At 70.7% G+C, this 52,104-nt stretch carries 38 protein-coding genes and 2 pseudogenes; 27 read left to right on the plus strand and 13 right to left on the minus strand.

Translation table 11 applies throughout. The annotated features are described in order from the left end of the window. Nucleotides 1-1,257 precede the first annotated feature (1,257 nt). From GFH49_RS22850 to GFH49_RS22860, 3 genes are all read left to right on the plus strand, one after another. Complete coding sequence (locus GFH49_RS22850; protein ID WP_155057603.1) at nt 1,258-1,686, plus strand: hypothetical protein; 429 nt, start codon at nt 1,258-1,260, stop codon at nt 1,684-1,686. A gap of 536 nt (nt 1,687-2,222) precedes the next feature. Continuing rightward, the gene (locus tag GFH49_RS22855) at nt 2,223-2,504 is read left to right on the plus strand and encodes a hypothetical protein (RefSeq protein ID WP_155057602.1); all 282 of its coding nucleotides are present in this window, start codon (nt 2,223-2,225) and stop codon (nt 2,502-2,504) included. Next, nucleotides 2,501-3,355, plus strand: a complete 855-nt coding sequence (locus tag GFH49_RS22860; protein WP_155057601.1) for a hypothetical protein — start codon at nt 2,501-2,503, stop codon at nt 3,353-3,355. Before GFH49_RS22855 ends, GFH49_RS22860 begins: the two co-directional genes overlap by 4 nt. Nucleotides 3,356-3,708: 353 nt before the next feature. Here the strand turns inward: GFH49_RS22860 and GFH49_RS22865 are convergent, their stop codons facing one another. Continuing rightward, nucleotides 3,709-4,410: a GNAT family N-acetyltransferase gene (locus tag GFH49_RS22865; RefSeq protein ID WP_230396403.1), complete on the minus strand. Its 702-nt coding sequence runs from the start codon at nt 4,408-4,410 to the stop codon at nt 3,709-3,711. Between the two features lie 920 nt (nt 4,411-5,330). Here GFH49_RS22865 and GFH49_RS22870 point away from each other — a divergent pair. Then, complete coding sequence (locus GFH49_RS22870) at nt 5,331-5,657, plus strand: hypothetical protein (protein ID WP_155057600.1); 327 nt, start codon at nt 5,331-5,333, stop codon at nt 5,655-5,657. A 9-nt stretch (nt 5,658-5,666) separates the two neighbouring features. Next, complete coding sequence (relB, locus tag GFH49_RS22875) at nt 5,667-6,797, plus strand: type II toxin-antitoxin system RelB family anti-toxin (RefSeq protein ID WP_155057599.1); 1,131 nt, start codon at nt 5,667-5,669, stop codon at nt 6,795-6,797. A 595-nt stretch (nt 6,798-7,392) separates the two neighbouring features. Here the strand turns inward: relB and GFH49_RS22880 are convergent. Further along, nucleotides 7,393-8,031, minus strand: a complete 639-nt coding sequence (locus GFH49_RS22880) for a hypothetical protein (protein WP_155057598.1) — start codon at nt 8,029-8,031, stop codon at nt 7,393-7,395. 3 nt (nt 8,032-8,034) lie between these two features. Continuing rightward, complete coding sequence (locus GFH49_RS22885; RefSeq protein ID WP_155057597.1) at nt 8,035-11,997, minus strand: DnaB-like helicase C-terminal domain-containing protein; 3,963 nt, start codon at nt 11,995-11,997, stop codon at nt 8,035-8,037. 790 nt (nt 11,998-12,787) lie between these two features. Between GFH49_RS22885 and GFH49_RS22890 the strand changes: the two genes are divergently transcribed. From GFH49_RS22890 to GFH49_RS22905, 4 genes are all read left to right on the plus strand, one after another. Next, nucleotides 12,788-14,173: a TniQ family protein gene (locus tag GFH49_RS22890; RefSeq protein ID WP_230396402.1), complete on the plus strand. Its 1,386-nt coding sequence runs from the start codon at nt 12,788-12,790 to the stop codon at nt 14,171-14,173. 81 nt (nt 14,174-14,254) lie between these two features. Next, complete coding sequence (locus GFH49_RS22895; protein ID WP_196218066.1) at nt 14,255-14,509, plus strand: hypothetical protein; 255 nt, start codon at nt 14,255-14,257, stop codon at nt 14,507-14,509. Between the two features lie 319 nt (nt 14,510-14,828). Next, complete coding sequence (locus tag GFH49_RS22900; protein WP_155057595.1) at nt 14,829-15,725, plus strand: hypothetical protein; 897 nt, start codon at nt 14,829-14,831, stop codon at nt 15,723-15,725. Nucleotides 15,726-15,891: 166 nt separating this feature from the next. Continuing rightward, entirely contained in the window at nt 15,892-16,134 is a 243-nt protein-coding gene (locus GFH49_RS22905) for an Hpt domain-containing protein (protein ID WP_155057594.1), read from the plus strand. Between the two features lie 153 nt (nt 16,135-16,287). Here the strand turns inward: GFH49_RS22905 and GFH49_RS22910 are convergent, their stop codons facing one another. The 3 genes from GFH49_RS22910 to GFH49_RS22920 all read right to left on the minus strand — a co-directional run bounded on the left by GFH49_RS22910 (nt 16,288) and on the right by GFH49_RS22920 (nt 19,660). Then, nucleotides 16,288-18,357, minus strand: a complete 2,070-nt coding sequence (locus GFH49_RS22910) for a Shedu anti-phage system protein SduA domain-containing protein (RefSeq protein WP_155057593.1) — start codon at nt 18,355-18,357, stop codon at nt 16,288-16,290. Nucleotides 18,358-18,426: 69 nt separating this feature from the next. After that, entirely contained in the window at nt 18,427-18,708 is a 282-nt protein-coding gene (locus GFH49_RS22915; protein WP_155057592.1) for a hypothetical protein, read from the minus strand. 31 nt (nt 18,709-18,739) lie between these two features. Further along, nucleotides 18,740-19,660, minus strand: coding sequence for a PIN domain-containing protein (locus GFH49_RS22920; protein WP_230396401.1), 921 nt, complete (start codon nt 19,658-19,660; stop codon nt 18,740-18,742). Nucleotides 19,661-20,070: 410 nt separating this feature from the next. Here GFH49_RS22920 and GFH49_RS22925 point away from each other — a divergent pair, with 410 nt between their 5' ends. The 12 genes and pseudogenes from GFH49_RS22925 (at nt 20,071) to GFH49_RS22980 (ending at nt 34,077) form a co-directional block, all read left to right on the plus strand. Then, nucleotides 20,071-20,907 (plus strand): TnsA-like heteromeric transposase endonuclease subunit, encoded by an 837-nt coding sequence (locus GFH49_RS22925; RefSeq protein WP_155057591.1) that lies wholly within the window; start codon nt 20,071-20,073, stop codon nt 20,905-20,907. After that, nucleotides 20,904-22,880: a Mu transposase C-terminal domain-containing protein gene (locus GFH49_RS22930; RefSeq protein WP_155057590.1), complete on the plus strand. Its 1,977-nt coding sequence runs from the start codon at nt 20,904-20,906 to the stop codon at nt 22,878-22,880. The genes GFH49_RS22925 and GFH49_RS22930 overlap by 4 nt, the downstream gene beginning before the upstream one ends. After that, a complete protein-coding gene (locus GFH49_RS22935; RefSeq protein WP_155057589.1) occupies nt 22,874-24,967 on the plus strand; it encodes a TnsB C-terminal domain-containing protein in 2,094 nt (697 codons plus the stop codon). Before GFH49_RS22930 ends, GFH49_RS22935 begins: the two co-directional genes overlap by 7 nt. After that, a pseudogene (locus tag GFH49_RS22940) lies at nt 24,964-25,503 on the plus strand (TniB family NTP-binding protein); the annotation flags it as partial. The gene GFH49_RS22935 and the pseudogene GFH49_RS22940, both read left to right, overlap by 4 nt. Before the next feature lie 150 nt (nt 25,504-25,653). Further along, nucleotides 25,654-26,802 (plus strand): tyrosine-type recombinase/integrase, encoded by a 1,149-nt coding sequence (locus GFH49_RS22945; RefSeq protein WP_230396400.1) that lies wholly within the window; start codon nt 25,654-25,656, stop codon nt 26,800-26,802. Continuing rightward, entirely contained in the window at nt 26,802-29,435 is a 2,634-nt protein-coding gene (locus GFH49_RS22950; RefSeq protein ID WP_155057587.1) for a tyrosine-type recombinase/integrase, read from the plus strand. Before GFH49_RS22945 ends, GFH49_RS22950 begins: the two co-directional genes overlap by 1 nt. Then, complete coding sequence (locus GFH49_RS22955; RefSeq protein WP_155057586.1) at nt 29,432-30,019, plus strand: DUF6262 family protein; 588 nt, start codon at nt 29,432-29,434, stop codon at nt 30,017-30,019. The genes GFH49_RS22950 and GFH49_RS22955 overlap by 4 nt, the downstream gene beginning before the upstream one ends. A gap of 130 nt (nt 30,020-30,149) precedes the next feature. Next, the gene (locus GFH49_RS22960) at nt 30,150-30,968 is read left to right on the plus strand and encodes a phosphotransferase family protein (RefSeq protein ID WP_155057585.1); all 819 of its coding nucleotides are present in this window, start codon (nt 30,150-30,152) and stop codon (nt 30,966-30,968) included. Between the two features lie 149 nt (nt 30,969-31,117). Beyond that, nucleotides 31,118-31,618, plus strand: a pseudogene (locus tag GFH49_RS22965) (TniB family NTP-binding protein); the annotation flags it as partial. Between the two features lie 59 nt (nt 31,619-31,677). Continuing rightward, on the plus strand, nt 31,678-32,547 hold the full coding sequence (locus GFH49_RS22970) for a TniQ family protein (RefSeq protein ID WP_230396399.1): 870 nt from the start codon (nt 31,678-31,680) through the stop codon (nt 32,545-32,547). A gap of 482 nt (nt 32,548-33,029) precedes the next feature. Next, a complete protein-coding gene (locus tag GFH49_RS22975) occupies nt 33,030-33,503 on the plus strand; it encodes a nuclear transport factor 2 family protein (RefSeq protein ID WP_155057973.1) in 474 nt (157 codons plus the stop codon). A gap of 76 nt (nt 33,504-33,579) precedes the next feature. Continuing rightward, a complete protein-coding gene (locus tag GFH49_RS22980; RefSeq protein WP_230396442.1) occupies nt 33,580-34,077 on the plus strand; it encodes a TetR/AcrR family transcriptional regulator in 498 nt (165 codons plus the stop codon). Between the two features lie 354 nt (nt 34,078-34,431). On the opposite strand, the gene GFH49_RS22990 is transcribed toward GFH49_RS22980, so the two are convergent. From GFH49_RS22990 to GFH49_RS23005, 4 genes are all read right to left on the minus strand, one after another. Continuing rightward, nucleotides 34,432-35,175: an ABC transporter ATP-binding protein gene (locus tag GFH49_RS22990; RefSeq protein ID WP_155057984.1), complete on the minus strand. Its 744-nt coding sequence runs from the start codon at nt 35,173-35,175 to the stop codon at nt 34,432-34,434. Then, entirely contained in the window at nt 35,172-37,883 is a 2,712-nt protein-coding gene (locus GFH49_RS22995) for an ABC transporter permease subunit (protein ID WP_155057975.1), read from the minus strand. Before GFH49_RS22995 ends, GFH49_RS22990 begins: the two co-directional genes overlap by 4 nt. A 46-nt stretch (nt 37,884-37,929) precedes the next feature. Beyond that, a complete protein-coding gene (locus GFH49_RS23000; RefSeq protein WP_196218100.1) occupies nt 37,930-39,099 on the minus strand; it encodes an ABC transporter substrate-binding protein in 1,170 nt (389 codons plus the stop codon). Between the two features lie 191 nt (nt 39,100-39,290). After that, nucleotides 39,291-40,064: an SDR family NAD(P)-dependent oxidoreductase gene (locus GFH49_RS23005; protein WP_155057977.1), complete on the minus strand. Its 774-nt coding sequence runs from the start codon at nt 40,062-40,064 to the stop codon at nt 39,291-39,293. Nucleotides 40,065-40,259: 195 nt separating this feature from the next. Between GFH49_RS23005 and GFH49_RS23010 the strand changes: the two genes are divergently transcribed. The 5 genes from GFH49_RS23010 (at nt 40,260) to GFH49_RS23035 (ending at nt 48,428) form a co-directional block, all read left to right on the plus strand. Further along, a complete protein-coding gene (locus GFH49_RS23010) occupies nt 40,260-41,021 on the plus strand; it encodes an IclR family transcriptional regulator (RefSeq protein ID WP_196218101.1) in 762 nt (253 codons plus the stop codon). 1,605 nt (nt 41,022-42,626) lie between these two features. Continuing rightward, nucleotides 42,627-43,157, plus strand: coding sequence for a DUF1203 domain-containing protein (locus GFH49_RS23020; RefSeq protein WP_155057979.1), 531 nt, complete (start codon nt 42,627-42,629; stop codon nt 43,155-43,157). A gap of 641 nt (nt 43,158-43,798) precedes the next feature. Next, a complete protein-coding gene (locus GFH49_RS40295; protein ID WP_230396443.1) occupies nt 43,799-45,412 on the plus strand; it encodes a cellulose-binding domain-containing protein in 1,614 nt (537 codons plus the stop codon). A gap of 97 nt (nt 45,413-45,509) precedes the next feature. Further along, nucleotides 45,510-47,291, plus strand: coding sequence for a cellulose binding domain-containing protein (locus GFH49_RS23030; RefSeq protein ID WP_155057980.1), 1,782 nt, complete (start codon nt 45,510-45,512; stop codon nt 47,289-47,291). Nucleotides 47,292-47,387: 96 nt separating this feature from the next. Next, nucleotides 47,388-48,428, plus strand: coding sequence for a cellulose binding domain-containing protein (locus GFH49_RS23035; RefSeq protein WP_196218102.1), 1,041 nt, complete (start codon nt 47,388-47,390; stop codon nt 48,426-48,428). A gap of 542 nt (nt 48,429-48,970) precedes the next feature. On the opposite strand, the gene GFH49_RS23045 is transcribed toward GFH49_RS23035, so the two are convergent. After that, nucleotides 48,971-49,471, minus strand: a complete 501-nt coding sequence (locus tag GFH49_RS23045; protein WP_155057982.1) for a hypothetical protein — start codon at nt 49,469-49,471, stop codon at nt 48,971-48,973. Between the two features lie 272 nt (nt 49,472-49,743). On the opposite strand from GFH49_RS23045, the gene GFH49_RS23050 reads away from it, so the two are divergent. After that, the gene (locus GFH49_RS23050; protein WP_155057983.1) at nt 49,744-51,045 is read left to right on the plus strand and encodes an extracellular catalytic domain type 1 short-chain-length polyhydroxyalkanoate depolymerase; all 1,302 of its coding nucleotides are present in this window, start codon (nt 49,744-49,746) and stop codon (nt 51,043-51,045) included. Nucleotides 51,046-51,254: 209 nt separating this feature from the next. Here the strand turns inward: GFH49_RS23050 and GFH49_RS41020 are convergent, their stop codons facing one another. Beyond that, nucleotides 51,255-51,386: a hypothetical protein gene (locus GFH49_RS41020; protein ID WP_268867518.1), complete on the minus strand. Its 132-nt coding sequence runs from the start codon at nt 51,384-51,386 to the stop codon at nt 51,255-51,257. A 102-nt stretch (nt 51,387-51,488) separates the two neighbouring features. After that, a partial coding sequence (locus tag GFH49_RS23055; RefSeq protein ID WP_196217968.1) for a universal stress protein occupies nt 51,489-52,104 on the minus strand: 616 nt, incomplete at its 5' end.

The following is a 52,104-nucleotide window of genomic DNA, read 5'->3' on the forward strand; positions in this document are numbered from 1 at the left end:
GCGCGCGGTCTCCTCCGGAGACATGACGCGCCGTCACTTCGCGACGGAAGATGTTGGGTTGCTCCGCAACCCTCTTGAAGACGTTGAGAGTTGAACGTTACTCTCTGTTGTCCGCTTCTCGTGGTCCCGGGTGCCGGCCTCGGGGTGGGATCCTGGCCTGTGGGGCGTGGCTCCCGATTTTGGTGGCGGCTCGATCTTCTGTTTTCCCTGTTCAGAGGCTTGATGCCTCCTGTTTGAGGGGGTTTGCGTCTCTGGTCCAGCTGGGCCGGGGCGCCCGCCGGGCTTCCCGGCCCCGGCTCGTTGTGGTTACAGTATGGCAGCAGCAAGGGGAGGTTGGCAACCGGTGCCGCATCGCTGCTGTCTGACGGTTCATCAGATCAAGCGTCCATGCTTGGTTCTGAGTGGACTAGACCTCTCTAGAATTGATACGCATTCCATTACGGGTTACGTGGCGTCAGAAACTTATTCCGCTGGAATTGACAGTGCGTCATCCAGAGGGAATCCCGATTAGCGGGTTGTTACGGGTTCGGGAAAGGACACGTAACGCGTAACGGAGTTGCGGGGAGAGAAAGGCGACCCGTAACAGAATAGGGCACGGGAAGGAATTGGGGAATTGAGCGCCACAAATTCAGTAGTTGCCGTAGTCGACGGTACGCGCGGGGCGGGCGAGGAGCGGGCGGCGGGCGGTGGTGGCGCTGCGGACGGGAACGGTGTGGCGGCCGAGGTCCGGCCGGTGCGGTACGAGCGCTGGGGCGACGTGCCGGCCGGGCTGGTCACCCGGGCCCGGCTGGGCGACGCCGACCCGCCCCGGCGTCCCGGCGGGCCCGTCCGCGCCCGCGTGTCCACGACTACAACTGGCGGGGCAAGCTGCAGACGTTCGACCTGTACGCCGTCGCCGAGTCCGTGCCCATGCGGCCACCGGCCGCCAGCTGGCCGCCGCGGCGCAGCGGCGGGCGGTGGGGCGGGTGTGTGAGGGGTGCGGGGGTGGCGGTCAGCTGCCGCTGCTGGAGCACGAGGGGCGGCGGGTGTGTGCGGCGTGCCGGCATCTGGCGCAGCTGGCCGGCACGCAGGAGGCGTTGCGGGTGCGCAGGGCTGAACTGGGGTTGTGGGCTGGGGGGTTGGTGTCGCGGCCGCTGGCGGTGGTGTGGGTGGAGGTGACCGCGGCGCCGTTGTTCGGGTTCGGGGCGGGCGCGGCCGCCGCTGGCCGGGCGGGTCCAGGTCGCGGACGAGACGGGCCGCGTCCTGGAGGACGTCCTGGTGCGCCTCGCCGGGCCGCGCACGAGCGGGGCACCGGCGGGCGCGGTTTCGGCGGCGGAGGGGTCGGGGCGGATCGCGCGGGTGCTGGCGGTGCGCCGGCGGGTGGTGTGGGGGCCGCTCGGGGACGTCACGGCGCGGCTGGAGGTGCTGGGGCATCCCGCAGGCCTCGACCGCGCCCTGGCCGTAGCGGGCGGCTGCGGGGGCGTCCGGCCGGACGCCGTACCCGGCGGGCACGGGATCCTGTGGCCGGACGACGTCGCCTCCCGGTACGCACAGTGGTGCGGCGAACTCGACCCCGCCACGGGGAAGTTGCGCATGCCCTGGCCACCCGGGAGCGCCGACCGCCTCTGGTACGTGATCGCCCAGATGGCCGGCGCGCACGGGGGCGTTACGGGCCCGGTGGGCGCGGCGGCGCAGCCCAGCGGGTGACGGCCGGGCGCCCTCCGGTCGCCGGCGGGGTGCAGGACGGGCGTGACCTTCCGGGGGTGCGGCTCGTTGTGGGGGTTGGGGTGGCCTGTGCCTTCGCGGGTGCCGGCTTGGTGTGCGGGGTGTGTGCCGGCCCAGGCTCGGCCGGTCGAGATCAGATCGCCTGGTTAGGGTATCCGGTCCCTCGGACGGGACGGGCGCCCCGGACGCTCCCGCCCCGCGTACGCCGCCGTCGAGACCGAGCCCCGCGCGGTCTCGACGGCGCGGCCGGGCAGGCCGGCTGACGGCCCGTACGCAGGCCGGGCCGTGCCGCAGGGGTGGGCGTTGGGCGCGGTGGGCCCTGGCGGGGCGTGGACGGGGACTGCTCGGTTGTGGGCGCTGGCCTGGGCATTGCCGCGGGAGGCGAGGAGAACGTCGGGTGCGGGGCAGGCGGTGCGCGAGTCGCGGAGACGGGGCGGGCGCTGCCACCATCGGCTCACCGCGACCGGGCGCACCCCGGGCCGCGGACGTCCCGCCGAACCGTCTGGAGGCACCCCCTCATGTCCGCTCCCCCGCCCGCCGCCGGGCCCGTTGTCGAGCATGGCGGCGCCCGGTCGGCGGCCCGGGCCGAGGCCGCCTTGGGCAAGCTCGGTGCGGGCGAGGCGGCCGTCGTCATCGCCGTGGTCGCCGCGGTGACGCTGCTCGCCGTCCTTCAGCGCCCGATCCCGATGGTGCTGACCCTGCTCGCGGGCGCCGTGATGGTGCTGCTCGCCGGGCGCCGCGCGGGCCGGCTCCTGGCCGTCGTCGCCGAGCTCGCCACCAGCGGCGGCGGCCGCGGGTGAGCCGCCCGGCGGCCGAGCCGGTGGAACTGGCGCGGCTGCGTGGCTGGTTGCGCGCGGCGAAGGGGCGGCGCACCTTCGAGGCCCTGGCGCGGCGGGCCGGTGCCCGGGAGATGCCGGTCTCGGCGTGCACCGTGCGCCGGGCCCTGGACGGGCGGCTTCCCACCCTGTACACCGTCCGCGCGTTCGCCCGCGGCACGGAGGCCGACGAGGAGGAGGGCGCGCGGGTGTGTACGGCGGCCGCGGCCGCCGTACACCCGGTGCCCGTCAGGAGGCCGACCGCGTACGTGCCCGGACGCCAGATCACCACCCGGGCCGGACTGGCCACCGCCATGGAGAAGATCCGGGCGGCGGCCGGCGGGCCGAGCCTGCGCCGGCTGGCCGACTCGCCCGCGGCCGCGGGCCGTATCTCGCGCAGCGCCCTGCACAACGCCCTCACGGGCCGACGGCTGCCCGGCGAGGAGTTGCTGGCCGGCTTCGCCGCGGCGTGCGGCGCCGGCGAGGAGACCGCCCGCGCGCTGCTCGCCGCCCGCGCACGGATCCTGACCGGCCCCCCGACCCCATCGCGGGCGGGGTACCCGTGCGAGATCGCCGAAGAGGCCGAGGCACGGCGCGAGCGGGACGCGGCCGTGCGCCACTGGATCCGGGACGAGGACGAACTCGACTGGTACGAGAAGCAGTTGCGCGACGAGGAAGAGGCCGAGCACCGGCGGACGGAAGCCTGGGTCGACGACCTCACCGACGACGAGCTCCAGGAGCTGCAGCAGGCGCGGGACGCGGCCGGCGCAGGGCGGGGCAGCCTTCGCGCCGAACTCGCCGCGTACACCCGGACGGCGAGCGGGTCCGGCGACTGACGGCCGTATGGTGCCGCCGTTACGGCGGCGCGTGCTGGTCCCGGGCCGAGCGGAGCGCGGCGCACAGCCGGCGACCGTCCGCGGTGTCCGGGATCTTGGCGCGGCCGGGGTTAGCCAGCCGGTGTGTTCGCCTTGGGTGCGGCGGGCGTAGGCGTCCAGGCCCGCGAGGCCGGGCCGGGCCGCGGCGACCTCGGCGGTCAGCGCGCGGACCGAGGGACGGCGGGCCTCGCCGGGTGCGGCGAGCTCGATCCGGCGTAGCTGGGCGAGGGCGCCGGCCGCGTCGCCGGCATCCAGCAGGGCGCGGGCGGTGTCGGTGGCGGCCCGCGCGCGGCGCTCGGCCGTCGGCACCGAGGTCACCGGTCGGCGAGCAGACCCTCCAGGACACCGTGTCCGTACGACACCCGGCCGGTGAGCGGGCGCACCAGGTGCCGCATCGACGCATCCGCCGGGTACCGGAGCCGGCCGATGGGCAGCCGCAGGTCGAACGGGGCGCCGGGCGCCAGGACGTGGAATCCGTCGGCCTCGTAGTACGGCGCCAGGTGGGGCTTGTGCGTGTGGATGCCGCCGAGCATCGCCTCGTAGCCCTGGCGGGTGTAGGAGTCGACCAGGTGGCCGACGAGCCGGTGCCCGAGCCCCTGGCCGCGGGCGTTGTCGGCCACCGACACCGCCTCCAGCTCGACGAGCGACCGCGACAGCCGCATGCACCACTGCAGATCCAGCCCCGCCTCCGCCAGCCACTGGACCGGCGGGACCGCATGGGCGAGGCCGACGACCTCACCGCCTGGGTGTTCCTGGGCGAGCAGCAGGGTCGCCGTGCCGAACCCGGCCGGCAGACGCCAGCCGGTGCGCATCCGCTCAACGATCCCCTCAGCCATCGCCGCGTCCATGAAGTCCACCGGCTCCAGCAGCGCGCGCACCACACCGGGATCATCGTCCGGGGTGGCCGGACGCAGGAGATACCGCCCCAGCACCACCGCTCCCGGGCCGGATCCGGGTTCCGGCGCCGCCGCCGGTGCGGCGCGGCGTTCCGCACGTCGTCGAGAAGCTCGTCCCATACCCCACATCCTCACCCAACACCGTCCAGTCCGGCGGACGTTGACTGCCGGACCGGCCGGTGGGCGAGCGGGAAGGGAGAAGGCCAGCGGCTGAACTCCCGTGCGCCCAGGTCCCGTACCGGGAACGAGGCGCGGGGCAGCCGGCGGAGCACGCCGGTGACGGACGGACGGCCGTGTCGGCGCCGACGGCCGCTCACGCGCTGGTGCCCGGCAGGACCTGCGCCAACACGGCCTGCGGGGTGTCCTGATGCGGCGGAATCGCGACCCGTACAGCTCAGGAGCGCCGCCGGCTCGGTGAGCCGGTCAGCGGATGCCCCACATCGTGAACCCGACGCTCGCCAGGGGCAAGCACGTCTGGAATACGACGCCCCGGGACAGCAGCAGTCTGCGTCAGCCGGCGGGCGGCCGTCTTCCCTCCGGATGCGCGTCAAGGCCGGCACCGAGGGCGGTGCCGGCCTTGACGCGGCGGCGGGCGCGGGCCAACGCGCTCGCCTTCCAGGACGGGTTCGGGCTTGCGACCAGGAGCCGTCAGGAGGACACCGGCGAACTCGCCGTCGGTGTCGTGCTGTTAACCACCGTCTTTCTGATACGGCCCAGGCCGCAAGTCGGCCCGAACAAACGGTGGGCCGCCAGGAGGGTCTCGGGCACGCAACCCGTCGTCGTCTCCCTGGTTTTGGCGGGCCGGCCGGGCGCCGGATTCCTCGCCGGGACGGGGAACACCGACGGGGCCCGCAAGCCGCATAGCGACCAAAAGGGGCGCTGGGACGGGGCGGCGGGGTACCGGGGCGTGGAAGGCTGTACGCCGCGCAGCCCGATCAGCGGCAGGGCCAACTGCCCCTGGACCGCGCACCCTTGCGACCACAGCACCGGGCCCCGGCATGCCGCCGGGCGGCCCCCGTCAGGAATGAGTCCTGCACACCATGAGCCTTCCCCCGCTCCCCCGCCCGGCCAGCCCCGGCCCGGCCTGTACCTGCGCACCCGCCGCCGCGCCGACGCCGCCGGCGGGCGGCGGCGAGCCGGACGGCACCACCGGGCGCTTCGGGCCCACGCACGCGCTGATCCTGCTGATCGCCGTCCTCGGGCTCGGCACCGGCCTGTTCCTCGCCGGCACCGAGCTGCAGACCGTCTTCGCCCTCCTGGGCGGCTGCGGGGCGATCGGCGCGGCCACCCTCACCGCCGCCGGCGGCGGACGCCGCCTGATCAGCGTCCTCGCCGAGGCCGCCGTACGCTCCGGCGCGGGCAGGTAGGCGCCGGCCATGACCCGTTCCCCCGCCGACGACGCCGGCCGGCACCCCTTCGCGCACCTCGCCGGGCACCTCACAGCCCTGCGCGGCGCCGCCCGGCTGACCCAGCGCGCCCTGGCCGAGGCCGCCCACATCTCCCGCGGCGCCGTCCAGCGTGCCGAGTCCGGCACCGCCCCGCCCACCCCGTCCGTCCTCGACGCCTATCTGCGCGCCTGCGGCGCCGGCCCGGCCGACCAGGACAAGGCCCGCCGCCTGCGCGCCCGCGGCCGTACCGCCCAGCGCGACCGGCTGCGCGAACTGAAGGCGCCCTCCCCCGCCCTCGTCCACGACGAGCGCGACCTCGGCCTCCTGCTGGCCCAGACCTACGAACGGGCCGGCGCCCCCCGCCTCCCGTTGCCGCGCACCACCGCGTGGCGGATCGTCAACCGCAAGGGCCTGCCCGCCAGCCGCGAGCAGCTGATCACGTTCCTGACCGCCTGCGGCATCCACCCGCCCGCACAGCGCCCCTACCTCGACGCCTACCACCACGTCATCGCCCAGCGCGGCACCCGCCCCGCGCCCCCGCGCGGCCGGCGCAGGCAGGTCACCCAGCGCATTGTCCGCAGCCACCCGCTCCCCCTCGCCCGCGGCGGGACCGACACCGGCGCCCTCCTCGACATCGACTTCGACCGGCTCGCCGCAGCCCTCCGCCCCGTCCTCGAAGCCCTCGCCGCCTACCAGTCCCGCTACTACGACGCCGACCGGCTCGCCGCCGGCATCAAACCGGCCGTCGACGCCCTCGCCGCACAGTCCCGTCACTACGACTACGACCGGCTCGCCGCGGGCATCCAGCCGGCCGTCACCGCCCTCGCCCTCATGTTCCGGTCGGCGAGCCGCGAGGCGCACCGCAACGGCACCACCCCACCCGACTGGATCACCGCCACCAGCCTCATCACCCACGGTGTCGACCTCGCCCGGCCCGACACCGCCGCCGTCTCCCGCCCCGCCGACGACCACGGCACCGACCTCGTCGTGCACACCGCCGACGGCGGCACCCAGCTCTACCAGGCCGCACACAGCCAGCGGCCCGGCACACCCCCGGCGCTCCCGCCGGCCCTCGTCCCGCAACCGCCCCCAGCCACACCCGCCGCCCGCGCCGCCTGACCGACGGCGACGAAGCCGGCGAAGCCAACCGGCACGCCCAGCCGTAACGGCGCTGCTCCGTCGCCGTCGGCTCGCGCAGGACGGCGGAACCCCTGCGGGCCTCGCAGGCAGACCCGCTCGCGTACGGCGGGGCAACGGCGTCGTGCGAGCGTGAGCAGCTGTCCGGCGCCGTCCTCAACTCCCCCAGGACACAGAGGTGGAGGTGTTCGTCGCCCGGGCCCGGCCCTCGCGGCGTGCCGACAGAACTGCCCGCCGCACGGCGCGGCGCGGAGCCGGACGACCGGGACGGCGACCAGCAGCAGCGCGTCCCCGACGCCGGGGGGACAGCGGCGCGTCCGGTGATCGAGCCGGCCGGGACGAGCTCGGCGCGCGCCCGCGTCTGCGGAAGCCGCACCGCCTCCCCGACGGCCGCGTACCGGGACTCGGCGCAGGCCGCCGCCAGGAACCGGCCCGGGGCCCGTGACGTGCGGGCGGCGCCGTCGTTGGCCATGCGGAGTCCTGTGCCGCTCAGCCGCCGTCCGCCCCGCCGTACGACGGGTTCAGGCTCGGGCGAGGCCCTCGTCCGACGGCGGACAGCGGACCGGGTCCCCCCTCCTCAGGCGCCGAGGCCGACGTAGGAGACGTAGGTGTAGGCGCCCCAGTCGGAGTCCAGGTCGGTGATGATGTCGTCCCAGATTTCCTCGAGTTTGCCTTCGTCGCCGGCTTCCATGGCGTCGACCGCGTCGTTCCAGACGTAGCGGACCGCGGGCAGGGTGCGGATGGCCTGGTCGCCCATGAGGTTGGGGCGGCGGGCGTGTTCGTCGACGAGGTCCTGGTTGATGGGGTGGATCTCGACCGCGGTGCCGTTGCCCTGGTTGTTGAGGTGCTGCTTGAAGGCGCCGGGGTTGTCGCGGATACGCCGGGTGCGCAGGTCCCAGTACGCGGTGTCGACGAGTTCGAGGTTGGCCGGGTTGGGCTTCTGGGTGCCGGCGAACCAGTTCTTCAGGGCGCGGGACTTGACGGTGATCCCGGCCTCGCGCATGGCCTGGATGCCGGCGTCGCTGTTGAGGTAGTTCAGGCGCGCCTTGAGGCCGCGGGGGGTGGTGACGGGGGACTTGATGCCGCCTTCGAGGATCTGGCGGGACAGGGCGTCTTCCAGGGCGCGGCCGAGGGCTTTGCCGCCGCGGACGTTCTCGGCCGACCGGTTGGCGCCGTAGGTGCCGAAATTGCGCCAGCCGCTGTCGTCGTACGGCATCGGTTATTTTCCCCCGAGGGTGTAGAGGCGCTTCACTTTCATCTGGGTGGGCTTGCGGCCCTCTTCCCACACGGTTTTCCAGTCGCCTCCGGCGACGTGGAGTTCATCGACGCCGGATACCTGGACCAGGATAAGGCCTGCCTGGTGTGCTTTCCACGCCTTCAGCCAGAGGCTTGCGAACGCCTGGGAGCGGATGGTGTGGACCCACTCGGGTCGGCGGAGTTCTCGGTTCTTTCCTGATTCGCCGATCGTGGAGGTGAACCGGGAGTACATGGCCTTGACGTATTCCCCGGTGACCGGGTCCCCGGTGTCGATCGCTGTCTGGCGGGCTTCCTGGAGGACCCGGCGGAATTTCTCCAGGAGTGCTTCGGAGGCGCCGGAGGTCCACGATTCCAGGATCTGCGGCGGCTCGCTCAGGCCGAGTTCGTGGCAGCGGATCAGGAGGCGGACGGTGGCCTCGTCCAGGAGGTAGGGGCCGGGCTCGATCCGGTTGCCGAGCGGGCTGGGCAGGTCGGTGTGATCCCAGTTGAACTGGGCAACCCGGTGGATCCCGGCGCGCTTGCGGTCGAAGCCTCCGGTCGGGTCGTGCTTGAGCGCCCCGATCGGCAGGTGCGTCTTGAACGCGGAGAGATAGGCCGCGTTGATGTCCAGGCCGACCACGTCCAGCGGATGGCGCTCCCCCCGCTTGATGGCCTCGTAGAGGGGGGCGTTGCGCCATTTCTGGCGCCCTTCCCACACTCCGTCAGCCTCGCCCTGTCCGGGCTTGGAGAGGAAATCCAGAGCGGGCGGGTAAACGGTGTGAACGTAATTTCCCCCGACCCGTGTGAGTTTGAAAAGGGCCATTGAGTCCGGCACGGCTTTCTTCTGCAGCGCCTTGACGGCGGCCTCGATGTCGCCGTCCGTCTCGTCCAGGGCCTGCTCGACCGCGTCGCGGATCTTGCCGAGGAAGAAGGAGTAGTTCCGGCGCCCGCTGCCGGTCCCGGTGCCCGGGGTGCCCTCGGGCGGAGGCGTGTCGTCGCTGAACGAGGCCGAGGGCGCATCCATGACCACTCCCTCCACCACGTGCCGGGCCGGAACGGCCGTACCGGACGCCGGTGCCTCGCCGGACTCCGGGACAGCGGTACCGGGCTCAGTGGCGGGGGCGGGCTCGGTGACCGTCAGGGACGCCGTGGCCGGGGTGTTCAGGGGCGCGGGGGCGGGGAGGGCGGACGGGGTGATCCCTGCGGCGGTCGCGGCCGCGTGGTAGGCGGTCAGGGCGGTGCGCAGCCGGGCGGCGTCGTCCGTTGGGGGCAGGCGCAGCCGGCGGGCGCCGAGCTCGGCGGCACGGGCCCGGGCGGCCGACAGCACCGGGAGGAGGTGCTCGTGGCCGGGAGCGAGCGCATCGCGCAGGGCGGTCAGGACGTGCTGGGCGTGGACCGACAAGGGCGAGCGGTGCTCGTTGCCGGTGAGGAACGGCGCGGCGGCGGCGAGGAGTTCGGCCTCCGCCGCGTCCAGGTCCGGCACCTGGGCGGGGACCGGACCCGCCTCAGGCGTGCCGGCGGCGGGGACCGGCTGCGGGCCGGCCGGCATCGCCGGCACCGGTGACGCGCCCGGGGCGGCGACGCCGGTGGGGGTGTCGCGGTGGGCGGCGGTGAACGCGGCCAGCGCGGCGCCCAGGCGCCCGCCCTCCGGTGTGGCCGGCACCGGCGGCCGGCGGGCGGCGAGATCGGCCAGGGCCTGGCGCAGCCCGGGCAGTTCGTCCGCGCGGCCGGACACGGTGGAGGCCTCGCGCAGCGCGGCGAGCGCGCCGGTCAGGCGGGCGGACAGGCCGTGGCGGGCACCGGAGGTGAACGGCAGCGCGGCGTCAAGGAGTTCGGCCTCCGCGGCCGCGAACCCCTCCCCCGCAGCCGCCGCCTCGGCCGGCCCGACGGCCGGTGCGGAAGCGGGCTGCAGGGCGGCGGCCGGGGACGCCAGGGCGCCCCCGGCGGACGGCGACGTCGTCACGGCCGGGCCGGCAGTGGCGCCGGACGGCGTGCCAGGGCCCGCGGCCGCGGACGGCTTCACCGCCCCCGCCGAAACCGCCCCCTGGACAGCCGAAACCGCTCCCTGGACGGGGGCCGGTACGGCGGAACCGTGGCCGTGGGCAGCGGCGTGCGCACAGAAGGCCTCAAGAGCCTGCTGAAGCCGCCGTCCGGGGCCGGTGTCAGGCAGACGCGGCCGGTGAGCGGCGGCGCCGCGCACCGCCCTCTGGAAGTAGGACAGGTTCGAGGCGGACGCATCCTCGCCGTCGAGGACACGGACCATGGCGAGCAGCACAACCCGAAGGTCGTCCGGGAGCTGCCCGAGCGTGCCATCTTCCATGTAGGGGCGGACCGCGTCGGCGAGGTCGGCGGTGACCTTCTCGCCCTCCGCACCGCGGAAGGCGTGTTCGGCGTCGAACCGGTACCCCGGCTCGGGCGCGTCGGTGAAGCGGGCGCACGCGAGATCGGCACGCAGCGGCACCCTCGTCAGCTCGCCGAAGTCGCGTTCGGCCACGGCTACTTGGGCGTCGTTGCCGGTACGGGTCAGGGTCAGGGTCACGTGGGCGGCGTCCAGCGCGGCCAGGACCTCGGGGTCGGCGGTGTCGAGCACGGCCACCACCGGCACGTTCCGGGTACGGGCCACATGCGCGAGCAGCCGGGCCGCCTCCGGAAGCGCGGGACCGGACAGCGGGATGAACCGGTCGGCCGCGTGCTGGAACCGGTCGACGACGACCAGGGCCAGGCCCTCGACGTAGGGGGCGGTCTCCGCGATCGCCTCCGCTGTCAGGCCGGTGCCGTCGTCGACGTGCAGGGCGGCGCCGGCGAGGCGGGCCTGGACGGCGGCCGCGGCCCGCTGCTCGTCCTCGGTGAGGGCGCCGGTACGCAGCCGCCGGTAATCAAGCCCCGCCTCGGCCGCGATCACCCGCATCGCCACATCCGTCCGCGACAGCCCCGACGCCGCGTACAACACAGGCAGCCGGCGGGCGAGCGCGGTGTGCCGGGCGGCGTGCACGGCCAACAGCGAGCCGCCCGCGTGCGGCTCGGCCGCCACCACCGTCAACACCCCCACCGGAAGACTCCCCAGCACAGCATCCAGGGCGTGCAGACCGAACCCGAACCGCGGCACCACCGACGGCGCGACCGCCTTGCTCAGCGCCTGCCCGGCGACATCACCGAGGCCGTGCAACCGGTGCAGCCCACCAGCAGCCGGGACGGATGCGGGGGCCTCGGCCGGACCCGCCAACGGCACCGGACCGTCCCCACCCGCCGTACGGACCATGTCCCGACCGTCGGCAGCAGCCGTGCGGTCACCGGCACCGTCGTGAGCAGCAGCGTGACCGGACGCGGCCGCCGGAGCACCGGGAACTGCCTCGGCGCCTGTGGGGGGCACGTCACGGGGGACGGCCACCGGGATACCGGAGTCGCCATCAGCAGCCGGTACGGCGGCCGGGGCGGCGGAGGCTGTGTCAGCGGCGGGGGTCGGGACCGGGGCGCCAACGTCTGCATCGGCCCCCCGCCCGGCGGCGGGCAGGCCCTTTCCAGGGGCTTCGGGGGCCTGGGGCGCTGTGGACACGACAGACGGGAGATGTGCTGTGTCCACCCACGCTGCGGCCGGTGCGGGCGCGCCGCTGATGGGGACGGCAACCGGTGCGTCGCCGGGCGGGACCAGAGCGGCGTCCACCAGGACCGCAAGAGGCGTCGTACGGTCCAGCAGAACCTGCGGCACGCCCGGACGGCGAGCCGCGTCCATCACGCGGTCACCGAGCTTCGGCCGCGCCGCTGTGCGCGCCCACGACGGCCATCCCGCAAGCCGCATCCGCGCGGAGTCGTCCAGCCGACCCACCGGGATCAGTGCGGCGCGGTAGGCACGGTGCGATTTCCCGTCACGTTTCACGATCACCGTTACCCGGCCCTCGTCCCGCGCCGCGTCTACCAGCTCGTACAGCCGGTTCCGCGCCTCGGTCACCCCCAACACCTCCGGCGCCTCGACCGACGTCGGCGCAGCGGCGGCCGGCTCGGCAGCACAGGCACGCGCGGGAGCACCACCTGCCTCCTCCGCTGCGGGCCCAGCAGCGGAAGGATCGGGGACAGCGGAGTGGGCAGGCATCAGGATCTCCAGACACGCGAAGCGGGACGGATTGGGAAGCACGGCCCCAGGGCACCGGCACGCCACCGGACGCTGAACACGACCATGCCCCCGCCTTCACGAACCACCAGCAGCGGGCGGCGGGGCTCGGTCGAGACGGCCAGGACGCAGCCACAGACACAACACACCTACAGCGCAGCCGAGTTGACTCGGGCAGCCGCCAGCAGCAAGCCCCACCCTACTCGACCCGTAACGCCATCCGCCACACAACTCCGACGCCGACACGTAACGCGGCGAGGTGGAAGGGAGTGACGTGACCGGTGGGGCGAGAATGCGTAACGCAAGGCCGAGTTGGGCGCGGGGCGGACACGGGCGGGCGCTCCTCACACCGCTGCGGACTACTCCCCGGCCGGGGACCGCAGTCCGGCCCGTGCTGGAGGGCAACGTGCAGGGGCGCGTCGGGGCGGTGGGCAACAGTTGCGCTGCTGGTGAGGATGAGGCGGTCACGCCGTGCGGCCGCAGTGTTCATGGTGCGGGTACCTGCCCTGGCTGCACAAGCGGTGCCGCACCATGATGGGGTCCCAGGGCCAGGCGGGAACGGGCTTTTGACCGTGAGACGCGGTGCGCAGAGGGCACCGAGCAGCAACAGGAAACGGCGTCGGGGAGAGCTGTGGCAGCAGGGGTGTTGCGGACCGTGCCGTTGGCCGGGGAGCTGACCACGTCGCTGATCAGCCGGGTCGCGACCCGCTACGGTCTGGCGGCCGGGAATGTGCTGCGGCTGTGGACATGCCGAAACTTCGCCGCGCGGTACGACGGCGGCGGCGTGCGGGCCGATGCGGAGGTCGTGCTCAACGATGCCGGGCGGCGTGTGCTCGCCGAGTTGTGCAGGGTGGAGCCTCACGTGCTGGCGCGCGCCTTGCCGGCCTTCACCGTGGACGACCCCAAGATCAGCACCGGCAAAGAGGCCGCCGTGGCGCAGGCGCGGTGGCGGGCCGCGGGCACGGTGGTGGGGCCGGCCGCGTTCGGCTGCCAGCTGTGCACCGCGCGGCGCACCGGGCAGGCGGTACGTGCGGTGCAGTACGTACCACGCTGGCGGCGGGTCTGCCTCAAGCACGGACGCTGGCTGCTGGACGCGGACGCCGACCAGCCGCTGGAACACCTGACCTTGCACAGTGTTCCCGAGGTGATGGCCGCGCAGCGGCGGTGGCCGGGCGTGGCGCGGCGTGCGATGCGGGCCGGAGTAGAACCGGAACAGGCGTTCACAGTGGCGCATGCAGTGGTGGCCCGCTGGTGGGAGGAGGCCCTGTACTGGGAGCACGAGGAGACCTGGCCGCGCCGTCTGCACCAGCTGGCGGGCAGCAGCGCGGGGACAGAGCTGGAATGGTGGCGGATCGTGGGCCGGGACGCGGCCATCCTCCCCGAGGTGGTGGCCGTGGCGGGGGCGCTGCTGGAGCCGGCGATGGCTGAACTGGCCTGGCGCGCAAGCGGCGGGATGCGGCCGCGTGCGCTGGAGGATGACGACCCGTTCTGTCACCGGCTGGGCGAGCGGGTGGGCCGCCCATGGCTGGGTTCATTGGTCGCGGCCGACTACGGCAGCCCGCTGAGCGACTTCACGGGCGCGATCGTGCGCGGACGCCGCGGCGGCGGGCCGCCGGGGTGGCGGGACGATCCGTGGCAGCTCAAGCGTGAACAGCAGCCCGCAACGATGGCCGGTCAGCTACGCGTCTTGGTGGCGGAGAGACACTCGGGCGGCTCGGGTACCCGATGGCGTGCCACCGTCCGTGCCGAACACCGCCTCCATATCACCCAGTTACTCGACGACGCCCGGGAGCAGCTGGCACAGCTGCACGGCACGCAGAACGGCACCACCGCCGAGGTGGCCCGCACGCTGCTGGAGCACCTCAGCCACAGCGCCGGCCTGATCGACCAGGCCCTCCTGCACACCGCCGCCGCAGCCGTCGCCGCCGGGGTGGCACTGGAGGAGGTCGCCCAGTGGTCCCGCCTGCCCGCCGACGAGCTGGCACAGGTTCTTGCCGCGGGCCAGGATGACGGCTGACGCCCCCATCGTGAGTCCTGTCCTCGCGTTGTCGCGCGGGGCGGGCGGCGGTGGATCCCAAAAGGTGTGAGGCAGGCCCCGATGACGCCGGTGGACAACCCCGAACTCGCGGTCATCCTCGCTGGTGTCCCGGACTCACTCGTCCTCACGTACGCCTCGCTGGTGGACCGCGGCGACTACGAGGCCCTCCAGGAGCAGGAACGCCCCTACGAGCCCTGGCAGGGCAACGGGGAGAGTAGGGCGCAAGAAGACGCGCGGTCCGCTGGAGGCCGCTCTGGCGGGCGGAGAGCGCCTCTACGGCCAGCAAGACAGGGCGCAGTCGTACGGACCGCGTAGGCCGCTGGCAGCCACGGGAAGAGACGCCACCAGCGACCGGCTCGAACCGGATTCGCCGCCGTGTTCTACCAGGTACGGAGTCACGGCGTGAACTATCCAAGAGTAGGGTTCCAGAACATCAAAGATCACCGTCTGAAGCGTTAAAGGTTCCAGGTGTCGATTACGTGACTGCCTGCGGCTGTGGCCGCCAATGGTTTCCTACTGGGGTCATCAGTTATCCCATGTTTTCCGATAGCCCGGTCTGAACGGGAAGCGGCCAAGCGGCCCGCACCGGAATTCGGCACCCGCTTCGTGCGGCCGATCGGTGAACATGGACTCCGTGAACACCGAACTGACCGTGCTCAAGCGGGACATGGCCGTGAGCCAGGACGACACGATACGGATGCTGCTGGAGCAGTCCAAGCGCACCGGCCGTGCCGTCCTCATCCGGCGTGCCTTCGTCCAGGATGCCGATCCCGGCCTCCGCCTGGTCACGCGGCCCGGCCCGTTCTCCAAGATGCTGCGCAGCAACGAGCGGCTGGACCTGTTCCTCCTGATCCACTGTGTCACCGCGCGCGCCGACTGGGGCGTCGCTCACCGGTCCGAGACCTGGGGCCGCGCCGCGGGGATCTCCTTCGCCACCAACGGCACAGCGAGCGCCGCGGTCTCCCGGCACCTGCACAAGCTCAAGGAACTGAAGCTGATCAGCACCGAGCCGTACGGCCGGATGACGAAGATCACCAAGTTGCTCGAGGACGGCTCCGGCGACCCGTACACGCTGCCGTCGGGCGACAAGGAGGGTTCCCGCAAGAGCACCTACTTCAAGGTGCCGTTCGCGTACTGGGAGCAGCACTACTACCGGAAGCTGTCGATGCCGGCGAAGGCGATGCTGCTCATCCTCATGAGCCAGCGCAGCCCGTCCTTCGCCCTGTACAAGGCCAGGGAGTACGCACTCTGGTACGGGATCTCCCCGTCGACGGTCGGGCGTGGCATCGAGGAGCTGAAGAAGAAGCGCCTGCTGTACGAGTTCCTCTCCGAGCAGCAGTTGGACGGTTTCTCCGTCCTCGGGCAGAGCACGCACGTCCGCTGGGCCCTCGCCGCGCCGTTCGACCTGAACGTCAACAAGACGGAGCGCGAGGCGGCAGTGGCCGCCTGGACTCCCGAGGGCATCGCCCGCACCGCGCTGCGGATCGGCTCCCGTATCCCCGCACTCTCGGGGGCCGCGATTCCGCGATGAACACCACCGGGGCGCTACAGCCCCGGTCCTACGACTCCCGGCCCCGCGCACACGGGTCGGGCGCGGCGCAGGCCGCCGCCCCGCAAACGGGCGGCGGCCCCCTGTTCCAGCAGGGAGCCGCCCAGTGAAGAAACCGACAGTCACTCCCCAAGGAGGCACCATCAGCATGTCCAACGAGCCTAAGGGCACTGACCAGCCGGCGTCGACCCGGCATCACCAGGGCAACGGCAAGCTGCGCCACATCCGGTCCGAGATCCGGACCCGGCTGCGGCGGCTGCTGGACGGCGACCTCCGCCGTCGCCTGCGCGCCCTCGCCCATACGGCGGGCCACGGCATCGTCCGCGGCTCCGCCGGCGCCGTGGGCGCGAGCGGAACCGCGTGGATCATCTGGTGGATCCAGCAGCGCTGACCCGGCGCACCCGCTGATTTCACATCCGCAGACCTGGTGGTCCCGGTCCCAGCCGGGGCCACCAGCGGCTCACCCCGTACGACGGTCACCACACGCGGGCCGCCGTACGTACTGAACGCACCCACAGGCCAACCAGACAGGTGGATGGGAGCCTTAGCGATCTTCGACGATGAAGCACGCCCGCTGGTAAAGCTCATCGAACGTGATGATCTCGACGTCCTGGATCGATGTCCGGTACAGCTCGAAGGAGTTGATCTTCTCGGGGTTCACACGGCCGTTGTGGGTGAACTCGCGCAGGCTCCCGATCACCACGACCTGCCGGGGCCGGGTGGTGGACAGTTCGACGCCGGTCGGGGTGCCGTCGTCGTCGTAGATATGGGTGAGGAACTCGCGGGAGATGAGCTGCTGGGCCTTGCTCACGGTCTTCTGCACCTGCGCCACGCCGCCGCCCAGTTCTTTCGATGCCTGGTAGACGCCCGCGCGGTACGGGGTCTTGGCGAGCAGCTCAGTGTCGTGGGTCTTGATTTCGCAGAAGAGCATGCTGCTGATCAGGCCCTTGGAACGCATGATGGCGTCGATGCGTTTCCCGGCTCCGCCGAAGATATCGGCACCGGTGGTGATGCGTTCCAGTTTGCCGTCGTCGATGGATTCACAGGCGATGAGGTTGAGCCCGTAGCCGAAGATCCACTGGTTCGCCTCGAAGAAGGCCTGCCAGACCGCCTCCGCCCCGCGCGTCGTCGCAAGGCTCTCCTCCTGCTGGAAGTAGTCCGGATCGTTCAGCAGCCGCTTGAACCTCTGGAGTTGCTCTCTGCGGTTGCTGATCAACCGGATGTCCGCCTCGGTGAGCCCGCCGCCTATCGCGGTCCTGACCGCACCGAGAACCATCATCCGGTCCTGGCCGGTCAGCAGCTGGGTCAGCTGGGCCTCGTCTCCGGCCACGAGCTGGAGGGAGCCGCCGGGCGTGCTCAGCCCGGCGCAGCCCTGGAGGAAGTTGATGACCTTCCAGAAGTTCTCGTGGACGTCCCCGGTGTCGACGAGCGCCTTGACGGCCCGGGTGGCCACGGTGTCGGGCACCGTCTGCGTGGCGGGGACCTCCCCGGCCTTCTTCTTGTCCTTCTTCCACAGCTTGATCCTCGGCGTGAAGGTGTTGCCCTTCTTGATGATGGTGACGCTGCACAGTGTGGCCACCTGGGGCCGGTCGTCGAGGACGAAGTCGGTGATCATCCGGCGTGCGCGGGTGTCGTAGAGGTAGTGGAACCCGCTGCTGTCATGCGAGGCACGGATCTCCAGGTCGGCGAAGTCCCCGCGGGTGACGTCGAACTCGGTGGTGGTGAAGGGGAGGCGGAGACCGCGAACGATGGGGGTGGCGGGTGCGGTGGCTTGGGCCCGCCAGTCCGGCGGAATGTGGGGCAGCGGCCGGGTGTCGCCTTCGACCACGAGGTCCTGGACGTCGGTGCGTCCGAGCTGGCTGAGCAGGGTCTCCAGTGTCCGCCAGATCGCCTCCTTCGTCTCCGGGGCGCAGGTGGGCAGGAGCTCGCGCTCCACGGTCAGGACCGCCTCATAGGTGTCCGCCGTCCAAGCATCACCAGGCGTGGGGTGGAAGATTCCGCCGTCGGGGCGCAGGGTCAGGACAGCTGTACGCAGCAGGTCGCATGCGGTCTCCTCGCCGGCGCAGTCCAGAAGGCTGTAGGTCTGCCCGAGGACCAGGTCGAGCTTGCCCGTGTCGTCGTCGTTCAGCGGCAGCGGGACCAACGGGCCCGTGGGCGGAAGCCGGACCGGCGTGTAGATCGGGCGGCCGGAGAGGAACTCGTAGGAACGCAGGCCCCACCCGTCCGGTGCCAGCAGCCGGTTCAGCTCCTCAACCTGCTTCATCGCCTCCTCGACGCCGGCCGCAACCTCGGGATGGACCGTTCGTGCCAGGAAGGCAAGCAGCACCTCGTCCGGCCCGTCGGAGAGCTCCAACCGAGAGTCCTCGAAGATCCAGTCGTCGTCCAGGTCGTAGTTGTTAATCCGGTGCTGCTGGATGTCAGCGCGGACAGTCGGGAGCCGACCGTTCTCGGATGCAGGTCGGTCCAGGTCGTAGAGGTCCTCCAGGAACGTGACCTCGTCCAGTTTCCCCCACCAAGGGCTCGATATCCCGCGCAGATAGCTGAAAATGTCATGCCGCGTCACCGTCGTGATCGACGGCTGCGCGTATGCCGGGGCGGGGCCGCTGGACGTCATATGTCCAGGATGGAGGGCAGAGCGGTCAGGTACCGGTCGATCGGAACTTTCCATCTGCCGAACGAGACGTCAGACGACGAAGCGCAGCGCGGCAACGGGGGAACCGCCGAACCGGCCCGCCCCGGCCCACGCGACCGCGTAGGCCATGAAGGCCGCAGCGCCGGTGAACGGCTCGAAGCTCCGGGAGGCCAGGAACTGAGCGGCTGTGGCGGCGAACCCCACCAGGAAGATCGCCTTCGTGTCTACCTTCGCGCCCGACTCCGACTGCCGCGCCAAACGCGCCGCGAGTTCGCTGTTGATCAGCTCCAGGGTCTGTTCCTGATCTTCGAGCTCTTGCGGCGTCATCGTCATGTCCTGAGCGTATGTAGCGCGGAGCGTCCGTTCATGGTGCCTCGATGAACGGCAGTCCGACTGCGGCGAGCTTCGTCTGCAGGTTGATGTCGTCGCTGGCCACGTAGACGGAAGACCCGGGATGCCGGGACTGCAACAGCAACGTGGAGGCCACCAGGCGGTCATCGGACACGTCTAGCTCCAGCCAGTTCGGCAGCCCGTCGCCCTTGGGTTCGATGTGCTCGAAGACGGCGTGCACATCGCCGGCGACTCGGACGCCGCGCCGCACGTCGCCGTTGGTCCGCAGTCCCTTCAGGCGGCGGTCGGCCTTCTTCGCCGCCTCTCGGATTTCGGGGTTGCGTCCGGCGCGCTTGTGGTCGTCCAGTTCCCGCAGGACAGCGGGCATCAGGTGAACCATGTACCGCTTCCCCAGCAGCGGCGTGTAGATCGCCACGTCGGGGTCGTCCAACAGCACGTTCGTGTCGACCACCAAGCGCACCGCCCAGGGGTCAGAGGGCAGCAGCTCACCCAGTTTCCGGAGTGTGGTCACTGCGTCGCGCACATGGTCGGTGGCCTTGTCGATGGTGGCCGGCACCGTTCTGTCACGCGGGCGCTCAAGCCAGCGCCGCAGTAGGTCAAGGTTCTCCTCAAGACGCTTGGTGACCTCGGGAGTCGGATGCGGGAAAAGCAGGCGGAACAGCGGCTCCCAGTCCCGCACGCGCCCCAGCAGTTGCATTCGTCGCGCCTCGAGTCCGGGGCTGCTGGGCACCCATCCCCACTTCGGAGCGCCAAGGTGCATCACGTAGTCGCGTCCCCGGTTGGGGTCGGTGTTTCGGATCTGTGAGTCCGCGAGGATCTGCACGAAGTCCGCTTCGATCAGGTCCAGGTCCGTCCGGAGGCGATCCAGATAGGTCGGTGGAGCTGCTTGCGTGGCCATCTGCCGATGATGTCGCACGCCACTGACATCCCTCACCGGTCGGACATCCCAGAGCACCTCCGCCGCCGGGCTGATGGCGGCGCGGCGCGGCGGCCCCGGCCGACGCGCAACCGGGCTGAGCGCGCCCCGATTCCGCCTTCAACTCGGCCAACTATCAGGTCAGGCATGATGCGGCGGCATGGACTCAGCCGTCATCGCTGCACTGATCACCACACCCACCGCCGTCCTCGCAGCAGCTACCGCCTACGCCGCCCCGCCCCGCGTGGCGCGCATAGTGCTCGCGGGGCGGGCGGGAAGGTGCAGAGACCCGCACTGACACGGGCGGCACCAGGTGACACCGTGGGCGCGCATGCTCATGGCGAGGGGCCTGGAGCCGAGAAGAACGTGTCCTGGTTACCGCCCGGTTCGCCTGCGCGGCGCGACCGGTATGACGTTGTCTGGAGTACGTGATCATCGACAGCAGCCAGGACGGCGCGCCGGCCGGCTTACCCGCCGTCGCCGGCAGCGTCTACCGGGTACCGGAACCGGGCACGGTGGAGGCGGAGTTCACCGGGGTGGACGGCACGCTCGTGCAGCGCCGCTGGGTGGAGGCCGCCGTCGCGGTCAGGTTCGAGCGGCTGGCGCCGGTGGCCGGGTTCCCGGTGGTGCCGGGGCGGCGGTGGGGGCCGGGCTGGTGGTGGTCGGCCACGACCGGGCGGCATGTGATGCACGGTTCGCAGGCGATGTGCATGCAGCTGATGGTCCTGGACCGCGATCCGCACGTGGTGGGCCTCTCAGCGCGGCCGGTGCGGCTGATCTGGCGCGATCCTGACAGTGGGCGGGTGCTGACGTGGGTGCCGCAGCTGTTCGCCCGCTACGCCGACGGGGGCGCGCTGCTCGCCGACTGCCCCGCCGCGACGGCTCCCGCCGCCGGCCGGGCCGAGCGCGCCGGCGCGGTGCTGGAAGCGGCCTGTGCGGCGGTGGGGTTCACCTACCGGCGCCTGGTGCCGCCCGAGACAGTGGTGGCGGCGAACGTGCGGTGGCTGGCCGGCTACCGGCACCCCCGCCACCGTGACGCGGGCGGCCTTGAGCAGGCGGTGCTCGAGGCGTTCGCCGCGCCGCGGCCGCTGATGGCCGGGGCCGCGGCGGCGGGCGAGGTACTCACCGCGCTGCCGGTGCTCTACCACGCGCTGTGGAGCGGTCGGCTGGCCTGCGACCTGACGCGGCCGCTGGGCGAGCACACCCTCGTGACGCCCGGCCCGGCCGCAGGCGGCGGAAAGCGGCGGGAGCAGCAGGAGAGTTGAGCAAGCGCGTGGTGACCGCCCCTGGCGGGCGGTGTGTTGAGGTGGGCGCTCAGGTCACGTTCGAGGGCCGCGCCTGGCAGGTGACCGGCCTGGCCGGCGGGCGGGTGCACCTGGTTGCCGAGGACGGGGCCACCGGGTGTGTGCTGGCCGCCCATCTGGTGTCCGCGCCCGGCTTCTCGGTGACCGCTCCCGCGGCCGCGGAGCCGCCGGCCCCGGCGCTGTGGGAGACGGTGCCGCTGGCCGCGCAGGAGCGGGCCCTGGCCTGGCTGCGGCACATCCGCGAGGTCGAGACCGGGCTGCCCGGCGGCCCGGCAGACGGCGGGATACCGCGGCCCGAATACGACCCGCAGCGCTTCACCCTCGCCGAGCGGGAAGAGGCCAAGGCGCGTGAACTGGCCGCGCTGGGCTGGACCCGGGCCAGCCGGACCACGGTGCAGCGGATGCGGCTGGTCTACCAGCGGCAGGGGCTGTGGGGGCTGGTCGACAAGCGCCACCTGCGCACCGGATCGGCGACCGGGCGTACCGACGAGCGGGTGGTGGCCGCCGTGCTGGAGGCCCTGCGCCGGCGCCGCGGCCGGTCGAAGACCACCACCTTGCAGGTCATCGAGTTGGCCGAGCAGATCGTGGCGGACACCTACGGGCCGGCCCGGGTGAAGCTGCCCGCCCGCTCGTCGCTGTACCGGCTGGTGAAGGTCCTGGCGGATCCGGCCGAGCCGCCGGGCAGTGCGGCGCGCACCGCCACCGGCCCGGCCCGCCCGGGCGGCCCGCCGCCTGCGCTGCGGCCCGCCGAACGGGTCCACATCGCCACCGCCCGCCTGGGCCTTGAGGCGGTGGGCGAGGACGGGGGTGGGGTGCCGGTGGCGGTGACGGCGGCACTGGACGCGGCGAGCGGCTGCGTGCTGGCCGCCGTGCTGCACCCGCCCCAGGACGGGCCAGTGCAATTGTCGGTGCTGCTGGCCGAGATGGCCGTGCCCAGGCCGCAGCGCCCGGGCTGGCCGGCCCTGCTGGAGCAGGCCCACGCGGGCGGGCCTGCCCGGCGGCTGGTGTCCCTGCCCGCACGGATCGAGGCCACCGCGGCGCGTCCGGCGGCCGTGCCCGAGACGCTCGTCGTCGCCCCGTCCACAGCCGCCGTCACCCCCGCTGTCCTGGCCGTGTGCGAGGGCCTGGGCATCAGCCTGGAGCCGGCCCCGTCCCGGGCGGCGGGCGCCCGCCGCGGCGCCGCGTACACGCTGGAGGTCTTCGCAGGCCTGTTCGCGCGGCACGCCACCGCGGCGGAAGAAGCATGCGCAGCGGGAGAGGCCGCCGGGGCGTACTGGAGCATGCCGCAGCTGCAGGACCTGCTGGACGAATGGATCACCGTCAGGTGGCACCAGCGGCCCCAGGAGCAGCTGCGTCATCCGCTGCTGCCCCGGGCGGGGCTCGCCCCCCAGGAGATGTGGGAGGTGTTGCTGGGCGTGGCCGGGGTGGTGCCGCTGCCGCTGGCCGGGCAGCACTACGGCGAGCTGCTGCCGGCAGCCCGGTGCGCCCTCACCGATTCCGGGATCCGGCTGGGCGGGCGCCGCTACGACGATGCGTGTCTGGACGAACACCGCGGCCGCGGCCGGCGGTGGGAGGTCCACCACCATCCCCACGACCCGCGGCAGGTCTTCGTCCGGCTGCCAGACGGCCTGCTCCACGCGATCGGGTGGGCCGACGGCGAGCACACCCTGCGCCCGTTCGACGAGCTGGTCCGGCGCCGCACCGGCGGCGTCCTTGCGCTCCGCGGCACGGGCACACAGCCGGACAGCGAGACAGCCGGCGGCTCCGGTGAGGCAGGGCGCAGTGCAGACGTCGCGGCCATGGAAGGGATCGCCGGCGCCACGATGATGCACTTGGTGCACGACGCTGACGGCGGCGGTGCCGGCGACCGCGTCGCCCGGGATACCGGCGGGTTCGGGGTGTACGACCCGCTGGCGGAGGCCGAGCTGTGGTGAGCGCACACGGCGGCCGCCCGGTGGCCGCAGCCCGCCACCGGCAGGTGAAGCTGGGGGCGTACGTGATGTTCGAGGGCCGCGCCTGGCAGGTGGCCGCCGTGGCCGGGGCGTCGGTACGCCTCGTCGACACCCGCGGGCAGACCGCCTCCGTGCTCGCCCCCTTCCTGTTCGCCGACCCCGCCTTCGCCGTGGTGGACTCCCCCGCCGCCGCGGTGCCGCCGTGGGGGCTGCTGGAGTCGGTGCCCGAGCGGGAACGCGAACGGGCCCTGGCCTGGCAGCGGCACATCCGCGAGGTCGAGACCGGGCTGCCCGGCGGCCCGGCCGACGGCGGGACGCCCCGGCCCGAATACGACCCGGCACGGCGGTCGATGGCCGAGCGGGAGCAGGCCAAGGCCGACGAACTCGCCCGGCTGGGCTGGCCGCAGGCCAGCCGGGCCACCGTGCGCCGCATGCGCGCCCGCTACCACGCAAGCGGCCTCATGGGCCTGGTCCCCCGCCGCAAGCCGTCGCGTGCGACGGGGCGGGCCGATGAGCGGGTGGTGGCCGCCGTGTTGGAGGCGCTGCGCCGCCAGCGCGGCCGCTCGAAGGGCACGCTGAAGGGGCTGCGGGAGCTTGCCGGGCAGATCCTGGCCGACACCCACGGGCCGGGCACGGTCGCGGTGCCTGCGCCGTCGACGTTCAACCGGCTGGTGCGCGTGCTCGCCGACCCTCTGGAACATCCCGGACGGCCGGCCCGCACCGCCACCACCACGCCGGTACGGCCGTACACGCCGACGGTGGCGCTGCGGCCGGGCGAGCTGGTGCAGGTCGACACCACCCGCCTCGACGTGATGGCCGTGGGCGAGGACGGGAAGCCGGTGCGCCCGGAGCTGACGATCGCTCTCGATGTGGCGACCCGCTCGGTGGTCGCGGCCGTGCTGCGCGAAGAGGGCACCAAGGCCGCGGACGCGGCGCTGCTGCTGGCGGAGATGGCCGTGCCCCATCCCGCGCGGCCCGGCTGGCCCGGCCATCTGCGCCTGGCCCACGCCGCCGTCCCCTACGACCGGCTGCTCGCCCTCGACGCACGGCTGGAGTCGGCGGCGGCGCGGCCGGTGGTGGTGCCCGAGACGATCGTCATCGACCGCGGGGCCATCTTCGTCTCCGCCGCTTTCCTCGCCGCCTGCGAGACCCTGGGGGTGAGCGTGCAGCCGGCACCTCCCCGCTCCCCCGCTGCCAAAGGCGCCGTCGAGCGGACCTTCGGCAGTATCAACACGCTCGTCGCCCAGCACATCGCCGGCTACACCGGCTCCCATATCCTGGAGCGCGGCGAGGCAGTGGAGGACGAAGCACGGTTCACCATGGCCCAGTTGCAGGAACTGCTCGATGAGTGGATCACCACCCGCTGGCAGCACCGCCCCCACGAGGGCCTGCGCCATCCCCTCCTGCCGAAGAAGGCCCTCACCCCGAACGAGATGTGGGGCGCGCTGCTGGGCGCGTCCGGGTACGTGCCGCTGCCGCTGACCGGCGCCGACTACCTGGAACTGCTGCCCGTACGCTTCCACCCCATCACCGCCCGCGGCATCCGCATCAACTACCGCACCTACGACCACGCCTGTCTCAATGAGCACCGCGGCCGCCCCTCCCCCACCGGCCAACCCGGCGGCAAGTGGGAGGTCCACCTCAACCCGCACGATGTGCGACAGGTCTACATCCGCCTACCCGACGGGCTCCTGCACGAGATCCCGTGGATCCACCGCGACCACGTCCACGCCCCCATGGGCGAAACCGCATGGCGCCACATCCGCGCCGCCCTGAACCGGCGCGGCGACCGCGAGCGCCACGAGGCCGACCTGGCCGAGGCCGCCGACCAAATCCTGCGCCGCGCCCGCCCCCTGCCCGGCCACGGCGCTCCCGCCCCAGCGGCGCCGGGAACGGCGGGCCCGCAGACGGCGGATGACGACGCGGAGGCCGAGGAGAGTCCCGACACCGCCGACTCCCACGCCCCTGACGCTGACGCTGACGGCAATCTTGCCGACAGCGATGAACTCTCCCCGCCTGCGGGCCGATACGCGCTGTACAACGCCTTCGAGGAGGCCGAACACTGGTGACCAGCCCCGATGTCACACCCACCGTCGAGGAGACGTCCCCGGGGACGGTCACCACGTTCGACGCCTTCGCCCGGTTCGCCACCACCGCCCCGCCCACGCCGCCGCAGCCGGGCCAGGCACCCCGCCCGCCGGAGGAACGCCTGGCCTACCACTCCCAGTTCGTCACCGTGCGCACCCCGGCCATCGAAACCCTCTCGCGCAATGTGCGCACCCTGATGATCCTCGGCCGCCACCAGCAGGTGACCGCACGCCCGTCCCTGATCGTCACCGGGCCGGCCACGACCGGCAAGACGACCGCGCTGCTCGAAGTGGGCCGCACCTGCCACCTGGCCCACACCCGCCGCGCCGCGCCCGGCGACGACAGCGTGCCCGTCGCCTACGTACTGGTGCCGCCCGGCGCCACCGCCAAGACGCTGGCCGGGGAGTTCGCCCGCTACCTCGGCATCCCCGTCACCACCCGCATGACCACCACGCAGATCACCACCGCCGTCTGCCACACCTACACCGCGGCCGGCATCAAGCTCGTGCTGATCGACTTTACCGACCGCCGGTAGTCCTGCCCGTGATGTCCGTCTGGGACTGTGACCAGCACGTCCTGGGCTTGTTTACCGACCGTGTCCGGGGCGTCTGTCATGTTCTGGAGTCGGTACGGAGGACAAGTGGTACGGCACGTGGTGGTCGGGGACTTGAGGGTCCAACGGATCGAGCGGAAGGAGGGGCGACGGTCGTGGACGATCGTCTGGCCCGAGGGAACGCTGCACACGGAGGCGGACCGGTTCCTGCGTGAGCACGAGGGCTCGGGCACGCAGAAGACGTACGCGTACTACCTGGTGGACCACCTGCGGTGGCTGGAGCGCGAGTGCCTGGGCTTCGACACGGTCCAACTGCGGGACCTGGAACGGTACATGGGCATCGTCGGCGCCGAGGTCCGCATGCCGCTCGGGGAACCGTGGCGGGTGGGCAAGCGCCCCTACGGCCGCTCGGCTCTGTCGACCGCAGCCGCCTGCCTGAAGGGCTTCTACCTGCAGCAGGCTTCTCGCGGCATCAACGGCGAGCTCGGCAAGAAGCTCGATCAGTCCCGGCTGCCGTCGCGGGTGGACAAACGCCGCTCGTTCCTCGGGCATGTGAAGAACACGCTGCCCACCAACCCGCTGGCGCCGAAGGGGCCGCACCGCCGGCACCCGAAGATGCTGCCGGACGGCGCCCGGGAGAGGCTGCTGGAAACGGTGAACGCCGCCCGGGACCGGCTGGTGGTCACCTGGCTCGCCGACGGCGGGCTTCGTATCGGCGAGCTCTGCGGACTCCACCTGGTCGACCTGCACCTGCGCGAGAACGCGGCCTGCGGCGAGTGCCACACCCCGCACCTGCACGTCTGCCACCGGCCCGGCAACCCGAACCGGGCCGAGGCCAAGACCAAACACCCCTGGCGGGTCGAGCACGGCACCGTGACTGGCGGGCTGATCAAGCGGGTCAGCCCGGCGATGGTGCACTCCTACTTCGAGTACATCACCACCGAGTACCCGCAAGGGGTTCGGCACGGCATGCTCCTGGTCCAGCTGCACGGCGCCGATGCCGGGCAGCCGTGGGCACCGGTCGGGGCCCGGCGGATGCTCGGTCGGGCCGGGAAACGCGCTGGTCTGGGGCTGGTGAAACCCCATGCCTTCCGGCACACCTTTACCTCGGCGGTTCTCGACGCCGCTGACGGCAACCTGCTGATAGCCCGGGACGCCGGCGGTTGGGCGTCGGCCGCGATGGTCGACGAGGTCTACGGGCACGTCGATGTCCACGACCCGGCGTTCGACGCCGCACTGCGCGCGGTCTGGGGTGGGGCGTGATGCGGCGGCAGGAGTACCTTCGGCCGCTGTTCACCGAGCGTCCGGACCGGGTCGGCCGCGACCGGCTGGAGATCCTGACCGCGCTCATCGGCGGGCCGTCCTTCGACCCGATCTACCGGCCCGACATCATCGAGATCCCGCGCGGCCACGCGATCTACCGGTGGGAGTGCGTCGTCGGCAGCTGTGAACGCACCCGGACGGGCGGGTCGGACCTGTGCTCGGAGCATCAGCGGCAGTGGGTCTGCGACCGCGAGCGCGGCGTGGGCAAGGCCGCTTTCGTGGCCGCGGCCCAGGGGCTGGAGCGACATGTCGGAGCGGAAGAGAGCATCTGCCGGATCTGCCCTGAACGGCCCGCAGCACACAGCGACCTGCGGCTTTGCCAACGACATCTGAGCCGGTGGGTCGCGCGCAAGAAGGAGGGAGATGACAGCGACTCCTTCGCCACCTGGGTGAGCGACGAACAGCCGTGCCCTGGCTACGGTCCCTGCGGCGCGGTCGTCTGCCCGAACCTGGCCGATGCCCCGCTGGGGCTGTGCTCGTGGCACGGCAGCCGCTACCGCCGTGACGGCAGCCCTGGAGGCGCCGCGATACCGCCCAACTGGTGGCAGCGATATGAGAAATTCGGGAAGACGGTCCCGATTGAGTACGGCGACCAGGAGGAATTCCGACACTGGTGCGCTACCGTTCCCGCGCATCCGTGGCCGGGGCAGATCAACCTGCGCGGGCTACGGCCCCTGGTGCGGGCCGAGATCCAGTGGGGGCTGTTCGTCCACACCCGCCGGGCCCGGCCCAGCCGGTGGGATCTGGGCTGGATCCGGTCGCTGGTGACCACATGCCGCACGCTGGAAGTGAACTCGCTGATCGACTTCGAGTTCGGGACCGGTGGTTCTGCCGCGTTCACCGGGGCGATCGCCAAGGAGATCCTGCACGAGCTGCGATTGGTCTACTTCACCCCGCAGGAGGCCAAGGACGCCGGTTTCCTGGAGACCGAGCACTTCGGAGTGCTGTTCCCGCACCGGATGAGTCACATCGACCTGACCGGCATCCCGCAGCGCTGGCTGCGGGATCTGACGTGGGACTACCTGGCGGACCTCCTTCGGTCACCACGCTGTCCGCGCTCTGCCGGCCCGATCGACGATCTTCGCCGGGCCGCCATCGAGCTCGGAGCATTCCTGGAAGTCGAGGCGCCTGGCGGTGGCCACGACCCTGCAGTTCTGCGGGAAGAACACGCCCAGCGATTCGTCACCGACCAGCGCCATCGTGAACGCGAAGGGCTCCCCTCTCTGGCCGTGAAGCGGCCGGACGGGACCGCGAGCATCGTCACCACCGTCACACGGTCGGTCGTATTCAACGCCGTGCGCAAACTGATGCGCGACGCGCTGGACACCGGCACTGCCGAAGGGCTGGGCCTGGAGCGGGAGTTCATCATCGCGTTCCCGACAGCCGGCGCCACCACCGGCCGGACCGCGCGTCGGCCCTTCCCCGACGAAGTCGCCCGGGCCCTGGCCGACGAGGCGAATCTGGCCGAACTCGCTGCCACCTACGACGCCCAGGACAACGGCGTCCGCGACATTTGGGAGACCACCGTCACCACCGGTCGCCGCATCGGAGAGGTGATCAAGGTGCGGTGGGACTGCATCGGCCGCTACGGCGGCCTGGCGATGTTCTGGCACGACCAGACCAAGGTCGGCAACTACGACGCCGCGATCCGCATACCCGAACGGCTCTACGAGATGCTCGCCGAACGCCAGCGCAAGACCCTGGACCGCTTCACTGCCCGCTACGGCTACCGGCCGACCGGCGCCCAACGCGCCGGACTGGCCCTGTTTCCCACGATCTACCGCAGCCAGGACGGGACCGTGTCGCTGACCCATCAGTGGTTCTACAGCCGGTTCCGGCCCTGGGTGGACGCCATGGACCTCGGCCACTATGTCCCCCACCAGGCTCGCCATACTCTGGCCACCAATCTGTTGCGCAACGGGGCGACTTTGACCCACATCCGCCGCTATCTGGGACAGGTCAGTGATCGGATGGCAGAGCACTACGTCCATCTCACCAGCTCCGATCTGGAGAACGTGCTCCAGCACGTCTGGGTCGCCGGTCCCGGCGCCGCACACCCCGGCGAACTTCTGGCCGGGAAGACCACCCCGCTCACCCGGGAGCAGGCTCAGGCCCTGGCGATCGACCTGTCCCGCCGCAGCACCCCGGCCGAGGGCGGGTTCTGCACCTTCCAGCCCGTGGTCGACGGCGGCGCCTGCCCCTGGAACCTCGACTGCCACAACTGCGACAAATTCGTCCTGTCCGGCGCCGACCTCCTCTACTGGCGTCGCAAACGCGAGCAGTGGCAGCTGCTGGCCGAAGGCGCCCCCGACGACGCGACCGCCGACTACCTGCACCGCTACTTCGAACCCACCGCCCGCGCCATCGACGGCCTGGAGAAGGCCCTGGCCGGCCTCGGCCTCCTCGACGACGCCCTTGCCCTGGACCTGCGCAAACCCCAGGACTACTTCCACCGGGTCTGGTCCACCGCCTTCCGCGCCGCCGACCTCGCCGACGCGGGCAGCGACGGGCCAGACGAGTACAGCGGTACGTGCACAACCGACGGCGACGACCCCGAACAGGAAGCTGCATGAACACCGCCACCATTCCCGGACCCCGCACTGCGGCGGCCCTGGCAGCCCGCCGCCGCAAGACCGAAGCCGCCCTTGAGCGCGTCCACCAGGCCATCGCCCGGCTCCGACGCGAGAAAGCCCAGGTCAGCGTCGCCTCTGTCGCCCGCCGAGCGAACGTCTCGCGCACCTTCCTCTACGACAATGCTGAGGCCAGAGCCGCAGTCGCCGCAGCGATGACTCAGAACGGTGAACGCCGGTCCCGCATGCTCGTTGAGCAGGACAACGAGCGCGAGGCGACCTGGCGCGAACGCGCCCTGAACGCCGAGGAGGCCCTCAAGGCCGCCCATACCGAGATCCTCTCCCACCGCACCCGCATCGGTGAACTCCTCGGTCAAATACGTGACTTGGAGGATGAGTGGCCGCAGGAAGCCGTCCAGCGGATCACCACCGAGAACACCACCCTCAAGCAGCGCGTCCGCCAACTCACCACCGACAACCGCACCCTCGACGAACGGCTCAAGGCCGCCCGCTCCAACCTCCGCTTCCAGGACCGCCGCCTGGCTGACCTCGAAGCCCGCCTTGCCGACCCGGGATCAGGCATGTGATCCCGTCCGCTGACCGCCTCATGACCAAGTAACCACCTTGGTGACACCATCGGCGAAGTCCGGTGGCGCCCCAGATAGGCCAGAGGAAAGGGGGCGGTCCTGCCCCCTACACCTGGCAGGATCGCCTCCCATGAGTTCTGACCGATGGAGCACCCACACGATCGAGATGGGTCCCGACAGCGTGATCAAGCGCTTCCGGGACGCGGATCGCGAGCGGTGCGAGCGCGAGTGGCGTGCCCTGAGACTGCTCGACACATACGTCCCCGGGCTCGCACCGCGACCCATGCCCGCCGATCCCTCAGCCGCAGTGCCCACCGTGGTGATGTCCCGACTCATCGGCAGACCTCTGCGCGGGCGCCCCATCGACGAGCGGCAGACCAAGGCCCTGGCAGAAACCGTCGCCGCGCTGCACAGCGCAGTGCCGTCGTCAGCACTTGACGAAGTCCCCCTCAGACCAGGACGTCAAGGCGAGCTCATCGCCCACATCGACACCTGGTCCGCGCGCATCCCCGCTCGCGCCAGCAGCCCGGTGTCCCGGGCCATGGCCGCGGGCCTGGCGTGGCTGGCCAAGTCGGGCCTCGAACCTTCGGGCGAGCCATCAGTGCCCACAGTCTTCGGCCCTGGCGACGGCAACCTCGCTAACTATCTTTGGGACGGCTCGAAAGTTCGGGTCGTCGACTTCGAGGACTCCGGCCGCAGCGATCGCGCCTTCGAGCTGGCGGAGATCACTGAACATGTGTCGAGCTGGGTGGAGCACCCTCTTGATGTCCCGGCGTTCCTGGGGCACTTTGACCTGACCCTCGTTGAAGCCTCCCGGCTCCGAGAGTGCCGACGGCTCCTCGCCCTCGTCTGGCTGTTCCTGCTCTCTTTCGACGATCCAGACCATCCCAGGAACCCTCCCGGCACGGCGGATCGGCAGGCCGACCGTCTGCTGGAACTGCTGGACTGAACAGACACCCCTGCCACCTCGATAGGCGGGATGCGTCGCACGAGACAACTCGGACGAGCAATAGCATCGGCCGCACACGACCGCGCGGACATGTAGTCTATGAATCGTCGCAGTTCAGAGCCGGTTCACGAGCTCCTGCGGTCGGTAAAGTCGACGAGATCCACCGGCTCAACCCCCGCACCTCCAGCGGCTCCGAGGCCGCCGACTGGCTCAAAGACCTCACCGAACGCGTGCGGGCCACGTTCGTCTACGCGGGCATCGACGTCACCGACAGTGCCGTTTTCACCGGGCTGCGCGGCGCGCAGCTGGCCGGGCGTGCCTCTCTGATCGACTGCGGGGCACTGCCCGCCCGAGCTGGCCAGCGGGAGCCGTTCCGGGAGCTGATCGCCGCCCTGGAACGCGCCCTCGACCTGCACGCCCACCGCGCGGGCAGCCTGCCGAAGCTGGCCCCCTACCTGCACGAACGGACCGCCGGACGCATCGGCAGCCTCTCCCGCCTGATCCGCCAAGCCGCCATCGAAGCCATCCTCGATGGCAGCGAACGCATCACCAAGACACTTTTGGACGGCATCGCGCTCGACCACCTCGCCGAAGAGCACTACCGGCCCCGCAACCCCGCCCGCCGCCGCACCCGCCCCAGCGGCCGGTGACCTCCCCGGCCTCAACCAGGCCATCGCCCCCGGTGCGGGCCGCCACCGCGTGGCCATCCGTGCCCGGTCCGCTGCGCGTACGGCCGCTGCCCGGCGAGGCCACCGCCTCCTACCTCACCCGCCTCGCCGCCACCTACCGCCTCAGCCCCGCCCAGCTCCTCGACGGACTCGGAACCACGGTCACCGGCACCGAGAACGCCCCGCCCGCCGCCGAGATCCGCCTCAGCACCGAAGCCGCCCGCCGCCTGTCCGGCTTCGCCCGCATCCCGACCGCGCACCTCACCCGTGCCCTGCCCCATCTGCGCCCGCCCGCGCCCTCGTCGGCCAAGATCGGCGTGCACGGCACGGCCACCGCCCACTGGCATGTGGTCGAGCCCGCCCTGCAGCCGTTGCCGGCGTGCACCGCCTGCACCATCCGCCGCAGCCCGCACACGTCAGCCTCCGCGTGGATCCACCCGTCGCCGGGCCTGCCCCGGATCATGATCTGCACCCGCCACCAGCAGGCATCGAGCGACCCCAGGCATCCCGCGCCCCTCGACATCCGGGCTGTCCCCGAACTCACCCAAGCCCACCTTCGCGCGCGCCGCCCGGCGACACCGGTCTCCCTGAGCTGGGCATCGACGATCACCACACGCTGGTACGACCACCATCAACACCTGCACCAGCGCTGGCGGATGCGCCTGCACCGGCTCATCGCCGCCAACCCCCACATCCCCACGGGCCCGGCCTCCCCCGCCCTGACTTGCCGGGACCTGATCACCTATCCCGAGACCCTCACCCTCGCCGCGGCCCTCGACCGCCTGCGCCCGCACCCCCTGACACGCACACAGCAGACCGCCTTCCTCCACCACCTCGCGGGCCACCTCCGACTGCCCCGCCTCGCACCCGCCGACCACGACCTGCTCTGGCAACGCCTGCACACCCGCTGAACCAACACACGCCCCTCGCTGCCCGGCCCTGACAGAACAGGCTGACAACTCCCGTACCTATAGACGCGCCAACTACCCTGCGCAAAAACCACCACCACACTCAACTCACTGCGCAGCCATAAACGTCCAGCTCAGCCCACGTGCCACCCGTCGTCGGCGCCATGGCCCCACGTAAGCCTCCCCCGCCGAACAGGCATACCGCTCACTACAACTGAGCAACAGCAGACCACAACCAAGATCAATAAGCAGGCTCACCAGCTACGCCACAGACGAACCGCGAAGTCTCCCGGTGACCGACGATCTTCACCGAAGCGTGACGGGCGCCGGTAGTGCCGGCGCCGCCCGCCGCCGAGGGGGGTGTTTCCATGACGCCATCCTGTACGTGAACCGGACCGGGATCCCCTGGCGCTACCTCTGCTCGACTACCCGCAACGGCTCGCGGCGTGGTAGGTTATAGGTCGACCACTAACGTAGGAGGGAAGATGACAGTCAAGGGAGACGCCGCCGCCCGCCGGGCCGCTGCCCAGCACGCCCTGGCCGAGCACCTGCGCCTTACCGCCGCGGGACGCGTCGAGGAATGGGTGGAGCTGTTCGCCCCGGACGCGGTGCTCGAGTTCCCGTACGCACCGGCCGGCGTGCCCCAGCGGGTGACCGGGCGAGACGCACTGGTCGCCCACATGAGCAACTTTCCCGAGACCTTCGACGTGGAGTTCGTCGACCTGGTCTTCCACGACACCGTCGATCCGGGTCTGGTGATCGCCGAATTCCGCTCGAAGGGCACTGCCCTGCCGACCGGCAAGCCGTACGAGCAGACGTGCATCTCCGTCGTGCGGACCGATGACGACGGGCGCATCACCCACTACCTGGACTACTGGAACCCGCTGGTGGCGATCGAGGCGCTCACGCCCGACGACGTGCCGTCCGACTCTGACCTCAGCGTGACTTTTGGGGGCTGAGGGGAGCCGTGTTTGACTGACGCCCATGCCTGCCGCCGGTACCAGCACGAAGAGCGACGAACGACGTCGGGCCATCATGGCCGCCGCGGTCGACTGCTTCGCGCAAAAAGGTTTCTACGGTACGACGACGCACGAGATCGCAGCGTGGGTCGGCGTCTCTCAGCCGTACCTCTACCGCCTGTACCCGAACAAGGAAGCGCTGTTCGCGGCGGCGGTCGACCACGTGTCGGTCGTCATGACCGACACGCTGGTCGCTCACTCGCCGGCGTCGGGCGGGGCCGGCCTCTCGCCCGAGGCGAGGTTGGATGCCGCACGCGGCGCTTACGCCGCGCTCGTCGCGGACCGGAACATCCTGCGTTTCCTCATGCACGCGAACTGTGCCGTCGGCGAGCCGCTGGTGGCACAGGCCGTGCGCCGATGCTACGCCAAGCAGGTCGACACCGTCCGGCAGCTGCTGGGCGACGACGCCGCCGTACGGCGCTGGTTCGGCGACGGAATGCTCGACAACGTGGTCGCCGTGCTGGGTCTGGCCGATATCGATGAGCCGTGGGCGCACGTCCTCACCGCTCGATGAGACCCGACACCGGCAGTTCGGCGACGACGGCCCCGAGCCTTCCCCGTAGGCCGGCTCGGCCAGCCGGTTCAGGACCCGCTCGGCGATCACGAGCTCCTCCCGCTCGGCCTGGACCTCCTGCAGCTGCCTGGCCAACTCCGCAGCGAGCCTGTCCAGTTCACTCCAGCGAGCCGTGATCCGCTCCAGCTCCCGCGTCCCCACGCCCTCCCCCGCTCTCGCGCAGCAGAACTTGAGGACACCCCCGAACGACATGTCAGACGATCTTCGCCGTGGACACTGGCCGACGACCAGCGCAAGTCGCTCTCCCGGCCCTCACACCAGGCCCGTGACCAGCAACTTCACGATGCATACCACTCATTGGGGTTTGCCGAGATATGCCTCGATGACGTGGGGATCCTTGGACACCTCTGCATAAGTGCCGTTGGCGATGATCCGGCCGGTTTCGAGGACGTAGACGCGGTCGGTCATGCGTTGGACCGTCGGCATGTCGTGCTCTACGAGCAGTACCGCGCAGCCGAGCTCGGTCAGCACACTGTGGAGGACGGTGAGGAAGTCGTCGGCGTCCGATACCCCGGCCACGGGCTCGTCGAGGAGCAGCAGTCTGGGCTTGGTGACGAAGGCGCGGCCGAGTTCGACCAGCTTGCGGACGCCGTAGGGGAGTTCGCCGGTGAGGGTGTCCGCGTAGTCGGAGATGCCCAGCCGCTCCAGCGCCTCCATCGTCCTTCGCCTCACTGACTGGTTCGAGCTTGGACGAAGGCTGCTCCCGAAGGCCAGGCCGCTCTCGGCTGCGACGACGATGTTGTCCACGACCGACATGGACAAGAACAGCTCAAGGTTCTGGAATGTGCGAGAGATGCCCCGGCGGTACCGTGCGTGCGCTGGGAGGCGGCGCACGCTCTTGCCGTCGAACAGAACGTCGCCGGCGGACGGGCGCAGGCCGCCCGCTACGGCGTTGACCAACGTGCTCTTGCCGGCTCCGTTCGGGCCGATGAGGCCGACCCGCTCCCCCGGCTCGATGCTCAGGGTGACGTCGTCCATCGCCACGACGCCTCCGAACCTTTGCGAGACAGCAACCACGTCCAGGATCGGCGTGCTCATGCGTCCACTCCTAGGTAAAGGTGCGACAGCTCGTGGTCGACGAGCAGGCTCTGTGCGGATCCGGTCGTCGCGACGCGTCCACGGGCCAGGACGTAGGCGCGATCCGACAGTTCCAGGGCGGCGCGGGCGTTCTGCTCGATCAGCAGGACGGACACGTCTTGCTGATCGGCGATAGACCGGAGGCCCCGCATGATCTGCTGTGTGATGAGCGGCGACAAGCCCAAGGACGGCTCGTCGAGCATCAGGAGCCGTGGGGAGCCGACGAGAGCTCGGCCGATCGCCAGCATTTGCTGCTCGCCGCCCGACAGCGACCCGGAGAGCTGCCGGAGTCTCGACTTGAGGACGGGGAAGTGCTCGAATACCTCTTCCAGGGCGTCATCCAGGCCTCCTTGCTGTTCTCGGGGTCTGAAGAACATGCCCATCCGCAGGTTGTCCTGGACGGTGAGGTCGGGAAACACACCGCGCCCCTCCGGGACGTGTGCGATCCCGGCACGAGCGATCAGATGCGGCGAGTCGAGGTTCCGGCTCCCGATCAGCGTGCCGCTCCAAGAGATCTCGCCCCGTTCACACGGGATCAGGCCGGATATCACGCGCAGGACCGTCGACTTGCCTGCTCCGTTGGCACCCAGCAGGCTCACGACCTCCCCTCGGCCGACCGTGAGGGAGAAGTCCTTGAGTACGCGGCCGTCGCCGTACCCGGCACTGACCTGATGCAGGCGGAGGAGCGCAGGCTGCTCCAGTGCGGGATGCTCGACGCCGTCGATCGGCGGCTCGGCGACCGCGACGGAATCACTGACGCCATCCGTCACCGCGTCTTCGGTCCCGTTCGCGTCGACGACATCCACTTCGCGGGGAGCGCTGACGAGCCGGCGCGCGATTCCGGCGAGCCCGCTCGGCGCCACGAGCATGACGACAAGGAGGGCGGCCCCGAAGACAAGCGGGGCTGGAAGTCCGGTGGAGTATTCGGGCACCAGCGTGATGAACGCGGCCCCTGCCAGGCTGCCGGCAACCGATCCTGACCCGCCGAGCACGACCGCGAGGAGGACGTACACACCGAAGAACACGTCGTAACTGTCAGGCGCGACGAAGGCGATCAGTACGCCTGTCAGCGCACCGCTGAGGCCGATCAGCCCTGAGCTGAGAACGAATGCGCCGAGTTTGACACGCACCGTGTTCAAGCCGAGCGCCCTGGCGCCATTCTCGCTGTCGCGAACCGCACGCCAGTTCCGGCCCAAGCGGCTCGAACCCGCCCACCCGGCGAACAGGGCGACCGCCGCCGCGACAACATAGACGAGCCAGTACTGAGATTCGGGGGTGAGGAACGCCTCCGACGCCAGGGTCTTGCCCCGGTCACCGCCGGTGACGTCCCTGAAGTAGAGAAGCAGTTCCGGGGTCGCGAAAGCGAACAGCAATGTCAGCAGTGCCAGGTACAGGCCCGAGAGCCGGATGACGGCGATGCCGATAACCAATCCGAGGACTGCCGCGGCGACGCCGGCCACGACCAGCGCCAGGATGAGCGGAACCCCCTCCTCCACCGCGATGGCCGCACCGTAGCCGCCCGCCGCCGCGAACCCACCCGTGCCGAGTGAGACCTGTCCGCCGTGCCCTGCCACGATGTTCAGGCCGACCACGGCGACGAACGCCGCCAGGACGGTGGCGACGGTGTACATGTCCGTCACCGGCAACACGTACGGGACCATCGCCAGCAGCACCGCTACCGCCGCCCACCCAGCCCATGGGACAGCGCGCATCCAAGGAGCCGGCCGCAGCGAGGGAAACCCACGACGGGCGACCCCGCTCCTGCGCCCTCTTCGTGCTGCCCCGGCACCGAGGTCGGGCTCATCAAGCTCGCGTTCGGCCCGGCCGAAGAGCCCGTGCGGCCGGAAGACGAGGATCAGCGCCACCGCGAGGAACGTGTAGGTCGAGACGAGTTCTCCGCCGGGGTAGACCACCAGCAGGTTGGTACCGACCCCGAACGCGATCGCCCCCAGGACGACACCGACGATGTTCGTGAAGCCGCCCAGGATGACCGCGGCGACGGCCGTCAGCAGGAAGGTCGCGAAACTCGTCGGCGAGAGATAGGTGAGCGGAGTGACCAGCAGCGCCGCGGCCGAACCGTACGCCCCGCCGATGAGCCATCCGGCGAGGCGCACGCGCTTGACGTCAACGCCGAGCAGCTGTGCCGTCATGGGGCCCGAGCTGGTCGCCCGCATCCCCAGACCGAGTCTGCTCCGCTCCACCAGAACCAGCAGGACCGCGGTCATCACCACCGCGGTGCCGATGATAAACAGCTGGTTGGCGCTGACCGAGAGCGTCGACCCGAACCGAACGGTGCCCGCATCCGCGAGGACCGGCGGGAGACTCCTGGGCTGAAGACCCCAGATCAGGCTCGCAGCGCCCTCCAGCCCGAGAAAGACCCCCATCGTGGCGATCGAGATCGTGAAGGCCGGCTGCTTGGACAACGGGACGACGAGGAGGCGCTCGACGAGGCCGCCCAGGAGTGCCCCGACGCCGGCCGCGGCGGGAAGAACGACCCAGTACGGGACGCCGCCCTTCAGCATGTCGTAGGCGACATACCCGACGATGACGCCCATGCCCCCCAACGCGAAGTTGAGGACCCTCGTCGTGCGGTACACGACCACCAGGCCCTGACCGGCGAGTGCATACAACAGACCTGTCACGGCACCGCTCAGGATCACGCTTAGCATCAGTTCGCTCCTCGTTCAGCGCTTAGTGCCAGAACAACCGTGAGTGCTACTTGGGCAGCGGAGCGAAGTCGGTGACCTTCTCCAGACCGACGTCACCGCCGCCCTCGGCGACCTTCCAGAAGGACTGCGCGGCAACCGCGGCATGAGAGTCGCTGGAGTACGTCATGAGCGGCGTCGTCCCGAGCTCCAGGTCCTTGAACTCCAGGGCCTTGATGAACGACTCCGAGGTCGGCTCCGCCCCGCCTTCGGTCGCCTCGCTGATGCCGTGCGCGATGATGGACCCGACGTTGTAGCCGATGCCGGTGTTCGTGTCGTCCACCTGGTCGGCGCAGTCACCGCCGAGATCCGCCACAGCGGAGCGGTAGGCCTTCACACTCGGCTCCGACGTCTGCGTCGACGGCCACGCCCACTGGGCGACGTAGGTTCCGGCCGCGAGACCCCCAGCGAGTTCCAGGTACTTGGGTCCGTACGCGAACGGGTTGAGGACCCACTCCGGGTCGTAGCCGATGGCATCCGAGGCCTTCTGCAGCGCGGCGATCTGCGTGTCGACGAAGTTGACGTACACGGCCTGCGCTCCTGAGCTCTTCAGCTTGTGCGCGAGGGAGGCGAAGTCCGTCGTGTCGACGGGAACGCTCTCCACAGCCGCCAGCTCGACGCCTGCATCCTTCGTGATCGAAGGCATCGCGTCGGCGACCGGTTCGCCGGCCGGTCCGCTGTAGGCAAACGCCATCTTTTCCGCATCCAGGGTCGAGCTGATGAACTCGACTGTGCCCTTCGCGTCCTGAACGTAGGACGGGTAGTAGCCGAACTGGCCATCCCACGGCGGAGGCGTCACCATGGCGCCATCGGCGGTGGCGAAGGTCGGGATTCGGCGCGACTCCAGCGCCGGTCGCGACGCCTCCGCTGGGGCGGTCCCGGCGACGTAGGCGGCGAAGACGCCGTCGTTGGCGAAGTTCCGCGCGATCGACGCGGCACGCGACGGGTCGTACTGGCTGTCCTCCTTGCGCACCTCCACCTCGTAGCCGTTGAGCTCATCCGAGCCGCTCACCGACTTCAGGTACGCTTCCACGCCGCAGCCTTGCGCGAACCCCGCCGCCGCCACGGGTCCGCTCAACGGCACGGAGACTCCCAGGACCAGCGCCTTGTCCGAGCCACTGCTCGCGGTGCCACCGCACGCGGCCAGCGCGAGCGTGCAAACCGATCCCAGTGCAACCACCGCGAGAGTTCTGGGCCTCGAGCCGAGGCCAGAAGGCGTGCCAATGCTCATGGGTTCTCTCCTTTGAGATTCGGAAGCCGGTCTCGGGCACATCAACCGTGACCAGAACCGCTCCCGAGTACGGTTTGGCGTACCGTACTTTGAACCAACCTTGAAGGCAAGAAGTCCGAATGCTCCATACCTGCTGGAGATCAGATCGTTGCGCCACCATCGATGACCAAGCACTGGCCAGTCGTCAGGGACGTGAGCGCGGTCAGGTAGAACACCGCATCGGCGACATCGTCAGCAGTGGCGACCCGAGGGATCGGATAGCCGGCAGCCAGCCCCTCGATCTCCTCCTCGCTGAGCACCCCACGCATCCAGTCCGTGCTGATGGGCCCGGGACACACCGCGTTCACGCGGATCTGCGGAGCGAGCGCACGGGCCAGCGACTTCGTCATGGTGTTGAGCGCCCCTTTGCTCGCGCAGTAGGCGATTGACGATCCCTGGCCGGTGATGGCGGCGGCGGAACTGACGTTGACGACCGAGGCCCGAGGAGACTGCCGAAGCAGCGGAACCGCGGCACGCGTCACGAAGTACGGCCCCTTCAGGTTCACGTCAAGAATGCGGTCCCAGATCACCTCGGAGAGTTCCTCCAGCCTCTGGTGCTGGATGAACGCGGTGGTGCCGGCACTGTTGACGAGCGCGTCCAACCGGCCGAACTCGCGCTCCACGCGGCTCACCATGTCGCGGACCTTGGCATCGTCGGACACGTCGCACTCCACCACGAGAGCGCGCGCCCCAGCCGACTCCACGAGCGCGGCAGTCCGCCGAGCGTCGTTCTCGGTGCCGAAGTGGTTGACGACCACGTCGAACCCATGGCGAGCAAACCTGACGGCACATCCGCGTCCGACCCCGGTAGCCGCGCCGGTGATCAGCACGACGCCGCCTGCGGTCGGTGGCGGCGACAGTTCCTCCGCGCCCATGTCAGACATGCCGACCCACGCCGGTGTTCCCTTTGTTCCCTATGCAGACCATCCTGGCTCCTCCACACGGTGTCGAATAGCGCAGCCCCGGGACGGCAATTACTCCGTCTTACGGTTCGGCGTACCGTACTTTTGCACCTCAGGAGGGCGCAAGGACCCGGCTCGGCCCCGGAGGAGGCTCTAGCATCGGGACCCATGAGCACCGACACGATCGCCGTTTTGGACCGGGCACTCAGCGTGCTCCGCACTCTCGCGCTACGACCGGAGGGTTACTCCCTGCCCGAACTGGTCGAGGAGATGGGTCTGCCGAAGACGACAGTGCGGCGCTTTCTGGTGACATTGGCGGGGCAGGGGTTCGCGGACTACGACGAAGAGCGCCAGCGGTACACGCTCGGCGTCCTCATTCTCGGCCTCGCCGCGGGCCTCACCCAGCAGAACATCATCGCGGTCACGCTCCACCCCGCACTTGAGCGGCTACAGCAGGAGACCGACGAAACGGCCTCACTGTGGATCCGAGTCCGCTTCTCGGCGCTGTGCCTCAGCAGCATCGAAAGCCCGAAGTTCGTACGCACCGTCAGCCCGCTCGGCCGCTCGATTCCGCTGTACGCCAGCGCTCACAGCAAGGTGCTGCTCACCAGACTTCCCGACGAGGAGCTGACCGATTACCTGGCCGCCACCGACCTACGGCCACTGACATCGCAGACCATCACGGACCCGGCGGCCTTAAGAGAGGAGATCAAACTCGTCAGAGGACAGGGGTATGCCGTGAGCAAGTGCGAGGTCAACGACGACGTCGTGGGTATCGCCGCGCCGGTGACCGACCGTACCGGCCGGATCATTGCCTGCCTCTCGGTCACGGCACCGGCACACCGCGTTGACGACCGGCGGCTCTCGGAACTGATCTCGTCGGTTCGCGACGCCGCGGCCTTCGGGGCAGAGCGCATCTCAGGCTCGTAGTACTCACCCCGAACCAGAATCCGCGCGCACGACTGCCTTTGGTCACATACGCCCAGAGGCCGGGATGCGACTGTCTTCGCATAGAACCCACCTGGAGATGGGACTGCGATGATCACAGTGGATCCGCGCACGAGAGCAAAGCCGGTCGAGCCCACGCTGTTCCGGGAAGTGCTCGGCTCCTGCCCGGCAGGAGTCGTTCCGGTGACGACGACCGTTCTCGGCGGGTGCTCCGGTCACCCTGACCGGAGGCCGCGATCTGCGGTATTCGGCCTGCCGGGCCGGGTCGGGTCGGCGGCGTCGCGGCGGTCGGCGGTCGGCGGTCGGCGGTCGGCGGTCGGCGGTCGGCGGTCGGCGGTCGGCGGTCGGCGGTCGGCGGTCGGCGGTCGGCGGTCGGCGGTTCATGCTGGGGATGGATGTTGAGGGTGCGTCCTGTCTTGGAGGTGGTGCCGCGCTCGTGCAGGGGGCCGGCAGTCGGCGCACAGGCGTTTGAACTGGGTGGTGCGGGCGCCGCCGGCTTTGATCCGGCCGAGGTCGGCGGTGCGTTCGGCCGGGGCAGGTCGCAGTGCCGGCTGCGGGTGTGGCCCGCGGCCTGCGACTTTCGCGCAGCTCGCCGGTGCCATGGGCGCAGTCGCCGAGCACGGTTGACCCGCCGTCCTCTCCGTCCAGCAGATCACGGGCGACGGCCGCTTCGTGGCTGCCGGGACCATAGCCGCCGGTGACGGCGACTGCGGCGAACAGCCCGCTCTCCGGCTCGAAGGAGACGTGTCCTTTGCAGCCCTCTGAAGCCGTCGCTGTGGCGGGCGCGGCGCGCGGGGCGATGCACCCAGCGGCCGTCACGGCCGTCGGAGTCCTCGGCCGGTTCCACGTCCTGCCCGGAGACCAGGGCCAGCAGGCCCACCGCGTTCGCCGCCCTCTCGCCCAGTTCCTGTTCAGGCAGGTGTCCGAGCAAGTTGATCGCGTCGGTGACCAGCGCATCGACCAGCGCGGCGCGCGCCTGCCCGTCGTTCCAGGCGATCTTCGGGTTGCCCGGGTCAGTGTGTTTGCCCGGGTCGGTGTAGTCGTGCGCATGATCTGGGTGACGGTGTCCCGGGTGGCCACCGCGTCATCGGGGACGGCGGAGGCCAAAGCGCACCGCTGCTTGTCCTTGAGTACCCCGGTCGCGTCCACGACCTCCTTGACCTTGGGGAAGATCCGCATCGGATCGGTCGAGTGGCGCAGCCGGCGCCTGAAGTGCGTCCGCAGCGACGGATCGAATGCAATGTCGTACAGGACCAGCCCGCAGGCCGCTTTCCGCCGCAGATCACACCGCAGTTCCTGGACCGCCTCGAAGTCCGACAGGCCATGCAGGCTCTACAGGCTCTACAGGCTCTACAGCACACCGTCGCGGCAAGGACCTGCGGCGGCGACTGGCACGGCCGTTGAACGAGGGATACACGTCGGCGAACATCGACGGCGGGAACAGGGCCTCCCTGTGCTCGGCAGGAAACGCGAAACACGCTCCCTGCCTGGATCAACTCCCGGCACGTCTCCCGCACGTGGGTGTGCGTCAACGCGACGTCCGTTTTCTGCCAGCAAAGACAGCCGCGTCGAACCAGCATGTGGCACATGACCAGCTACACCGTGCTCCCCATTGACACAGCCGCCCTCAAGGAACTGCGGGTAGCCGACGACACAGGCCGTCCCTGCGCCCCGTACATCGCGACCCGGGACGACGCGGGCTCTCCGCTGCGTTGCTGCCTGCGTCCCATCACGCTCGGCGAGCGCATTGCCCTGGTTTCGTACGCCCCGCTGCGGCGCTGGGCCGCGGAGACGGGTGCGCTGCCGGGCGCGTACGACGAGCAGGGCCCCGTCTTCATCCACGCCGATGACTGCGCCGGGTTCACTCCCGGCGAGAACTACCCCTTCGATCGAGTGGGCGCCCTGCGCACCGTGCGCCGCTATGACGCCCGGGGCCATATCGCCGGTGGACGCCTTCTGGAGATTCCCGCCGACGCCACGGCCGGCTTCGACGCAGCCTTCGATGATGCGTTCAACGACCCGGACGTGGTGCTCGTGCACGTCAGGGCACTGGAATACGGATGCTTCCACTTCGAGGTGCGACGGCCCACCGTCAGGGAGCAGTTGCCGCCACGCTGAGCGACGCCGAGCTGGTCACGGCCACAATGATGCAGGCCATACGCGGCTTCCCCTCCGACGCCATGTGGCTCCGCCACGCCCGCCCGTACCTGCCCAAGCAGGTGCTGGCCGCCGACCTAGCTACCTCGGCCGCACCTTCGAGCGTCAGCCGGCCGAGCCGGGCATCCGTCCCTAGCGCACCGAGGACGCACACGTTCCGGCAGAACGATCACACGGGACAGCCATGTCTGCGCTCGTTGGCCGCCTTCGACCACTGAACCCGTTGGAATCGATCATCTGAGGGCCGAGGATGGCGCAGCATTCGGACGCCCGGCACGGAATGTTTCGAGAGGCTTTCGGCAACTCACACAGCGATCACCACTTGATCCCATGCGGACGCAAGGTGTGTGACCTGTGGAGCCCTGCCGTCACGAGGCGATCGGCACCGGCTGGCGCATCGATGACAGTGAGCGAAACATTCGAAAGTTACGGCGATGGATTTCCGGCAGAGGCATTGACGTCACCCGCGCCCCCTCCTACGTTATGGGAGCGCTCCCATACCGCCTGTTTCTCCTTGTTCCGGTGTTTCACCCGGCCAAGGGCGCGTCGAGCACGTTCCATCCGCGCGGTCCCCCACGTCAACCGCTGAAGTGGAGCACCTCATGCGTACAGCCAGTGCAGCCAGTGCAGCCAGTGCAATCAGTACAGCCAGTACACACGGCAGCATCAGCCGGAGAGCGGCCCTGTCCGTCCTCGCAGCGGCCGCCGTCGGTGTCCCCGCCGCGGCGATGGGCCGCTCGAACGCAGCCGCGTCCTCGGCTCCTTGGTCCGCTGCGGCCGATCCGGTCGCCTGCGCGGGGCTGCCGACCACGCTCCCGGCACCCGGATCACTGCCGGTGATCTCCGAACTGCCGGACCCGTTCACCAACTGGGACGGCACCCGATTGGCCGGCTCCGCGGAGTGGTCCTGCCGACGTGCGCAGATCAGCGAGCTGGCGCAGTACTACGAGTACGGGCATCTGCCGCCCGCACCGACGAGCGTCACCGGAACCCGTAGCGGCACCAGCCTGACCGTGTCGGTGCAGGCGAACGGCAGGTCCGCCTCGTTCACCGCGACCGTGCGGTTGCCCAGCGGCAGCGGTCCGTTCCCGGCGCTCATCCTGCTGAACGGGCTGGCGGCCAGCCCCACGAGCCGCGGGTACGCCGAGGTCAGCATCAACCCGAACAGCATCGCCGCCGACAGCACCTCCAAGACCGGCGCCTTCTGGACTCTGTACAACGGTGCCGACGTCGACACCGGCGTACTGATGGCCTGGGCCTGGGGGGTGCACCGCACCCTGGACGCGATCGAGGCGGCCGTGCCGGAGATCGACAGCACAAAGGTCGGCGTGTCCGGCTACTCCCGGTACGGCAAGGCGGCGCTGGTGGCGGGGGCGTTCGACGAGCGGATCGCGCTGACCGTGCCGGGCTCGGGCGGCACGGCCGGGATGGGTAACTACCGCTTCTTCTTCACCAACGGCAGCAACGACGAGACCCTCAACGACATCCTCGGTGCCGCGTACTGGTTCACCCCGCGGTTCAGCCAGTTCCGCAACCAGGCCAACCGGCTGCCCTTCGACCAGCACGAGGTGGCCGCGCTGGTGGCACCCCGGCTGCTGCTGACCACCAACGGCACCGAGGGCTCGGACATCCGCACCAATCCACAAGGCACCGGCCTCAGCCACCGCGGCGCAAAGATGGTGTACCAGTACCTCGGCGTCGCCGATCACATCGGCATCAGCTACCGCCCCGGCGGTCACCAGATCGACATCGCCGACTACAACGCGATCATGGACTTCGCCGACAAGTACCTGATGGGCAAGGCGGTCTCACGCACCTTCGACAACGTGCCCTACCCCGCGCCCACCCCCGCACAGATTCCCTGGACCGTCCCGGGGGACAACTCAACGCCGCCGCCCACAACCGACCCCCCGGCCGGCCCGTGCAGTGGCACCTACCGGGTGGTCAACCAATGGTCCGGCGGCTTCCAGGGCGAGGTCACCGTCCGCGCCGGCGACTCCGCCCTCAACGGCTGGACCGTCAGGTGGGAGCTGGCCGGCGGGCAGACCCTCACCCAGATCTGGGGCGGCGTCAGTACCGTGAGCGGCTCCACGGTCACCGTCCGCAACGCCTCCTACAACGGGGCGATACCGGCAGGCGGCACCACCACGTTCGGCTTCCTCGCCACCTCAACCGGCACCATCACCGTGCCCGACCTCGCCTGCGCCAGCTCCTGACACACCTCCCGCACCGGGACACGTCGTAGCGGAACCACCCAGGGCGCCCGTCCAGGGTGCAGCACCCACAGGTTCTGTCCGAGAGGGAGGGCAGCCCATGCGAAGAATCTCCAGAACCTGGCCCATCGTGGCCGGAACAGCACTGACCATCGTCGCGGCAGTCGGCGTGGCCGGCGTCGACCAGCCACGTGCCTGGGCCGCCTCGTCGGCGACCGTCAACGGCTCGACGTCGTACCAGACGATCGACGGGTTCGGCTTCTCCTCGGCGTTCGGACGGGCCGACCTCATCAGCAGTCTGCCGGCGGCCGACCAGCAGACGGTGCTCGACCTGCTCTACAGCCCGACCACCGGCGCCGGGAACAGCATCCTGCGGCTGGGCATCAGCTCCACGGGCAGCTCCATCCAGCCCACCGATCCGGGCGGTCCGAACGCCACGCCCCGGTACGTCTGGAACGGCGATGACGACGGCCAGGTGTGGCTGGCCAAGAAGGCCCAGTCATACGGCGTGTCCCGGTTCTACGCGGACGCCTGGAGCGCGCCGGGTTACATGAAGACCAACGGCACCGAGAACAACGGCGGCACGCTGTGCGGTCTGTCGGGCGCCTCGTGTGCCAGCGGCGACTGGCGCCGGGCGTACGCCGACTACCTGGTCCAGTACGCGAAGTTCTATGGCCAGGAAGGCATCAAGATCAACGAGATCGGGTTCACCAACGAACCCGACTGGACCACGTCCTACTCGTCGATGCGGTTCACCCCGGCGCAGGCGGCCGAGTTCTCCAGGGTCCTCGGCCCGGTGGCGGACGCGGCCGGGTTCAGGGCGGTCTGCTGCGACGCCGTGGGCTGGGAGGGTCAGCGCGGCTACTCCGCGGCGATCCAGTCCGACGCGGAGGCCGCCCGATGGGTCAGCGTCCACACCGGCCACTCCTACAGCTCGGAGCCCGCCTCACCGCTGGCCTCGGGTGGCGACCCCACCTGGATGTCGGAGTGGGCACCGTCCACCCCGACCTGGAACACGAGTTGGGACGACGGCAGCACCGGCTCCGGGTTCGCGCTGGCACAGAAGATCCACACCGCGCTCACCGGCGGCAACGTCAGCGCGTACCTCTACTGGTACGGCGTCTCCAGCTCGAACACCGCGGCCTTCATCCAGAGCGACGGCACCAACTACAGCGTTTCCAAACGCCTTTGGGCGATGGGCTCGTACAGCCGCTATATCCGTCCCGGCGCCACCCGGATCGGTGCGAGCACCTCGGACGGCAATCTGCGGCTGTCGGCGTTCCGCAACACCGACGGCTCGGTGGTGGTCGTCGCACTCAACGCGGCCGGCACCGCCACACCCGTGTCGTACGCGTTGCAGAACACCGGGGTGACGACCGGGACGGCCACGCCGTACCTCACCGGCTCCTCGAACAGCATGACCGAGCAGTCCCCGATCGCGGTCGGCGGCGGCGCCTTCACCGCCACCGTCCCGGCCCGGTCGCTGGCCACGTACGTCATCCGCCCCGGCGAGGTGACCAGCCCGCCTCCCACGACTCCCCCACCGACCACCCCGCCCACCGGGTCCGGCTGCCGGGTGACCTATGCCACCAACGCGTGGAACACCGGCCTGACCGCGAGCATCACCATCGCCAACACCGGCGGTGCGCCCGTCGACGGCTGGTCGCTGGGGTTCACACTGCCGGCCGGGCAGCGCATCACCGCCGGCTGGAACGCGACGTACAGCCCGACCAGCGGCCAGGTCACCGCCCGCAACGCAAGCTACAACGCGACCATCCCGGCAGGCGGCTCGGTGAGTATCGGCTTCCAGGCCGACCACACCGGCGACAGCGGCAGACCGGCCGCCTTCACACTCAACGGCACACCCTGTGCCGTGACTTGACGCGAGTGCCGCCCGGCCGGGCGGCACCACGGGAATCCATCCGACCCCCCCACCGGCGGCGCGCGAGCCCGCCCGGCCTGGTGAAGGAGAGACTCGATGAGACGAGTCAGACACCTGCTCGTCGGCTTGGTCACCGCCCTGGCAGCGGTCGCCGCCGTTCTGGTCCCCACGTTCGGCACCGCACACGCCGAATCGAACGGCGGGACACGGGTCATGCCGCTCGGTGACTCGATCACCGACGGCCTGACCGTACCGGGCGGATACCGCATCGACCTGTGGCAGAAGGTCACGTCCGCCGGCTATCAGGTCGACTTCGTCGGCTCGCAGTCCAACGGGCCGAGCAGCCTCGGCGACCGCGACCACGAAGGCCACTCGGGCTGGACGATCGCCCAGATCGACGCCAACATCGCCGGCTGGCTGCGTACGTACACCCCCCAGACCATCCTGCTGCACATCGGCACCAACGACATGTACGGCAGCAACCCGGCCGGAGCGCCGTCGCGGCTGTCCGCCCTGATCGACCGCATCACCGCCCAGTCGCCCGACACGGAGGTGTTCGTGTCGACCATCATCCCGCTGTCCTTCAGTGATGCGACCGTGCGGACGTACAACGCGGCGATCCCCGGGATCGTGCAGAGCAAGGTCAGCGCGGGCAAGCGCGTGCACCTGGTCGACATGTACAGCGCGCTGACGACCGCCGACCTGGCGGACGGCGTGCACCCGAACGCCGGCGGCTACAGCAAGATGGCCACCGTCTGGTACAACGCGCTGCGGTCGGTACCGGGCAGCATCGGCGACGTGACGACTCCGCCCACGAGCCCGCCGCCGGCCCCCGGTGCGTGCACCGCGACCTACAAGGTGGTCAACTCCTGGGGTACCGGGCTCCAGGCCGAGGTCACCGTCCGCGCCGGCGCGTCCGCCGCGCTCAACGGCTGGACGGTGCGGATGACGCTGCCCGCAGGCCAGAGCATCGGCAGCCTCTGGAACGGCGTGAACACCGGCACCACCGGGTCGGTGAGCGTCAAGAACGCCGCCCACAACGCCGCCGTCGGCGCGGGAGCGTCGACGACCTTCGGATACGTGGCCAACGGCAGTGCCACGGCCACCCCGGCCGACGTGTCCTGCTCCAGCCCGTGACCCCGCGAGTTCGTGCCCCCGAGACCGTGTGCCGGGCAGGCGGCGTCCGCACCCGCCGGCCCGGCACACCTCCACACGGTGAACCGTCGTCCCGCCGCGGCTCTCACACGTCGAGCGCAGCCCGCCGCGGCAGGCTTGTGGCGACCAAGGCCCGTAGGACGGACGCCGACCTGGCCCTCGGACCAGGCGCCTCTCCCAGGGTGGGCAGCGTCCCTGCGGCGGTCAGCTCCCAGCCCCGGATCCGGGCCATCCCGGCGCTCACTCCGGGGACCGCGGTCTCGTCGCTTCCGCCTCACCACTGCGTCGATGGTCGCCCTGGCCGCTGGCCTGACTGCCCCTCACGAACGCGGCAGGTCGCCTCGGCCGAGCCGCGCCGGCGCGAAGCTCCTTCCGGAGCGTTACGGCCACGTCTTCGGCAGGATCACCGCCGTAGGGCCCGACCTGCCGGAGCACGGCCGGCGGTTGCGGCCGCACGACCTGCACCGCCGCGACCGGCGCCGACGACAACTCCGACAGTGCAGCCGATGCGCCGCAGTACTGCGTCAGCTCGCTCGTTCAATGCGGGGGCGCAGGGTCACGTGATAGTTCTCCCCGCCGTAGAGGGACTCGTAGCGGATCTCCAGGTGCAGGCGCCGGGTTATCAGGTCCACGAACTCGGCATGGGCCTCTGGCTCGTACGGGTCCACGCTCAGCAAGAAGTCCTCGTAACCGGTGGCGATGCTCTGCGTCTCACTGAACGTCACGGCATAGGGCCATACGACGAGGCCGTCACGCGCCCGGTCCGCGCCGGCCTTGTTCCACGCGCCGATCACCTGGCCGTCGACCGTCAGGGTCGTGCTCAAGACGACGGCCGGGCCGAGACCGGAGTTCATGAGCTTGATCCCCGCTTTCTGCCCCTTGGACATCCTCCGCTGCAACTGGAGTATGGGCCGAACCGAGTAGCGGTTGTGCTGCCGCGTCGCGCGTGTCTCGTAGACCGAGACGGCGAGCGATGCCACAGCGATCACGACGGCACACGCCGCCACGACCGTGTCCGCGTCCATCGTGGACTGCCCCCTTCGCCGACTCACCCCGCCTGGAGTGCCCGAGGCGGGAAGAACCCATGCACACCGGCGCCGGAGAACTGGCGGTCCGGCCGACTCGTCGAATCATGCACCCTTTTCACGGTTCCGGGGCCTGTATCGGTTGTGATCAAGAGGTGGGGGCTGTCCTCGGGGCGTCTCCACGCAGGCCCCTACGAAACTCCCGAACAGGGCCGGCCGGCGCAACGCCCCCGAACCCGATCCCCCGAGCCGCGACCAGAAAGGACAAGGACGTGCACACCACCCCCCGGAGGAGGCCGCTGCGTACGGTCCTCCTCGCGCTCCTGACCGCGCTGGTGCCGTTACTCGCATCGGTCACCCTCACCGCATCCCCGGCCGCCGCCCGCACCCAGGCGCCCACCGCGGCGCTCACCGAGGTCACCGGCTTCGGCACCAACCCCAGCAATCTGCAGATGTACCTGTACGTGCCGGACAGCGTCACCGCCAACCCGGCGGTCCTCGTGGCCGTCCACTACTGCACGGGTTCCGGCCCGGCGATGTACAGCGGCACCGAGTACGCCTCCCTGGCCGACCGCTACGGGTTCATCGTCGTCTATCCCTCGGTGACCCGGGCCAGCAAGTGCTTCGACGTCTCCTCCCCGCAGGCGCTCAGGCGTGGCGGCGGCAGCGACCCCGTCGGCATCAAGTCGATGGTCGACTGGACCGTCCGCACGTACTCCGCGGACACCGGCAGGATCTTCGTCACCGGCCTCTCCTCCGGGGCGATGATGACCAACGTCCTGCTCGGCAACTACCCCGACGTGTTCGCGGCGGGCGCCGCCTTCGCGGGCGTGCCCTTCGGCTGCTTCGCCACCACCGACGGCTCCGAGTGGAACAGCGCCTGCGCCCAGGGCACCGTGACCCGCACCCCGCAGCAGTGGGGTGACCTGGTCCGCAACTCCTACCCCGGTTACACCGGCCCCCGCCCCCGGATGCAGATCTGGCACGGAACGCAGGACGACACCCTGCGCTACCCCAACTTCGGGGAGCAGATCAAGCAGTGGACGAACGTGCACGGCGTCAGCCAGACCCCGGCCGCCACCGACTCACCCCAGTCCGGCTGGACCCGCACCCGATACGGCGGCACCGGTGACCGCGCCCCCGTCGAGGCCATCAGTATCGAGACCGGCCACAACGTGTACGCCTGGGGCATGGGAGCCCGCGTCCTCACCTTCTTCGGACTGGACAGCTCGGGTCCCGCGCCCCAACCCCAGCCGGGCGCCTGCAAGGTGGCCGTGACCACCAACGCCTGGAACACCGGCCTGACCGCCTCGGTGACCCTCACCAACTCCGGTACGACGGCCGTCAACGGCTGGCAACTGGGCTTCACCCTGCCCTCCGGGCAGACCATCACCGGCGGCTGGGGCGCCACCTACGCACCGTCCTCCGGCACGGTGACAGCCACCAACGTGGCCTACAACGGCACGCTCGCATCCGGCGCGAGCGTCTCGATCGGCTACCAGGCCAACCACACCGGCAACAGCGCGCCACCCGGCGCGTTCACGCTCAACGGGCAGACCTGCACGGCCGGCTGACGGCTGACCCTGTTGCCCGGGCAGGACGTCGAACCTGCGGTGTGCTGCCGTCGGCCCCGGGCCCCAGCCGAAGAGGGCCTCGGCGACGGCAGCGCACCGCAGTCCCTGGACCGACTCCCGCAGTTCATCGGGCACCAGCCGCTCAACGATCCCCACGGCAGCAGGCTGTCGGAACGCCGATCGAGATGGCTGTTGCCGGTCAGGCCGTCTCACCCACGTGATCTCGCGCCTGGTACCGGCAGGCTCATCCGTCGCGTCTCGGCGAGGTTGGCGCCTTTGCCGCCGAGGAGACCGGCCATGTCCCGTCCGTCTTCGGTGACGTCGTACACGGATCGGGGCATGGCCTGATGTCCTGTTCTCTCGTCTTCTCTCCGGCCTTGTCGTGCGTCGTGCGTTCCCTGTCCGGGTCGGTTCACGTCCCGGGCCCGCGGTCCGGTCGTCCCTCAGTCGTGGGGTACGACGGCGACGGGCGCGGGGGCGTGGTGGATCACGCCGTGGGTGACGGGGCCGATGCGCATGCCGAGGGAGGGCCGGTGCGTCCTGCGGCCGACGACCACGAGTGCGGCGTTCCGGGCGGCCTGGAGGACCACTTGCCCGGCGGTCGCGAGGTCGGTCCTGTGGACCACCTCGACCTGCGGATAGCGCTCCTGCCACGGCGCAAGGGCTTCCAGCAGCTCCTTCTCGACCCGGGCCTCCACACTGCCGTCCTCGTCGCCCGTGACCACAGCCCTGTAAGCGAACACCGGTGGACGGCTCCAGGCGTGCACGACGCGCAGTGTGGCCCCACGGGCGGCTGCGGCGGTGAAGGCGAACTCCAGCAGTTCCTCGGCGGGTTGGTCCCGGTCCTGGATTCCGACGACCACCTCGCCGCCGTCTTCGCCGGCCGCCTCGGCGCCCTCAGCGGCCCGGTGCTCTTCCGCGCGTACGAGCACCACGGGGATGGACGCCCGGGCCAGCACATGCTGTCCGACCGACCCGAGGAGGAAACCGGAGACAGCGCCGTGCCCACGCGAGCCCAGCACCAGCATCTCGGCGTCCTCCGCACTCTCCAGCAGCGCC

This window comes from Streptomyces blattellae, assembly GCF_009709555.1.
GTDB lineage: Bacteria > Actinomycetota > Actinomycetes > Streptomycetales > Streptomycetaceae > Streptomyces > Streptomyces blattellae.

Coding starts and splice junctions, on each gene's coding strand:
- GFH49_RS22955 (WP_155057586.1), top strand. CDS start 29,432: ATGAACACCGCCACCATTCCCGGACCCCGCACTGCGGCGGCCCTGGCA.
- GFH49_RS22880 (WP_155057598.1), bottom strand. CDS start 8,031: ATGCCGTACGACGACAGCGGCTGGCGCAATTTCGGCACCTACGGCGCC.
- GFH49_RS22905 (WP_155057594.1), top strand. CDS start 15,892: ATGTCCAACGAGCCTAAGGGCACTGACCAGCCGGCGTCGACCCGGCAT.
- GFH49_RS23010 (WP_196218101.1), top strand. CDS start 40,260: ATGAGCACCGACACGATCGCCGTTTTGGACCGGGCACTCAGCGTGCTC.
- GFH49_RS23045 (WP_155057982.1), bottom strand. CDS start 49,471: ATGGACGCGGACACGGTCGTGGCGGCGTGTGCCGTCGTGATCGCTGTG.
- GFH49_RS22960 (WP_155057585.1), top strand. CDS start 30,150: ATGAGTTCTGACCGATGGAGCACCCACACGATCGAGATGGGTCCCGAC.
- GFH49_RS22950 (WP_155057587.1), top strand. CDS start 26,802: ATGCGGCGGCAGGAGTACCTTCGGCCGCTGTTCACCGAGCGTCCGGAC.
- GFH49_RS22990 (WP_155057984.1), bottom strand. CDS start 35,175: ATGAGCACGCCGATCCTGGACGTGGTTGCTGTCTCGCAAAGGTTCGGA.
- GFH49_RS41020 (WP_268867518.1), bottom strand. CDS start 51,386: ATGCCCCGATCCGTGTACGACGTCACCGAAGACGGACGGGACATGGCC.
- GFH49_RS22995 (WP_155057975.1), bottom strand. CDS start 37,883: ATGCTAAGCGTGATCCTGAGCGGTGCCGTGACAGGTCTGTTGTATGCA.
- GFH49_RS22910 (WP_155057593.1), bottom strand. CDS start 18,357: ATGACGTCCAGCGGCCCCGCCCCGGCATACGCGCAGCCGTCGATCACG.
- GFH49_RS23020 (WP_155057979.1), top strand. CDS start 42,627: ATGACCAGCTACACCGTGCTCCCCATTGACACAGCCGCCCTCAAGGAA.
- GFH49_RS22975 (WP_155057973.1), top strand. CDS start 33,030: ATGACAGTCAAGGGAGACGCCGCCGCCCGCCGGGCCGCTGCCCAGCAC.
- GFH49_RS22855 (WP_155057602.1), top strand. CDS start 2,223: ATGTCCGCTCCCCCGCCCGCCGCCGGGCCCGTTGTCGAGCATGGCGGC.
- GFH49_RS22895 (WP_196218066.1), top strand. CDS start 14,255: ATGACGCCGGTGGACAACCCCGAACTCGCGGTCATCCTCGCTGGTGTC.
- GFH49_RS22915 (WP_155057592.1), bottom strand. CDS start 18,708: ATGACGATGACGCCGCAAGAGCTCGAAGATCAGGAACAGACCCTGGAG.
- GFH49_RS23035 (WP_196218102.1), top strand. CDS start 47,388: ATGAGACGAGTCAGACACCTGCTCGTCGGCTTGGTCACCGCCCTGGCA.
- GFH49_RS22980 (WP_230396442.1), top strand. CDS start 33,580: ATGGCCGCCGCGGTCGACTGCTTCGCGCAAAAAGGTTTCTACGGTACG.
- GFH49_RS22870 (WP_155057600.1), top strand. CDS start 5,331: ATGAGCCTTCCCCCGCTCCCCCGCCCGGCCAGCCCCGGCCCGGCCTGT.
- GFH49_RS40295 (WP_230396443.1), top strand. CDS start 43,799: ATGCGTACAGCCAGTGCAGCCAGTGCAGCCAGTGCAATCAGTACAGCC.
- GFH49_RS22865 (WP_230396403.1), bottom strand. CDS start 4,410: ATGGGACGAGCTTCTCGACGACGTGCGGAACGCCGCGCCGCACCGGCG.
- GFH49_RS23030 (WP_155057980.1), top strand. CDS start 45,510: ATGCGAAGAATCTCCAGAACCTGGCCCATCGTGGCCGGAACAGCACTG.
- GFH49_RS23005 (WP_155057977.1), bottom strand. CDS start 40,064: ATGGGCGCGGAGGAACTGTCGCCGCCACCGACCGCAGGCGGCGTCGTG.
- relB (WP_155057599.1), top strand. CDS start 5,667: ATGACCCGTTCCCCCGCCGACGACGCCGGCCGGCACCCCTTCGCGCAC.